At 67.0% G+C, this 57,671-nt stretch carries 40 protein-coding genes and 3 pseudogenes (1 of these 43 running past the window's edge); 26 read left to right on the top strand and 17 right to left on the bottom strand.

Annotated elements, in window-relative coordinates; translation table 11 throughout:
* From CFB35_RS25285 to CFB35_RS25265, 5 genes are all read right to left on the bottom strand, one after another.
* Positions 1-63, bottom strand: partial view of a MacB family efflux pump subunit gene (locus CFB35_RS25285; protein ID WP_179231787.1) — the 5' portion only. Its footprint begins 2,016 nt before the window's first position; 63 of the gene's 2,079 nt are visible here — the first part of the coding sequence; its start codon is at positions 61-63; its stop codon lies beyond the left edge, outside the window.
* Positions 60-1,256, bottom strand: a complete 1,197-nt coding sequence (locus tag CFB35_RS25280) for an efflux RND transporter periplasmic adaptor subunit (protein ID WP_059585095.1) — start codon at positions 1,254-1,256, stop codon at positions 60-62. The genes CFB35_RS25285 and CFB35_RS25280 overlap by 4 nt, the downstream gene beginning before the upstream one ends.
* Before the next feature lie 277 nt (positions 1,257-1,533).
* Positions 1,534-2,262 carry a bifunctional 2-polyprenyl-6-hydroxyphenol methylase/3-demethylubiquinol 3-O-methyltransferase UbiG gene (locus tag CFB35_RS25275; RefSeq protein ID WP_059584534.1) on the bottom strand — a complete coding sequence of 243 codons (729 nt, stop codon included), beginning with the start codon at positions 2,260-2,262 and terminating at the stop codon, positions 1,534-1,536.
* 51 nt (positions 2,263-2,313) lie between these two features.
* The gene (locus CFB35_RS25270; RefSeq protein WP_059584536.1) at positions 2,314-2,895 is read right to left on the bottom strand and encodes an HD family hydrolase; all 582 of its coding nucleotides are present in this window, start codon (positions 2,893-2,895) and stop codon (positions 2,314-2,316) included.
* A gap of 78 nt (positions 2,896-2,973) precedes the next feature.
* Positions 2,974-3,540, bottom strand: a complete 567-nt coding sequence (locus CFB35_RS25265) for a helix-turn-helix transcriptional regulator (RefSeq protein WP_059584538.1) — start codon at positions 3,538-3,540, stop codon at positions 2,974-2,976.
* Between the two features lie 383 nt (positions 3,541-3,923).
* On the opposite strand from CFB35_RS25265, the gene CFB35_RS25260 reads away from it, so the two are divergent.
* The 3 genes from CFB35_RS25260 to CFB35_RS25250 all read left to right on the top strand — a co-directional run bounded on the left by CFB35_RS25260 (position 3,924) and on the right by CFB35_RS25250 (position 6,855).
* Positions 3,924-5,327, top strand: a complete 1,404-nt coding sequence (locus CFB35_RS25260; RefSeq protein WP_059584539.1) for an HdeD family acid-resistance protein — start codon at positions 3,924-3,926, stop codon at positions 5,325-5,327.
* Positions 5,328-5,423: 96 nt separating this feature from the next.
* Positions 5,424-5,996, top strand: coding sequence for a hypothetical protein (locus tag CFB35_RS25255; RefSeq protein ID WP_059584541.1), 573 nt, complete (start codon positions 5,424-5,426; stop codon positions 5,994-5,996).
* 127 nt (positions 5,997-6,123) lie between these two features.
* Positions 6,124-6,855: a ribonuclease T2 gene (locus tag CFB35_RS25250; protein WP_059584543.1), complete on the top strand. Its 732-nt coding sequence runs from the start codon at positions 6,124-6,126 to the stop codon at positions 6,853-6,855.
* Positions 6,856-7,011: 156 nt separating this feature from the next.
* Here CFB35_RS25250 and CFB35_RS25245 read toward each other — a convergent pair whose 3' ends face one another.
* Positions 7,012-8,541, bottom strand: coding sequence for an FAD-dependent monooxygenase (locus tag CFB35_RS25245; RefSeq protein ID WP_059584544.1), 1,530 nt, complete (start codon positions 8,539-8,541; stop codon positions 7,012-7,014).
* Positions 8,542-8,686: 145 nt separating this feature from the next.
* Here CFB35_RS25245 and CFB35_RS25240 point away from each other — a divergent pair, with 145 nt between their 5' ends.
* The gene (locus CFB35_RS25240; protein ID WP_179231786.1) at positions 8,687-9,364 is read left to right on the top strand and encodes a TetR/AcrR family transcriptional regulator; all 678 of its coding nucleotides are present in this window, start codon (positions 8,687-8,689) and stop codon (positions 9,362-9,364) included.
* Positions 9,365-9,411: 47 nt separating this feature from the next.
* Here CFB35_RS25240 and CFB35_RS25235 read toward each other — a convergent pair whose 3' ends face one another.
* Entirely contained in the window at positions 9,412-10,047 is a 636-nt protein-coding gene (locus CFB35_RS25235; RefSeq protein ID WP_059584546.1) for an isochorismatase family cysteine hydrolase, read from the bottom strand.
* 711 nt (positions 10,048-10,758) lie between these two features.
* On the opposite strand from CFB35_RS25235, the gene CFB35_RS25225 reads away from it, so the two are divergent.
* The 3 genes from CFB35_RS25225 (at position 10,759) to CFB35_RS25215 (ending at position 22,983) form a co-directional block, all read left to right on the top strand.
* On the top strand, positions 10,759-12,465 hold the full coding sequence (locus tag CFB35_RS25225) for a ShlB/FhaC/HecB family hemolysin secretion/activation protein (protein WP_059584547.1): 1,707 nt from the start codon (positions 10,759-10,761) through the stop codon (positions 12,463-12,465).
* 90 nt (positions 12,466-12,555) lie between these two features.
* Positions 12,556-13,458, top strand: coding sequence for a hypothetical protein (locus CFB35_RS25220; RefSeq protein ID WP_059584548.1), 903 nt, complete (start codon positions 12,556-12,558; stop codon positions 13,456-13,458).
* A 72-nt stretch (positions 13,459-13,530) separates the two neighbouring features.
* Entirely contained in the window at positions 13,531-22,983 is a 9,453-nt protein-coding gene (locus CFB35_RS25215) for a hemagglutinin repeat-containing protein (protein ID WP_089465709.1), read from the top strand.
* Here the strand turns inward: CFB35_RS25215 and CFB35_RS25210 are convergent.
* The gene (locus CFB35_RS25210; RefSeq protein ID WP_059584550.1) at positions 22,973-23,260 is read right to left on the bottom strand and encodes a hypothetical protein; all 288 of its coding nucleotides are present in this window, start codon (positions 23,258-23,260) and stop codon (positions 22,973-22,975) included. The genes CFB35_RS25215 and CFB35_RS25210 overlap by 11 nt on opposite strands.
* Before the next feature lie 89 nt (positions 23,261-23,349).
* Between CFB35_RS25210 and CFB35_RS25205 the strand changes: the two are divergent.
* Positions 23,350-23,643, top strand: a pseudogene (locus CFB35_RS25205) (hemagglutinin repeat-containing protein); the annotation flags it as partial.
* A gap of 101 nt (positions 23,644-23,744) precedes the next feature.
* Entirely contained in the window at positions 23,745-24,182 is a 438-nt protein-coding gene (locus CFB35_RS34610; RefSeq protein WP_143328757.1) for a hypothetical protein, read from the top strand.
* 91 nt (positions 24,183-24,273) lie between these two features.
* Here the strand turns inward: CFB35_RS34610 and CFB35_RS35715 are convergent.
* Positions 24,274-24,502 (bottom strand): annotated as a pseudogene (locus CFB35_RS35715) (transposase); the annotation flags it as partial.
* An 85-nt stretch (positions 24,503-24,587) separates the two neighbouring features.
* On the opposite strand from CFB35_RS35715, the pseudogene CFB35_RS25195 reads away from it, so the two are divergent.
* Positions 24,588-25,106 (top strand): annotated as a pseudogene (locus CFB35_RS25195) (transposase); the annotation flags it as partial.
* 97 nt (positions 25,107-25,203) lie between these two features.
* On the opposite strand, the gene CFB35_RS25190 reads toward CFB35_RS25195, so the two are convergent.
* Positions 25,204-26,118, bottom strand: a complete 915-nt coding sequence (locus CFB35_RS25190) for a glutaminase (RefSeq protein WP_059584555.1) — start codon at positions 26,116-26,118, stop codon at positions 25,204-25,206.
* A gap of 220 nt (positions 26,119-26,338) precedes the next feature.
* On the opposite strand from CFB35_RS25190, the gene CFB35_RS25185 reads away from it, so the two are divergent.
* Positions 26,339-27,049 carry a response regulator gene (locus CFB35_RS25185; RefSeq protein ID WP_059584557.1) on the top strand — a complete coding sequence of 237 codons (711 nt, stop codon included), beginning with the start codon at positions 26,339-26,341 and terminating at the stop codon, positions 27,047-27,049.
* Between the two features lie 64 nt (positions 27,050-27,113).
* Entirely contained in the window at positions 27,114-28,244 is a 1,131-nt protein-coding gene (locus tag CFB35_RS25180; RefSeq protein WP_059584559.1) for an ATP-binding protein, read from the top strand.
* 95 nt (positions 28,245-28,339) lie between these two features.
* On the opposite strand, the gene CFB35_RS25175 is transcribed toward CFB35_RS25180, so the two are convergent.
* Positions 28,340-30,742, bottom strand: coding sequence for a patatin-like phospholipase family protein (locus tag CFB35_RS25175; protein ID WP_059585097.1), 2,403 nt, complete (start codon positions 30,740-30,742; stop codon positions 28,340-28,342).
* Between the two features lie 272 nt (positions 30,743-31,014).
* On the opposite strand from CFB35_RS25175, the gene CFB35_RS25170 reads away from it, so the two are divergent.
* From CFB35_RS25170 to CFB35_RS25150, 5 genes are all read left to right on the top strand, one after another.
* Positions 31,015-32,049: a rod shape-determining protein gene (locus CFB35_RS25170; RefSeq protein ID WP_059639835.1), complete on the top strand. Its 1,035-nt coding sequence runs from the start codon at positions 31,015-31,017 to the stop codon at positions 32,047-32,049.
* A 187-nt stretch (positions 32,050-32,236) separates the two neighbouring features.
* Complete coding sequence (locus CFB35_RS25165) at positions 32,237-32,896, top strand: YdcF family protein (RefSeq protein ID WP_060011829.1); 660 nt, start codon at positions 32,237-32,239, stop codon at positions 32,894-32,896.
* A gap of 711 nt (positions 32,897-33,607) precedes the next feature.
* On the top strand, positions 33,608-40,708 hold the full coding sequence (locus CFB35_RS25160; protein ID WP_089465708.1) for an autotransporter-associated beta strand repeat-containing protein: 7,101 nt from the start codon (positions 33,608-33,610) through the stop codon (positions 40,706-40,708).
* Positions 40,709-40,863: 155 nt separating this feature from the next.
* On the top strand, positions 40,864-43,086 hold the full coding sequence (locus CFB35_RS25155; protein WP_089465707.1) for an amylo-alpha-1,6-glucosidase: 2,223 nt from the start codon (positions 40,864-40,866) through the stop codon (positions 43,084-43,086).
* A gap of 96 nt (positions 43,087-43,182) precedes the next feature.
* Entirely contained in the window at positions 43,183-43,434 is a 252-nt protein-coding gene (locus CFB35_RS25150; protein WP_006482135.1) for a hypothetical protein, read from the top strand.
* A gap of 483 nt (positions 43,435-43,917) precedes the next feature.
* Here CFB35_RS25150 and penR read toward each other — a convergent pair whose 3' ends face one another.
* The gene (gene penR, locus CFB35_RS25145; protein WP_089465706.1) at positions 43,918-44,808 is read right to left on the bottom strand and encodes a beta-lactamase transcriptional regulator PenR; all 891 of its coding nucleotides are present in this window, start codon (positions 44,806-44,808) and stop codon (positions 43,918-43,920) included.
* A gap of 136 nt (positions 44,809-44,944) precedes the next feature.
* Between penR and blaPEN-B the strand changes: the two genes are divergently transcribed.
* On the top strand, positions 44,945-45,883 hold the full coding sequence (gene blaPEN-B, locus CFB35_RS25140) for a PEN-B family class A beta-lactamase (protein WP_089465705.1): 939 nt from the start codon (positions 44,945-44,947) through the stop codon (positions 45,881-45,883).
* Positions 45,884-46,712: 829 nt separating this feature from the next.
* On the opposite strand, the gene CFB35_RS35465 is transcribed toward blaPEN-B, so the two are convergent.
* From CFB35_RS35465 to CFB35_RS25130, 3 genes are read right to left on the bottom strand one after another with little or no spacing between them, the layout of a single operon-like run.
* On the bottom strand, positions 46,713-46,865 hold the full coding sequence (locus tag CFB35_RS35465; RefSeq protein ID WP_226094027.1) for a hypothetical protein: 153 nt from the start codon (positions 46,863-46,865) through the stop codon (positions 46,713-46,715).
* A gap of 46 nt (positions 46,866-46,911) precedes the next feature.
* Positions 46,912-48,288 (bottom strand): cell wall metabolism sensor histidine kinase WalK, encoded by a 1,377-nt coding sequence (locus tag CFB35_RS25135; protein WP_060968636.1) that lies wholly within the window; start codon positions 48,286-48,288, stop codon positions 46,912-46,914.
* On the bottom strand, positions 48,285-48,947 hold the full coding sequence (locus tag CFB35_RS25130) for a response regulator (protein WP_059584573.1): 663 nt from the start codon (positions 48,945-48,947) through the stop codon (positions 48,285-48,287). Before CFB35_RS25130 ends, CFB35_RS25135 begins: the two co-directional genes overlap by 4 nt.
* A 233-nt stretch (positions 48,948-49,180) precedes the next feature.
* Between CFB35_RS25130 and CFB35_RS25125 the strand changes: the two genes are divergently transcribed.
* From CFB35_RS25125 to CFB35_RS25095, 7 genes are all read left to right on the top strand, one after another.
* Complete coding sequence (locus CFB35_RS25125; protein WP_089465704.1) at positions 49,181-49,534, top strand: NirD/YgiW/YdeI family stress tolerance protein; 354 nt, start codon at positions 49,181-49,183, stop codon at positions 49,532-49,534.
* Positions 49,535-49,589: 55 nt separating this feature from the next.
* Positions 49,590-50,450, top strand: a complete 861-nt coding sequence (locus tag CFB35_RS25120) for a MurR/RpiR family transcriptional regulator (RefSeq protein WP_089465703.1) — start codon at positions 49,590-49,592, stop codon at positions 50,448-50,450.
* Between the two features lie 54 nt (positions 50,451-50,504).
* Entirely contained in the window at positions 50,505-50,930 is a 426-nt protein-coding gene (locus CFB35_RS25115; protein WP_059584579.1) for an N-acetyltransferase, read from the top strand.
* Between the two features lie 202 nt (positions 50,931-51,132).
* A complete protein-coding gene (locus CFB35_RS25110) occupies positions 51,133-52,902 on the top strand; it encodes an ankyrin repeat domain-containing protein (RefSeq protein WP_226094028.1) in 1,770 nt (589 codons plus the stop codon).
* Positions 52,899-53,759, top strand: a complete 861-nt coding sequence (locus CFB35_RS25105; protein WP_089465702.1) for an oxaloacetate decarboxylase — start codon at positions 52,899-52,901, stop codon at positions 53,757-53,759. Before CFB35_RS25110 ends, CFB35_RS25105 begins: the two co-directional genes overlap by 4 nt.
* 344 nt (positions 53,760-54,103) lie before the next feature.
* Positions 54,104-54,370 (top strand): YodC family protein, encoded by a 267-nt coding sequence (locus CFB35_RS25100; RefSeq protein WP_059584584.1) that lies wholly within the window; start codon positions 54,104-54,106, stop codon positions 54,368-54,370.
* Between the two features lie 115 nt (positions 54,371-54,485).
* Positions 54,486-55,646, top strand: a complete 1,161-nt coding sequence (locus tag CFB35_RS25095; protein ID WP_089465801.1) for a cytochrome P450 — start codon at positions 54,486-54,488, stop codon at positions 55,644-55,646.
* A 30-nt stretch (positions 55,647-55,676) separates the two neighbouring features.
* Here CFB35_RS25095 and CFB35_RS25090 read toward each other — a convergent pair whose 3' ends face one another.
* Both CFB35_RS25090 and CFB35_RS25085 read right to left on the bottom strand, forming a co-directional pair.
* A complete protein-coding gene (locus CFB35_RS25090; protein WP_006480800.1) occupies positions 55,677-56,003 on the bottom strand; it encodes a superinfection immunity protein in 327 nt (108 codons plus the stop codon).
* 90 nt (positions 56,004-56,093) lie between these two features.
* Positions 56,094-56,513 (bottom strand): rhodanese-like domain-containing protein, encoded by a 420-nt coding sequence (locus CFB35_RS25085; RefSeq protein WP_060012006.1) that lies wholly within the window; start codon positions 56,511-56,513, stop codon positions 56,094-56,096.
* 113 nt (positions 56,514-56,626) lie between these two features.
* Here CFB35_RS25085 and ftrA point away from each other — a divergent pair, with 113 nt between their 5' ends.
* Positions 56,627-57,589, top strand: coding sequence for a transcriptional regulator FtrA (ftrA, locus tag CFB35_RS25080; RefSeq protein WP_059584588.1), 963 nt, complete (start codon positions 56,627-56,629; stop codon positions 57,587-57,589).
* The last annotated feature ends 82 nt before the right edge of the window (positions 57,590-57,671 follow it).

Raw genomic sequence — 57,671 nt, 5'->3', positions numbered from 1 at the left:
GCCGGCCGGAAAGCGTCGCGTGACGGCGGCGAGTTTGAGCAGGGGCTGGCTTCTCATCGTCATACCGCGTCCGCCAGCGGCGCGCGCTCGTCCGGCGACGCCTCGCCGATCACGACGCGTTCGCCGTCCTTCAGGCCGGCCAGCACTTCGACGCGCACGTTGTTGTTGATGCCGATGCGCACGTGGCGCGTGTCCGTGCCGCCGTCGGCGCGCAGCACGCGCACCGCGTAGGTGCCGTCCTTGCGCTTGTCGCCGAGCGCGGCGGCCGGAATGCTGAGCGCGTTGCGCGCGTTGCCGAGCACGATGTTGACCTGCGCGGTCATCGCGATGCGCAGCCGATGCCCGGGATTCGGCACGTCGAACAGCGCGTTGTAGAACACCGCGCTGTTCGGCTTCGTGCTGCCGCCGCTACCCCCGCCGCCGAGCGCGCTCTGCGCTTCCGCGTAGTTCTGCGGCGCGGGTTCGATCGCGCGCAGCTTGCCGTAGTGGCGCTTGTCCGGTTCGCCGAGAATCGTGAAATACGCGGTCTGGCCGGCGCTCACGCGGATCACGTCGGCTTCCGACACCTGCGCCTTCACCGTCATCGTGTCGAGATTCGCGAGCTTCAGGATCACCGGCGCCTGCTGCTGCGCGATCACGGTCTGGCCTTCCTGCGTGACGATCGCGACGACTTCCCCGTCGATCGGCGCGACGATGCGCGTGTAGCCGAGGTTGGCTTGCGCGGTCTCGATCTGGATGCGGGCCGAACGGATCTGCGCGGCGAGCGACGCGAGCGTCGCGCGCTGCACGTCCAGCGTTGCGCGCGCGGCCTCGAACGATTCGCGCGACGTCGCGTCGTCGGGCAGCATCGCCTGCTGGCGGCGAAACGCGAGTTCGGCCTGCGTGAGCTGCGCGGCGGTCGACTGCTGCTGCGCGCGCAGGCTTTCTTCGCTGGCGCGCGCCTGGCGCAGCGCGTTTTCCGAAATCACCGGGTCGATCTCGGCGAGCCACTGGCCCTTCGTGACCTTGTCGCCGAGCTTGACCTTCAGCGTCTTCAACTGCCCCGACACCTGCGCGCCGACGTCGACCTGCCTGAACGCCTGCAGCGCGCCGGTCGCGAGCACCGCGTTCTCGAGGTTGCCGCGCGTGACCGGCGCGGACAGGTACTGCGGATGCTTGTCGGGCGCGCAGGCCTTCAGCGTGACGCCGGCGGCGATCGCGACGACGGCGAGGGTGGCCAGCACGATGCGCCGGCGGCGATGGGTCTTCTGGGTCATGAGCATGCAGCGAGGATGAAGCGGCGCCGGCGATGCGTGCGGCCGGGCGGAACGATCCGGTAGGCGTCGCGTGCCGGGCGTGTTGCGCGCAACGGGTTCCGCGTACGCATCGCGCGGGCGTGCCGAATCGAATCAGGCGCTCATGGTAAGCGAGGAATTCGCGCCAAATCGTGTGGAAATTGTGCTGAATTGTGTGGACGCCGCACCATCGGGCGGGCGAAACGGCGAGTTTGTCGCGATTCGTGGAACGGGCCCGCCGCGCGTGCGGCGCCCGGTGCTAGCGCTGCGCGGCGACGATCGCCATCATCGGCCGGTCGCGTTCCTCGTCGAGCGCGGGCTGTGCGACGACCTGTTCGGGCGTCGGCCCCCATTCGTCCAGATGCGTGAGCGTGAAGCCGCTGCCGATCAGCAGGTTCACGAGCGTGCCGAGCGTGCGATGCTGCTTGACGACGCCCGGCGCGAGCCAGTCGGTCACGCGCTCGCCTTCGCGCTGATAGCCGTCGAGCGGCCACGAGCGGCGGCCCTGCGCATCGACGACGAAACCGGGCCGGCGCGGCGCCGTATGGATCGGATGCTCGATCGAGAACACGAGCCGCCCGCCCGGCACGAGCGCGCGATGGATCGTACGCAGCAGCGTGTCGAGGTGAACGATGTAGTGGAACGCGAGCGAACTGTACGCGAGATCGAACGCGGCATCGGGCAGCGCGAGTGTTTCGAGGTCGGCGCGACGGTACGCGATCGCCGGATGCGCGGCGCTCGATGCCGCGCGTTCGAGCATCCGCTCGGACACGTCGATGCCGAGCACGCTCGCCGCGCCCTGGTCGGCGGCCCAGCGGCTGAACCAGCCGTAGCCGCAGCCGAGATCGAGCACGCGGCGGCCGCGCAGGCCCGGCAGCAGCGCGCGCAGCGCCGGCCATTCGGGGGCGCCGTCGAGCCCGTGAATCGAGCGGTTCAGGCGGCTGTAGCCTTCGAAGAAGGCGGGGTCGTCGTAGATGTTCTGAGTCATGCGGCGGCTTTCGTGCGGGGGCGGGCCGGCCGGCTGCCCGATCCCGCGAGCTTACGCGCGCTGGCCGCTCGCGTCGATCCGGCGTTGCGTATCGGCGTCGACGATCGCGCGGATCGCGCTGAACAGCGGTTGCGCGTCGGTGTAGCGTCGCCCGTAGCCGAGATTGAACGCGTAGTCGAAATCGGGCGGATTGCGGCCCTGGTTGTGTTGCAGGATCGTTTCGAGCTTGTCGAGCGCCTTCGCCGCGCGGGCTTCCGGCGACGCGGCTGCCTCGTATTCGTCCCACAGTGCGACGATCTCGTCGCGCATCGTGCGGTCGAGCGACGCGGTCAGCGTCAGCAGGTCGTCGCGTTCGTGCGTGCTCTTGTCGGGGTGCGCGGCCTGCTCGATCGCCGGGATGTCGCCATGCAGCGCCTCGCCGAGGTCGTGGACGACGCACAGTTTCAGCAGCCTCAGCGCGTCGACGCCGGGCAGCGCGTCGGCGAACACGAGCGCCATCAGGCACAGCCGCCAGCTGTGCTCGGCCGTGCTTTCCGCACGGCCGGCCGACGTATGGCCGCTGCGCAGCACGTCCTTCAGGCGCTCGGCTTCGCGCAGGAAAGCGAGCCGCGCGTGGATCGTATCGGGATTCATGATCGGCGTCCTTGCGATGAACCGCCAAGCGTACGCCGGCCGGACGCGCTTCGTCCACGCATGAAATATGCGCGTGCGTCAGCGCGCGTCGAGCGTTTCAACGAGCCGCACGGCCGAGCCGTCCGACAGCGTCATCCGCGTCCACCGGCACCGGCTGCCGCGAATCGGCACGACGCGCGACGCATTCGCGCCGGTGTCGAACTCGACGCTCGGCGGCCCCGCGCGGTCGTGCCAGCCGAGCGGATCGAGCGCGGCTTCCATGCGGACGATTTCCGGTGTCGCGTAGCGCCACAGCGACGTGCCGAGCAGTGCCGAAACCGGCTGCGAGAATTCGGCCGCGCGCGCCGGCGAGCTGGCCAGCAGACGGTGCGTGAGGTCGCACACGAGATGCATGCGGCCCGCGCTGCCGGCGATCAGCCGCGCGAGCGCGTGATCGCCCGCGGAGTCGAGGCGCGCGGCGAGCAGCCGTTCGGCCGTTGCGCGCTCGTCGGGCGACATCTGCTGAAGGCCGGCCTCCCAGCGCGAGATCGTCGATTGCGCGACGCCGAACAGTTCGGCTGCGTGGCTTTGCTTCACGCGGTGCAGCGCGCGCCAGCGCCTGAGTTGCGGGCCGAGCGGCGGGGGATGAAGCGGGGAGGCGGGCATGGTGGTGCTCCGGTCGATGCTGCCGTCGCGCGGCGCACGTCGCGACGGCTACGCCGTCCGTGCGGTTCGCTTCAGTTCAGTGGCTTTCGCCCTCGGAAGCCGGATTCTCGCGTATCCGCCGCACGTTGTCGAACCGGAAGTCTGCCGCGGCAGCGGGCGCCCGCGTGCGTTCGCGCCCGTCGAAAACGTTTTCGCGGCGCTTTCTCCCGGCTCCGTCATATCTTATTATTCGGCCAGAGCGGCGCGTGCCGGCCGCTATCGGTCATGTCGACGGCATGACGCGCCGGCAACGATGACCGCCATCCGGCAGGCGCGTCGCACCATGCGCGGCCGAAACGACCGGGAACGCGAGGCCGCGCGTATCCCGAAAAAACGAGGGCGCAATGGTACGACTGGTGTTGCTGCTGCTAGGCATCGAATATCTGCGAACCCGCTGGCGCGGGCTGACCGTGCTCGGCTGGCTGTGGGTGGCCGCGGGCGTCGGCATTTTCATCGACGCGCTGGACGGCGCGCTGCATTTCCCGATCGAGCTGTTCGCGTGGCTGTTCCTGATCGAAGGGCTCGCGACGCTCGCGGTGGCCGGCAGCGGGGTCGGCGGGCAGCGCATCCTGCGCTACGTGAAGGGCGTCGCGGTCGTGGTGGCCGCGGGGCTCGTGTTCGCCGGCCATCATCACGGCCACTTCCTGCTGTCGATGATCTTCGGCACGCTGTTTCTCGTCGACGGGCTGCTGCAGTGCACGTCCGCGTGGATGGTGCGCTATCGCCGCTGGCACGTCGCGTTCGCGTGGGGCGTCGTCGAGATCCTGCTGGCGATCTTCTTCTTCCAGCCGTACCCGACGCACTACGCGGGCACCGTGCCGTACTGCCTCGGCCTGCTGCTGATGTTCGGCGGAATGCACATGCTGAGCCTCGCCGCACGCGTGCGCCGGCTGACGCGCAACCCGGCGTTCGCGACGTCGCCCGCGCCGGCGCTCGCGCCGGATCTCGACGATGCGCAGGGCCTGCCGCAGTTCGCGCAATCCGAATGGGACGGCCCGCCGGCCGACGGCGAGCGGGCGCTCACCGTGCACGTATGGACGCCGACCGGCACGTCGAAGGCCGAAGCGCAGCGCTATCCGGTGATCGACCGCTACATCGCGGCGGTGGACGTCAACGGCGTGATCTCGACCGGCCATGCGGCGCTGGAATCGCCGGAGGGCATCTACATCAGCCTGTATCCGGGCGTCGAAATCGATCGTTCTCCGGACGAATTCACGCGCATCCTGCGTGCGACGCGCGAGAACGACGTGCCCGGCCTGTTCCAGCCCGACTATGCGACCGAGTCGAAAGCGTGGTGCCCGTCGACCGTGCGCGTGCGCATCCGCAACTACGATCCGGCCAAGCTCGACGCGTTCTGGTCGTCGTACCGGCAGAACACGACGTACAACCTCACGCACCGCAACTGCTCGAGTACCGTGTCGAATGCGCTCGAGGCTGCGCTCGACGGTGCGGTGTGGCGGCTGAAGGGCGAGCGGGCCGGGTGGGGCGCGTTCGTGCGGCTGCTGCTCACGCCCGAGCTGTGGGTGGCCGCGCAGATCCGCAAGCGCGCGGTGACGATGGCGTGGACGCCCGGCCTCACGCTCGACTATGCGCGCGCGCTCAGCATGCTCGCCGATCCGCGCCCGTTCGCATGGTGGAAGGTCGCGCGCTCGGCGGTGAGCGCGATCATGGCGTCGCGCCGCGCGTGGCGCGAGCAGGACAGCGCGGCGTTGTCGCCTGGCGGATCGGAGGCGGCGTCGATGAAGTGAAACGCGTGGCGCCGGCCGCGGGCCCGGCATCACAAGGGGCGCTTGCGCACGGCCCGGCGAGATTGTCCGCCATCAGCACCCACGGATGACACAACCATGAACGAGACGAGGGCGTTCCGCATCCTGATTCCGGCCGCGCTGGCGCTGGCGAGCGCGGGCCTCGCGCAGGCGGACACGGACGAAGTGCTGCGCATGAGCGACGACGTGTACCGGACGTCGGTGTCGTTCTGCTCGAACGTCGCGGCCGCCGAGAAGATCGCATGCCAGGGCGACATGATCGCCGCGGGCAGCCGGATCGTCGCGGCGATGGGCGGCCTGCCGCCGGCTTCCGCCACGGCGATCGACGAAGGCGCGCGCAACAGGCTGCCGCCGGAAGAGCGCAACGGGCTCGCGCCCGTCGAGCCGGGTGCGATCGACAAGGACGACGTTCTGGCCGGCCTCGCCGGCATGGTGCGCCTGTGCGACGTGTACGAGCCCGAACCGGCGTCGCGCGCGCGGCACCATGCGGCGCTGAAGCAGAAGGCGCCCGATGCCGCGCCGCGCGTCGAGGCGTTGCTGGCCGACGCATCGACGGCGGCGCGCCGGCGCGTCAGCATCGGCGTGTGGCAGATTCTCGCGCTCGAAGGCCCGCAAGCATCGGCGCGGGCGTGCACGCAGCTCGGCGCCTGAGCGATCCCCGCATTCTTTCGTGCACCTTCACATTCGTGCCACGTTGCGGCAGCAACAATCGCGAGCAGACATTCGACAACCTTGCGGCGCATCCCGCGCCCGCAAGCCCTTTCCGAGGAAACACGCCATGCTCAAGACGCTCGCCCGCGCCGCTGCCGCACTCGCCGTCGCTTCCGTTTCACTGCACGCCGCCGCGCAGACCAGCTACGACTACCTGTTGCTCGCCGCATCGTGGGAGCCCGGCTTCTGCGCGTCGCACGACACGCCGGAATGCACGAACCTCGCCGGCTCGTATGCGGCGACGAGCCTGTCGCTGCACGGGCTGTGGCCGAACCGCTATGACGGCAACCAGCCGTTCTACTGCGGCGTGCCGCAGAACGATATCGATCTCGACAACGCGCACCAGTGGTGCAGCATGGACGCGTACCCGATCAGCAGCGCGACCCGCGACACGCTGTCGACGTACATGCCGGGCGTTGCGTCGTGTCTCGACAAGCACGAATGGTTCAAGCACGGCACCTGTTCGAATTCGGCGACGCCCGATGCGTACTGGAACCAGGCGTCGGGCATGATCAGCCGGTTGGGCAACACGTCGTTCAACGCGTTCCTGCAGGCGAACGCGGGCAAGACGGTCACGCGTAACCAGTTGCTGTCGGCGTTCGAAGGCGCGTTCGGCAGCAACACGCGCAGCGCGGTGTCGCTGAAATGCACGAAGACGAACGGCGTGAGCTACTTCACCGAAGCGTGGATCGCCGTGAAGACGAATGCGACTGCGCAGTTTCCGAGCGCGGCGTCGCTCGTGACGGATGGCAATACGCAGGGCACGTGCCCGACGTCGGGGGTGTTTATCGCGAAGTGAGGCGGACGCGGCCGATGTGCGCGATGTCGCGCACGTCGCGGGTGGTCCGGGCTGCGGCAGGGCGGATCGCGTGGGCGTTCGAGAATGTCGGGCGTGCCGTTGATGGCGCGCATGGAGATTTGTCGGTCGGCAGCTTCCTGCGTCGGGCGGCGGCGCTCAATTTGCCGCGCGCGGCGTGCCGAACCATCGTGTGAGCGCATGCGTGGCGGCGTCGATGTCCGCGTCCACGTCGTCATCGCACGCCCAGGCGACGAAACCGTCGGGGCGCACGAGCACCGCGCGCAATCCGAGCCGGTCCTTCGCGTCGCTCGCGATATAGGCGACGCGGTCGCGCCAGCGGTTTGCCGTCGCGTGAAGTGGCCGGCCGACATCGAACTCCAGCAGCACACCCTTGCCACGCCTCGCGCGTTCACCGAGCCGCGTGCCATCAGTCAGTTCGAAATCCGGAACGCTGCGGCCCACGAGCGGATGGCCGCCGCCGAGATCGTACGCGAGCGACACGCCCCACAGGCGTTCGGCGAAGTACGTCGCGCCGTCGCGCGTATCGACGAGATCGCGCATGATCGCCGCGAGCGCGCGCGAACCCGAGGACGGCCGCATCAGCGCGACCTGCGCACGCGACCAGTCGAGCACGCGCGCGCCCACCGGATGCCGTTCATCCGTGTAGCTGTCGAGCAGGCCCGCCGGCGCGTCGCCGCGGATCGTCGCGGCAAGTTTCCAGCCGAGATTCATCGCATCGCCGAGCCCGAGATTGAGCCCCTGGCCGCCGAGCGGCGAGTGGATGTGCGCGGCATCGCCTGCGAGCAGCACGCGTCCGTTGCGATACGTCGCAGCCTGATACGCGCGGTCGGTCCACGTGGCGGCGAGCCGAAGCGTGTTCAACGTGACGCTGGCGCCGGACACGCGACGCAGCACGGCCTGCGCATGCTCGAGCGTCACCGGCCCGCTGCGATGGAACGCACCGCCGTCGAACTCCACCAGCGCGACGGTACCGGGCGGCGTGTACGTGTACATGCCCGCCGGCGTGTAGTGACGGCCCGGCGGCAGCGCGCCCGGATCGGCGAACCCGGCTTCGATCGAATAACCGGTGAGCTCGGCGTCGGTGCCGGTGAACGCGAAGCCGCCGGCCTTGCGGACCGCGCTGCGGCCGCCGTCGCAACCGACGAGCCAGCGTGCGCGGAAAGTCTCGCCGCCCACGCGCAGCGTGACCGCATCGGCCGACTGATCGAAGCCTTCAACCGCCAGGCCGCGGCGAATCTCGACGCCCGTTGCGCCCGCACGGGCGGTCAGCACGGATTCGACGCGCGCCATGTCGGTCGCCATGTGCGTGCCGGCCGGGCCGGGCAGGTGATACGGCCACCGCGACGCATCGATGTCGTCGTGGAAGAACTGGATGCCGGCGAAATGGCCGGCCGGACGACGTGCTTGCTGCATCCAGTGCGCGGTGTCCTTTGCGTGGGCCGGCAATGCGATGCCGTCGAGCAGGCCGCGACGGTAGAGCGCGTCGATGGTCGGCGCGGACAGGCCGCGCATGCCGAACGGGAGACGCTTCAGCGGAGATTCGGAATCGTCCGTCTGCTCGACCACCAGCACGGACACACCGGCGAGGCGCAGCTCGCATGCGAGAAACAGGCCGACAGGGCCGGCTCCGGCAATCACGACATCATGGGTCACGGGCGGATTCATCGGTGGCTCGGTTTCAGGCCAGGGCGGCCCGGTGTGATCGAGAGCGCGGTACCCCCGGCATCGCGCCCGCTTCGGAAAAGTAATGGAACGGTGTTCCATTGGCGAGATATTGGAACGATGTTCCAGATGTGTCAAGCTGACGCGCATGAAAACCAGCAACCGGACCGAGCGGCGCGCGGATGCGTTGTCGAAAGAGCGGATCGTCGAGGCCGCGATCGGGATACTCGACCATGCAGGCGAGGGCGCGCTGACGTTTCGCTCGCTCGCGGCACACCTGGCGACCGGAAGCGGCGCGATCTACTGGCACGTCGCCGACAAGGACGACCTGCTCGCGGCGGCCGCGGATCAAGTGATCGCAGCTGCGCTAACGGACGTGCCGACGGAGCATGACGGCGATGCGGCGCACGCGCTCCGGCGCATCGCGCTGCGTCTGTTCGACGCGTTCAGCGCGCATCCGTGGGTGGGGGCGCAGTTGTTCCGCGAACCGTGGCAGCACGCGGTGCTGCGGATCCTGGAGCGCGTCGGCGGGCAGCTTCAGGCGCTGGGCGTGCCGGAATCCGCGCAATTCGACGGCGCGTCCGCACTGATGCATTACATCTTCGGGCTGGCCGGCCAGTACGCGGCCGGCGCGCGGCTGCATCCGCGCGAGACGAGGCAGCCGGAGATCGTCGCGGCCGTTGCCCGGCGGTGGGCGCAGCTCGATCCGGCGCAGTACCCGTTCGTGCGCAAGGTGGTGGCGCAATTGGCCGCGCACGACGAGCGCGCGCAGTTCCTGGCTGGCATCGATCTCATTCTGGCGGGAATGGGCGCGGCGGCTCGGTAAGCGGCGTCCGGCGTACGGTTCCGAACGGCGGTGCCACGAGTCCGCCGTTACGCCAGCAGCCGCAGCGCATCCGCGAGCGACAGCACCGTCGTGCGCGATTCGAACGCGGTGGCGAACAGATGCTCGTGGACGATCGGGTCCGGGTCGTAGCAGCAATCCTTGACCGTATAGAGGCGGAAATCGGCGTCGCTCGCGTGAGCGATCGACGACAGCATCACGCCGGTCGACGCGATGCCGACCATGATCAGCGTATCGACGCCTCGTGCGCTCAGCCGCGCCTGCAGATCGGTGCCGAAGAAGACGCTCGCGCGGTGGGCGATGATCAGCGGTTCGTCGGGTTGCCGGGCCAGTTCGGGACACGGGCCGTCGTCGATGAACAGGCCGAGTTGCTTGATGCCCTGGCCGTTCTTGTTCAACGGGCTGACTTCCGGATAGCCGGGGCTGAAGCGGAGGTTCGCGAACCAGACGCCGACGCCGGCCGCTCGTGCGGCGTCGCATAGCTTGCGCGTATTGGAGAGCAGCTCGGCCGCGACCGACGGGAAGAGGCCGAGGATGTCGGTCTGGTAATGCATGACGAGCAGCGCGGTTCTGGATGGCGCGACGGCCGGGATCGACGCGGATGCGCCGCTGCCGGCGTGTATGGGGGAAGAAGCGACGAGTTCCGATGCGTTGTCTTGATCCATGCGTGGCGTTCTCCGGTAATCGCTGCGGAAGGTCGGACACCCAAAACCGATTCGGCCCGCTCAGCCTTGAACAGTACATCGGCGGAGCGGCCGCAGCTGGCCGTGTTCGGGAAAGTGATATGTGTCTCAAAAATTCTACATTCCGGAGCCAAACAGGGCGTGTGGCGAAAATCGTGTTGCAAATTGGAGACGTTTAGTATCGCACGGACGTCTACTGTCACTTGTCGATGATCAGTGGATTAACGGCGGTGAGGAATGTCAATCGTCCAGATTTTGATATTTCCTATCTCAGTATTAAGGGTGGTTTTTGGGATTTTCGTAAGAACGATGAAGTCTCGCAGGGCGATTCCACGGAGATGTGCCCGGTACTCCTTGTTGATTTGCGAGTGGTCTAAATAAATCAATGATTTATTGAGTTGATGTGGGGGCGATGGCGCCTCTTTTGCCTGGCGGTCTCCCTAGAGAAACTGCTCTGTTTTTGATGCGTGATTTTTATTGGATAACCTTTTCGAAGTGTCAATTTTTTTGCTTTTTAGAGGGATTGACTTGTGCATATCTGATTGGAGTACGCCGCGATCGCCGATCATGCAGCCACGGCGGGTGAACATTCACGGCTGAGGATATTGGTACGGCATTGCAATTTCTGACACTGTGCTTTCGAGTGTTTTGATAAATTGCGGCGCGAGAGACCAATCATTACGCGGCTAACAAGTGAAGAAACGAGAAACTTCGGCAGCGTTGATTTCGGCGTTGGCGAGCGTTTCTACATTCGCGCAAGGCGTTCCGCCGTCCGAGATCACGTCTGGCCCGCAAATCCAGCGTTTGCAACAACAGCAACTGGACGCGACGAAGGAATTGAATCCTCGTCCGACCGTCCTGACGCCGACGGGCGAGAAGGCATCGACAACCGGCGTCGACAACTTGCCGCTCGATAATCCGTGCTTTCCGATCAAGGCAATCGCATTGGAAGACAATGCGTTCGCATGGCTTGCGCGTTTTCTGCAACCGGTCGTCGGCCAGTGCGTCGGCAAGGCCGCGCTCAAGCAGATTCAGGACGCGGCCAATAACGCACTGATCGACCGTGGCTACGTGACGTCACGCGTGCTCGTGCCAGTGCAATCGCTGCAAGCCGGAACGCTGACGCTTCGTGTGGTTCCCGGGCGGATCAGCGACATCCGCGCCGGCAAACCGACGATCGGCTGGACGCGCGCGGCATTGCCGGCATCGGCCGGTGCGTTGCTGAATCAGCGCGACATCGATCAGGGGCTCGAGAACGTGCGCCGTCTCCAGTCACAGTCCGATGCGACGTTCGACATCGCACCCGGCATGAATCCGGGCGACTCGGAGCTGGTGTTCCATCCGGGCACCGGCAAGCGCTGGCATGCCGTCATCGGCGCGGACAACGCGGGTCTCGATTCGACCGGCAAGTACGAGCTGTCGGGCTCGTTCACCTTCGATTCCCCGTTTCACTTGTACGATCAACTGCAGATCGCAGGCACGACGAACGCAAACATTGGCGCATCCGCGAAGGGGAATCAGTCCGTCTCCGCGAACTACAGCGTGCCGATCGGTTACGCGATGCTGACGCTGAACGCGAGCCGCTCGCGGTACAAGCAGACGGTCGCGGGTTTTGACGAGCCGATCGAATACAGCGGTGTTCAGTCTCAACTTCAGGCCGGGCTGTCCGGCGTGATCTATCGGAACGCGCACGCGCGCACCGAAATTCACGGCAACCTGTTCCACAAGATCAGCCGCAACGCGATCGACGGTGTCGACATTCCGGTGCAGCATCGCGACATCATCGGTTACGAACTGGGTATCGCGCATCGCCAGTACATCGGCAATGTCGTGCTCGACGGCTCATTCGCGTGGCGCGCATCGTTGCCGGGCGTCTCCAGCCATTCGGGCACGGTGGTCGGCACTCCCGACTTCGACGGCAAGACGCAGGTCGAACTGGCAAGCCTCGGCGCTCAAGTTCCTTTCAGGATCGGCAGTCAGGCGTTCTCGTACCAGTTCGGCTGGAACATGCAGAACGCACGTACGCCGCTGACCCCTTCCGACTATTTCACGATCGGCACGCGTTACGCGGTGCGTGGCTTCGATCAGCAACTGACGCTCGCCGCCGAGAGCGGCTGGGTGGTTTCCAACGAACTCGACTGGTACGTGCCGACGCCTGTCGGTACGCAGGCGCTCTATGCCGGCATCGATGCCGGGCGCGTGCGGGGACCGGCCGCGCAATACCTGCTCGGCGAAACGCTGGTCGGCGCCGTCGTCGGCATGCGCGGCAATCTCGCACCGAAGAACGTGCTCGGCGCCGCGCTGAACTACGACGTATCGCTCGGCTTCCCGTTGTCGAAGCCGGAAGGATTCAAGACGGGGTCGCCGACGTTGCTGTTCCAGGTCAGCACGTTGTTCTAAGCGTAGCGGGGCGGGCCGAGCGGGGCGTCGATCTCGACTCGGTGTCCTGTTGGTCGTCAATCAGATCGTCAATCAGAAGAAGGAGTAACCATGCAGCACCGGTACGAGAAGCATCGGCTTTTGCAAGCCGCGACGGCAACGTTCGTGGTGGTGGCGGCGCTTGGCCTGAGCGCATGTGGCGGTGGTGACGACGGTGGTGGCGGTGGCAGCGCGGCATCGAATGGCGCGTCGTCGAACGGAGCGCCGTCGGGTAGTGCGTCGTCTTCGACGGGGATTCGCGTGGAAGGGCAATCCCAATCGATCTCGAGCCAGGTTTCGACGGTCCGCATTCTGATGCCGCCCGCATCGTGGAACGGTGGACAGATGCCGAACGGGAATTACACGCTCAGAGCCCTGTCCCAGCCGACCGCGTCGCTCAAGGAGCAGGCGCCTGGTGCTTATGTCGCGATCCCCTACGACTCGTCGGGCACGATCAAGACCCTGACCAAAGGCACCGTGACGGATCTCGCCGGCAATGGCGACATCGCCATCGGCCGCTGGGCGGACGGCGCCGATTCGGCAGGCGCGACGTACAACGCCAATCAGGGGCAAGTATGGGCAATCGGTGTGCCGGTTGCGATCGATACGACGTCGCCCGTGCAAATGCAATGCTCGCTGGCGTTCGCAACGCGTCCGACGTCGACGGACGGCAATACGGCGCCGGGTTCGCTGAATGGCGCCACGGCGACGCTGACGAGCGGTACCGACACCTTTGGTCATCCGGCCATCAACTACACGCTGAATCTGCAGTACTCGATCGGCAGCGACCAGAACCAGTCGTTCGTTGGAACCTCCGCGATTGGTCTGGCGGAGCTCAGCTCGAAAACCAGATCGGCGCTGATGAGCACGGTCATGGGCACGGACGCGAAGCAACCGTATCTGGTGGTGTCGTACGGCATCCCGGCCGCGACGACGGGCAACATCAACGGTCTGGCGGCACTGAGCTGCAAGTAACGTGAGTAGCGGCCGGTCATTCTCGCGATGCGTGGACGGCCGGCTCGACATGCATTCAAGAATAAGACGATCATGAATTCCGGAATCTTTCGCTTGGTCTTCAGTGCCGTGCGCGGCATGCTGGTAGCGGTTGACGAATACGCATCGGCGCACGGGGGCGGTGAACGCGCTCGCGTGCGGCCAGCCACTCGACCCGTGTCGGTGGATTCCGGAATCTCGATCTGGTTTGCGGCACGCGCAACCGCGTTCGCCGCGCTCTGTACGTTCGGCATGCAGCCGCTCGTTGCCGAAGCGCAGGCAACGCTGCCGATCACGCCCGATCGAAGCGGTCCGACCCATCCGGTCGTCGGAGTGTCGGCATCGGGCGTACCGCTCGTCAACATTACCGCACCGAAGAACGGCGTCTCGCTGAACAACTTTACGCAGTACAACGTCGGCACGAAGGGGGCCGTGCTGGTCAACAGCGGCCGGGATTCGCGGACGCAACTCGCCGGCTGGGTGCAAGGCAATCCATTCCTGGGCAACAACGCCGCGCGCGTGATCGTCAACCAGGTCACGTCGGGCAACCCCAGTCAACTGCTCGGGCCCACCGAGATCGCCGGCAATCGCGCGAATCTCGTGATCGCGAATCCGGCAGGCATCACCTGTGCGGGTTGCGGCTTTCTGAATGTTCCGCGTGTCACGCTGACGACGGGCGTGCCGACTTTCAATCCGGATGGCACGTTGGCAGGTTTCAACGTGACGCAGGGGCAGATCGGCATCGCCGGTGCGGGGCTCGACGCGCATGGCAGCGCGATCGACCTGATCGCACGCGCGATGACGATCAACGGCCAGGTGTGGGCGGATTCTATCACCGCGGTGGCGGGGACGAACCGGGTCGACTATGCGAGCAACACCGCGCAGGCGCGGAACGGTACCGATGCCGCGCCGGGCGTCGCGATCGACGTGCAGGCGTTGGGAAGCATGTTCGCCAATAGCGTCCGGATGATCGGGACCGAGGCCGGCGTGGGTGTGCGCGATGCCGGTTCCATCACGTCACTGACTGGCGATATTCAAGTCTCGAACAACGGCGATGTGACGATTGCGCCGACGGCGCGTCTTCAGTCGGCCGCGAATACCCGGATCGATGGCGCCAACGTCGCCCAGCAAGGCACGATTGTCAGTACGCAGGCCACCGATCTGAACGCGTCTCGGGCGCTGTCGAACGCCGGAACGATTTCGTCGGCCGGCAACACGAACCTGACAGCCGCCACGTCGTTCAACAATAGCGGGCTGGCATACGCGGGCGCGGATTCCGCACGCAATCTCGTCGGCGGTGGCTCCGTCACGGCGCGCGCCGCGAACGTGACGAGCAGCGGCACACTGGCCGCGGGCGACAACGTCAATCTGTTCGCCAACGACGTCACGCTCGACCACGGAACCGTGAACGCGGCCAGCGCGGTCAACGTCACGACGAATGGTACGTTGTCGAATGTCGCCGGCACGATGAGCGGACAGAACGTGACGCTGAGTGCGGGGCAACTGGTCAACGACTCCGGCACCATCAGTTCGCACAGCCTCGCGAACGTAACCGCGCAATCGGTTTCGAACCGGTCGGGGACGTTGGCGGCGGACGCACTGTCCCTGAACTCGGCCGGCGCGCTAGACAATACGCAGGGGCACATGACTGCACGCACGGCGCAGATCGCGGCAACCGAGCTCACGAACGTGGCCGGCGAGATCGGCACGTCGACGGGCGCGTTGACATTGACGGCGACCGGGAACGTGTCGAACGACAACGGGAAGCTCGCGGGCGGCAATGGTCTCACGCTGACGGCGAATGCGGTTTCCAACGCACAGGGCCAGATCGGGTCCGTCGCGGGCGATACCTCGCTCGACGTCACGCAATCGCTGAACAACGCAAACGGCAAGGTCGCGTCCGCGAACGATCTGTCGATTCACACGGCCCATCTCGACAACTCGGCTGGATCGGTGAGCGCGCACGCCGCACGGATCACCGCGACCGATGTCGTCAATACGGGCGGCAAGATCGGCACCACCGATATGCTGACCGTGACGGCGACGGGCGCGGTCTCGAATGAGTCCGGCGCGATAGTCGGCGGCAATGGTCTGTCGGTGACGGCAAACAGCGTTGGCAATGCGGCGGGCGTGATCGGATCGGCCGCCGGCGACACGGCGCTGCGTGCGACGAAGTCTCTGACGAACGTTGGCGGTACGGTAAGTTCGGCCAATGCGCTCGTCGTTGCAAGCGACACGATCGACAACTCGAACGGCAGTATGACGGCCGTGCGCGGCGCACAGGTCCAGGCGGGGGATCTCGTCAATGCGGGCGGTCAGATCGGGTCATCGTCTGATGCGTTGTCGTTGACCGCAACCCGCACGGTGTCGAACGACAGCGGCAAGCTGGTGGGGGCGAGCGGGCTGTCCGCGACAGCCGGCATCCTCAGTAACCGTGCAGGCCAGATCGGCACGTCCAACGGCGACATGGCGCTGATCGTCTCGCAGGTACTCGACAATACCCAAGGCAAGATTACCGCTGCCGATGCGCTGAACACGCAGGCCGGCACGTTCGACAATTCGCAAGGCGCGGTTTCGGCGGACGCGGCGAAGCTCAATGTTGCAGGCGCATTGACGAATGCAGGTGGCACGATCGCGACGACACACGACACGACCGTGGCGGCGCACACCGTGACGAACCGCGGTGGCACCATCGGCTCCGTCTCCGGCGCATTGTCGGTGGCGACATCCGGTACGACGGACAATGCGGGCGGCAAGCTGCTGGCCTCGGGGGACGCGACGCTCACCAATTCCGGCTTGCTGAACTCGGGCGGTACGATCACGGGGGCGAACGTCACGCTCGCGTCCGGACAAGGTGCGATCGACAACACGCTCGGCAACGTGGCGGCGAGCCAATCGCTGACGAGCCGTTCGGGGGCGTTCGATAACCGGTCGGGATTGGTGCAGGCGACGGGATCGGTCGATCTCGATACGCACGGCCAGACGTTCGACAACGGCATACTGACAGGGCAATCCACGGGTGGTCAGGTTCTCGGCAATGGCGTCACGCTGACAACGGGAGCACTGAGCAACGCAGGTGGTGCGATTTCGTCGAGCGGTGCGGCAACCGTCAACGCTGCTTCCGTGACGAACGATGCGGGTTCGCTCGTGGCGGACGGCGTACTGACGGTGCGAAGCGCCGGTACGGTGTCGAACGTGGCCGGCCAGATCGGCGGCAACAGCGATGTCACGGTGTCCGGTACGACGGTCGATAACACGCGCGGTGCCATGCATGCGCGCGGCGCGCTGTGGGTGACGGGCGATACGATTCGCAATGCGCAGACTGCCAATTCAACGCTGCCGACCACCGCAGGCGTGCCGGGGTTGACTGCCGGGATGGAAGGCGCAAGCGTCACCCTTGATGCGAATCAGGCGATCGACAATACGTCCGGCTCGATTCGAGCGGACAGGAATGCGAAGCTGACCGCACCGATCATCGACAACACGTCGGGCAGCATCCAGTCGAAAGGCTCTGCAACGTTGACGGCAGCGAATACGCTGGTCAACAGCCAGGGCGACATCAATGGTGGTCAGCAACTGACGGTCTCGACCGGGACCTTGAGCAACGACGGCAAGCTCCAATCATCGGGCGACGTCGACGTAACGGCGCAAGGCGATCTGACCAACGCCGGCCAGATCGTGGCCGGTCATGATCTGACGACCACGGCCGGCGGCACGCTCGACAACAGCGGCACGCTGTCGGCGGGCAATGTCGCCAATGTGAGCGCCAATTCGATCCGGAACCGTGCGACCGGTGAGATTATCGGTGGTAACGCGACCAACATTCACGCGAACCAGTCGATCACGAACGAAGGTCTGATCGATGGCGGCACAACGACGGTGACGGCCGGGGACACGATCACGAATGCCGGTGGCCGGATTTACGGCGACACGGTTGCAGTGGGCGCGAACACGGTTGTCAACGACCGGAATGCCCAGGGTGTCAGTGGCGTGATTGCTTCTCGCGGTGACCTCGACATCGGGGCGCAGACGCTCATGAACCAGAACAACGCGCTGATGTACGCGAGCAACGACATTCGTGTCGGCGGCGCGCTGGACGCGAACCATCAGGCAACCGGTGCTGCGCAGACCGTGACGAACAACGGCGCGCAGATCGACGCCGGTCGCGACATCACGATCGGCGCAAACCGGTTCGAGAACCTGAATTCGAACTTCCAGACCACGACCGTCACGACCGACAGCGGGAATCAGCTTTGGTATCAGGTGCCGGGCTCGACGGAGAAGATCGACCCGTCGACGGTCTACCTGTACCAGAAGAACAGCCAGGAAATCCATCCGGGCACGGATTACCAGTGGGCGCTGGACGACGATCAGAAATTCATTCTGCTGCCATCGACGAAATATCCGTTTGCCGAGTATGCGAAGTACACGATGAACGGGGTGGCGGGCAAGATCGATAACACGGCGTACCCCGCCAAGTACTTCGGTAGCGGGGCGGTCGCCGCGCAGACCGGTGCGTATCGGACGGTGCCGACCGATATCTGGACGACGTTCGGCGTGACGCCGCCGCCCGATGCAACCCCGGCGTGGGTCACGCAGGGGCCGTTCGCGATGACGGGGCCCGCCGCACTGTTTGCTGGTCGAAGCAATGTCGGTAGCAACTGGTTTTCGATCAATCCCCCCACCGAAGCCGACGTGACTGGCGTGAAGCCGAAGCCCTTCGATCCCCCGAGCCCATCGTGCCTCACCTCGAAAAACGCGGCATGCGCACCGTTCCAGCAGTGGTACAACGCTACGGTTGCCGCTTACCAGAAGCTGGATCAGGCGCTCGCCGGCTATAACGCGGACGTGTCGAGCCGGCTCGTCCAGACCTATACCGTCTACACGGTAGACGTGAAATCGACCGGGGACGTGGTAACGGCTTCGCAACCCGGCACGGTTACCGCTGGCCGTCATATCACGATCAACACGCCGTCCGGCGTCAACGACAAGAGCCAGATCGTGGCCGGCGACGGCAACCATCCGAGGAACGTGCAGAACATCGGCGCGACCGGTACTGAAACGTTCACGGGCTCGGGCAAGGCGATCTATACCTGGGTGCAGTCCGGCGGGGCCTTCAGCGGTGACGAGCGCGCGACCTCGACGACCAACTACTCGCCGGCTATTCCGTCACAAACGATCGATCTGCCGGTGGTGCTGGCCGATCCGGGCAAACCGTCCGATCCGATCAAGAGCGTGGCGGCGGCGACATCCGCTGCGCAGGGTGCAAGCGGTACGGGCGTGACGCCAGTAGCGGGCAAGGAAGTTGGCGGGCATGTGTTGGTCGGCTCGGGTGTGTCGGACGTCGGCGTCGGGACCGTATCGGCCGTGAAGGCCAATGTCGGCGATGTAGTCGTGCGCACGGTCACGCCGAATACGCGCCTGCCGAACAACGCGCTGTATCGGGTGACGAGCGACCCGGGCAGCCACTTCCTGATCGAGACGGACCCGCGCTTTACCGATTACAGGAAGTGGTTGTCCAGCGACACGATGCTGGATGCGCTCAAGGTCGATCCGAATACGGTCCTCAAGCGCATCGGCGATGGCTTCTACGAGCAGCAGCTCGTTCAGCAGCAGATCATCCAGACCACCGGCCAGCGGTTCATCGGTGACTATACGGACAATCAGAAGGAATACGAAGCGCTGATGGCGAACGGCGTGAAGGCGTCGCAGCAGTTCGGGCTGAATGTCGGCACGGCGCTGACCGACGCGCAGATGGCTGCGCTGACGAGCGACATCGTGTGGCTCGTGAATCAGACGGTGACATTGCCGAACGGCAGTCAGCAGACGGTGCTGGTGCCGCAGGTATATCTGCGCGCGAACGCGGCGGACGTGACTGGCGAAGGCACGATCATCTCCGGCAAGAAGGTCACGGTCGATGCCAATGGCGCGTACAAGAACTCCGGCACGATCGCCAGCCGCAACGTCACGATCATTCATGCCGATTCGATCGACAACAGCGGCACGGTATCGGGTGGAACCGTGCTCGCGAGCGCGAGCCAGGACCTCAATAATCTCGGCGGGTTGATTCAAGGCAACACTGTAGCGCTGTCGGCTGGCCGCGACCTCAATCTGACGAGCACGACCAGCTCGGCGAAGGCTGCGAATGGCAGCGCGACCGGCATCGACCGTATATCGACGGTCAATGCGGGTACGCTTCAAGCCGTCGCCGGCCGGGATCTGAACGCCAATGCGGCTGTGATTGCGACGACCGGCGATGCCGTGCTCGCAGCGAACCACGACGTCAATTTGAATGCGGTTCGCCAGAGCAGCCAGGATGCGGTGAAGTGGGATGCGCGCAATCATGCCGAGCATTCAGCGTCGATCGACACGGGCACGCAGATCGCGACGGGCGGCAATCTGGCGATCGTGGCGGGCCATGACGTGAATGCGACGGCCGCGTATGCGAATGCGCAGGGTGCGATTGGCATCAGCGCCGGGCATGATGTGAATCTGAATGCCGGTGAACAAAGCGCGAGCGCGAACGACGAGCACTATCACAAGGAAAACGGCTTCCTGTCGTCGAAATCGACGCACACGATCGATTCGAGCAGTTACACCAATGCGGTGGGCACGACGTTGTCGGGTAACAGTGTCGCGGTGCAGGCAGGCAATGACCTGACGGCGAAGGCCGCGACGATTGCGGCAACCAACGATGTGAGTCTTTCTGCGGGTCACGACCTGACGGTTACGACAGGGGACACGGCCTCGAGCGAATATCACTACAAGGACGTGAAGAAGTCGGGCCTCGGCAGTGCGGGCGCGGGGATTTCGTACGGCACGAACCAGACCATCGATACCAGCCGCGACACGGTGAAGGGTTCGCAGGGCAGCCTGATCGGCAGCACTGACGGCAGCGTGTCGATGGTAGCGGGCAACAAACTCCACGTGACGGGCTCCGACATTGTTGCAGGCAAGGACGTGACGGGCATCGCGAAGGAAGTGACGATCGATGCGTCGCGGACCGATCGCCATCACGAAGAAACGCACGAGGTGAAGAGTTCGGGTTTCACGCTGGCCGTGAAGTCGCCGGTGATCGATGCGATCCAGAACGTGAATCAGCAGGCGCAGGGTGCCGGCGGCAGCCAGGACGGACGTGCCGCCGCGCTGCATGCGATCGCCGCGGCCGGCGGCATGGCCGATCTGGTCGGCGCGACGGGCAATATGACCAAGGCGCTGAGCGATCCGAACGGCAAGCCGGAGGCGAAGATCGAGTTGAGTTTCGGTTCTTCGCACAGCAAGACGACATTCACCGAGGACAGCAGGCAGAACAACGGCAGCAGCGTGAAGGCGGGCGGCACGGCAGCGTTCGTCGCGACGGGCGACAAGAACGCGGGCCAAGGAAACGTGACGATCCAGGGATCGGACGTGAACGCGAAGGACGTGCTGCTGCAGGCGACGAACAAGGTCAATCTGGTCAACAGCACGGATACCGACAGCACGCGCAGCACGAACGAATCGAAGAGCGCGAGCGTGGGCGTGTCATATGGCACCGGCGGATTTGGTGTCTCGGCGTCGATGTCGCGTGCGCACGGCGATGCGAATTCGGATGCGGCGACGCAGAACAATACACACGTCAACGCGCGCAATACGGCGACGATCATCAGCGGCGGCGATACCAATATCGTTGGGGCCAACGTCAACGCCAACAAGGTGATTGCGGATGTGGGCGGCAACCTGAATCTCGCGTCGGTGCAGGATACGAGCCGCAGCGAAGCCCACCAGAGCAGTTCGGGTGGTGGGTTCAGCGTCAGTCAGGGCGGTGCGAGCGCCAGCGTCAGCATGCAGAACGGCCATGCGAGCGGTAACTATGCGGGCGTGAACGAGCAGGCTGGGATTCGGGCCGGGGACGGTGGCTTCGACATCAACGTGAAGGGCAATACGGACCTGAAGGGTGCGTATATCGCGAGCACGGCGACGCCGGACAAGAATCAGCTGACGACCGGGACGTTGTCGTTCTCGGATATTCAGAACAGCTTGAGCTACAACGCGAGTAGCTTCGGAATCAGTGCTGGTGGTGGTGTGGGTGATGGGGGCAGCAATTACGCGACGCACGGGCCGACGAGCGGGAAGAATACCGGTGGCGGCCAGCCGCTGTATGTGAGCGAGAGCGACAGCAGCAGCGCGAGTACGAAGAGTGCGATCAGTACCGGTACCATCACGATTACGGATCAGGCGAACCAGAAGCAGGATGTGGCGACGCTCAATCGTGAGACATCGAATCTGAATGGGACGATTGGCAAGACGCCGGATTTGCAGCAGGTGTTGAGCAATCAGTCGGATTTGATCAACGCGGCGCAGGCGGCGGCGGAGACGATTGCGAAGCAGATTGGGAGCTACGCCGATAAGAAGCGGGAGGAGGCACAGACGAACGCGAACAACGCGACCGATCCGACGCTCCAGGCACAGTACCAGCAGGAGGCCAACAGTTGGGCCGAGGGTGGTGACAATCGTGTTGCGCTACACATTGCCGGCGGTGCGCTGACGGGTGGGTTGACCGGCGGTGGCTTGGGTGCGGTTGGTGGCGCTGCCGGTGCTGGTGTGTCGGCGAAGCTCGCTCCGCAACTGAATGAGATTGCGCAGTCGATCAAGGATTCAGGGCCGACGGGTAACAAGAACGTCGACGAACTGCTGGGAAATCTGACATCGAATGTGCTGGCTGGTGGAGCTGGGACATTGGTCGGTGGCGGGACTGGAGCGTTGACTGGGGCGAGTGCTGATCGGTTTAATCGGCAGTTACACGAGGACAGCAAAGCGAAGGAACAGACGCTAGCGAAGAAACTGGCGGCGGAGAGCGGCGGGAAATATACGGAGCAGCAGATTCAAGAGCAGATGGCGCAAATGGATCTGGTGATGAGCGATGGTGGTGTGCTGCCGGGCAATGTACGCGTTGCATCGGGCGACCAGCCGCAAGACGGGACGGAGTGGACACGGTACGGCGTGAACAAGGCCGGTCAGACGGTGTGGACGCAATCGCTGGGGCCGGGTGATCCGGATTTGCAGGCGTATATTGTGAAGGGAGCGCAGGGTAGCGGGTTCGCGTATCACGCGACGACGACGGGCAAGAATCCGGGCTTGGCTCGTGCTCCGGACTTCGTGAACTTCCAGATTGATTATTTCGTGGGTAGTGTGTGGGGGACGTTCTCGCGAGATGGGAACTCGTACTTTGGTTACGGCGTGAACAAGGCACTGCCAAATTCTGTGAATGCCGCTGCAAGCGTGCAATTCGGTTGGCTTAACCAAAGCTCGGTGCGGCCGGGACAGACAAACAACTTTTTGTCTGGGTACGCTGGTAATGGGACGGGTGCCTTATCGGTCATCGGTGGTGGTATCGTGTATTCGCCGGGTAATGGAACTGCGACAGTCATTGGTATTGGTGCTGGCGCAAACCTTGGTAAAACTAGTAACCCGGCATCGGCCGGGATGGGTTATACAGTCGACCAAGGTAAAACAGGAGTTAGGTGGTAATTATGATGAGCTTCCCTGGGCAAACGCCGAAGACGCGAAAGCAGAAGATCATCTGGTGGTGCTGTTTCACTGCGATGATGAGTTTCATTGTGTACGTGGTGTTGAAGAACATCTTCTTTAGCTGAATGCTGCTGGTCGGAACCTGAACGCCAACGCGGCGGTTATTGCGACGACCGGCGATGTCGTGCTCGCAGCGAACAACGACGTTAATTTGAAGGCGGTTCGCCAGAGTAGTCAGGATGCGGCGGAGGGGGACTCTCGCAACCACGCGGAGCATTCGGTGTCGAGCGACACGGGAACGCAGATCGCGACGGGTGGCAATCTCGCGATCGTGGCGGGCCGTGACGTAAATACGGACGGTCGCGTACCGACAGCACGTGCAGCACGAACGAATCGAAGAGCGCGAGCGTGGGCGTGTCATATGGCACCGGCGGATTCGGTGTCTCGGTGTCGATGTCGCTTGCGCGCGGCGACGCGAATTCGGATGCGGCGACGCAGAACAATACACACGTCGACGCGAGCAATACGGCGACGATCGTCAGCGGCGGCAATACCAACATCGTTGGGGCAAACGTCAACGCCAACAGGGTGATGGCGGAGGTGGGTGGCAACCTGAATCTCACGTCGGTGCAGGATACGAGCCGTAGCGAGGCCCGGCGTTGATGCAGGAGGCGTAACGAAAATACCAAGCATGGGTGGCGCTCTTGGGGTTGGGAACGGAGCAAGAATAGGAAAGGTTCAATAATGATGGATGATTTTTGATGAGACTGCTAAAGACTTTGATTGCTAGTGTATTGCTGTCGGCGGTGGCTTATGTTTTTTTTGCGAGGGTGCTGATTAATATTCCTATGGATACTGTTGAAAAATATCGGCAGATGAAGTCTGATATCAATGGAATCCTTGGGCAAGGTGGGCTGGTTGTATTTTATAAAGAAAGCGAACGAGGTAGTGCTGCGCTGATTATGGTGAGTATGGACTCCCGGTCGGTGGATGAAAAATTGCTGGCCGCTTATCGAGATACTTTTGCTTATCAAGGATGGCGTGTCATTGACTCAAGTTCACAAAAAATTTCGTATTGCAAAGAAGAGGTGCTGGCGAAGCTGAATCTCGTTCCGGAGTGGTTTCCGGGAAAGCGGATGAACGTTTATGGTTTGACCATGGAGTACAACTCGGGAACGACGGCGGAATGTAAGCAGTGAATCTCGAATACGGTATTGCGGCAGATCGGGGACTATACAGGATGGGTGACTAAGAACGCCGCAGCCAATGGTGACCAGGCGGCCTCAAGAATCAGGTGCAACGGTTATCCAATCCGGCGACAGCCGATTCCATCGCCATAGCCTCTTCAGGGGGGCCGTTCGAGGGTTTGGCGAGGGCGGCCGTTCATCAAATTGGTAATGTCGTTCAATTGCGTCTGGGTGACGCCTGACAGGTCCGCACCCTTGGGCAGAAACTGGCGCAGCAGGCCGTTGGTGTTTTCGTTGTTGTCCCGTTGCCGAGGGGCGTAGGGATCTGCGAACCAGATGTCCAGATTCAGAGACCGATCCGTGAGGGCCTGTCAGGAATTTCGTGTTTAAGGCATAACATGCTCTCAAGGAGAGTGCATGCCTCGCAAACCGAAAGCCCAGCCGGTGGAGCTGCCGGCGGTTCCGGCCGAACTGCTTGAGCAGTTTGGCAACGGTCCGATGACAGCAGAAGCCATCAATGCCGCGACGCTGGCGCTCAAGAAGGCGCTGATCGAGCGAGCGCTGAGCGGCGAGATGAATCATCATCTTGGCTACCCCTCCGGTGCGGCCAAGCCGGCCAACGCCACGAATCAGCGCAACGGACGGGGCGCCAAGACGGTCCTGACCGAAGACGGCCCGATTCGCATCGAGGTGCCTCGCGACCGCGACGGCAGCTTCGAACCCATCCTGATACCCAAGCACGAACGGCGCTTCGCCGGCTTCGACGCCCTTCGAGTCAAGATTCGCGAAGACGCCGTCGTGCGCAACAAGGCGGTGTACCTGGCGCTGGGCGTGCTGCCCGACGGCACCCGTGACATTCCGGGCCGCTGGATCGAGAACACAGAGGGTGCCAAGTTCTGGATGAAGGTGTTCAATGACCTGAAGACGCGCGGCGTTCGCTGCCGATGGCCGAATTCCCCGTTAAACGCTCTAGCTCGCGCCGATATGAATCTGCCGCCGTCGCGCCACATGAGGCACGCTTGACTTCGACGCTTCAAAAAATCGACCGCCCTGAATACGTAGTCAACCATTCCAAAGCCCTGGTCCCCGCCAACGAATTCCCGTTCGCATCCAACCCCGGCGCCCACACGCACACCGCCATCTCCCCGGGCAGCACCGCGACGATCCCGCCGCCGACGCCGCTTTTCGCCGGCAGCCCGACGCGATACACGAAATCGCCGGCCGCATCATAGGTGCCGCAAGTCAGCATCAGCGCCGACAGCCGCTTCGCGGAACTCGAATCGACGATCCGCTCGCCGGTCGCCGGCGCGACGCCGCCGTTCGCAAGAAACAGCGCGGCGCTGGCGAGCTCGACGCAGTTCATCTCGATCGCACACTGCCGGCAATACGCGTCGATCACCGTATCGGGCGGCATCTGCATGTTGCCGAAGCTCGCCATGAAGTGCGCCATCGCGCGGTTGCGCTCCGCGTGCTGCAACTCCGACGTCGCGACGCGCGAGTCGTAGTCGATGTCGTTCGCGCCGATCAGCCGCCGCACGAATTCGACGAGCGCCGTCTCGGCCTTCACGAAGCGGCGGCACAGCACGTCGGTGACGACCAGCGCGCCCGCATTGATGAACGGATTGCGCGGCTTGCCGCGTTCGCTTTCGAGCTGAACCAGCGAATTGAACGCGGTGCCGGACGGCTCGCGGCCGACCCGTTCCCACAGCGCGTCGCCCAGCAACTGGAACGCGAGCGTGCAGGCGAACAGCTTCGAGATGCTCTGGATCGAGAAGCGCTCGTGCGCATCGCCGACCGTGTAAACGTTTCCGTCGAGCGTCACGACCGCCATCCCGAACTTGTCGGCAGGTACTTTCGCGAGTTCGGGAATGTAGTCGGCCACTCGTCCCTGGCCGATCCAGGGGGCGAGTTCGGTGTGGATGCGTTCAAGAATCGTCTGGTAATTCATCACGTCAGGCAGGATGGAAGCAGGGCCGGGATGCCGGCGAGCCCGTATGGAACCGTCCCGGCGCCGATTCGTCAAGCGCGGCCCGAGTCGCGCCCTTATTTTCAAGACAGCCAAACAGGCAAGCGGCGGGCGCAGTATCATGCGGTACGTTTCGGCCGATGGCCGGCGTCCGGCACCGGCCGGCGCCGCCGCGGCTTCCCCGATGACCCGACCGCTGCCCATGTCTTTTCGCATCCTGCTCGTCGAAGACGACACCCGTCTGTCCACGCTGATCGCCGGCTACCTGCGCAAGAACGACTATGAAGTCGACACTGTGCTGCATGGTGACGCTGCGGTGCCGGCGATCCTGTCCATTCGTCCCGATCTCGTCATCCTCGACGTGAATCTGCCCGGCAAGGACGGCTTCGAAATCTGCCGCGAGGCCCGCAAGCAGTACGACGGCGTGATCATCATGGTGACGGCGCGCGACGAGCCGTTCGACGAGCTGCTCGGCCTCGAATTCGGCGCGGACGACTACGTGCACAAGCCGGTCGAGCCGCGCATCCTGCTCGCGCGGATCAAGGCGCAACTGCGCCGCGCGCCCGCGCGCGTGGCCGAAGGCACCGCGCCGCAGCCGGAGCGCTACGCGTTCGGGAAGTTCTCGATCGACCGCACCGACCGCACCGTCGTGCTGCCCGACGGCAGCACGCCCGATCTGACGTCGGCCGAATTCGACCTGCTGTGGGCGCTCGTGTGTCACGCGGGCGAAGTCGTCAGCCGCGACGATCTGATGCTGCAGTTGCGCGGTGTCGAATTCGACGGCCTCGACCGCACGATCGACGGGCGCATCTCGAAGCTGCGCCGCAAGCTGCGCGACGACGCGAGCAACCCGCAGCGGATCAAGACGATCCGCAGCAAGGGTTATCAATTCAGCAAGCACGCGTGGGAATGAGGCCGCCTTCGCGCGACGCCGCCACGTTCCGCGCGGGCATGCCGGCCGCCGGCCGGGAGCCGCGATGATCCGACGAACCCGTTCGCACCCCGATGCACCGCCGCTGCCGACGCTGCGCTACGTCAAATGGCGCTGGCTGCACTTCCGCCGCGCGTGGACCGACACGCGCGCCGACCGCATTCCGAGCTGGTCGCGCCTGTACCTGCGCACCTACCTGCATCTGCTCGGCCTCGTCCTGCTGACCGCGCTGGTGCCCGCGCTCGCGCTGTGCGTCGAATTGTCGCCGCAGGTCGTGTGGCATGCGTTCGATTCGCTGCCGGGCGATATCTGGATCGTGCTCGCGTTCGTGTTCACCGCGCCGGCGCTCGCCGCGTATCGGTGGATGCGGCCGGTCTGGTCGGATCTCGTGATGGTGCGCGAGCGGGCGATCGACTTCACCGGCGGGCGCTTCAACACGCGTGCGCGCGAATCGCACAGCGTGATCATCGGCCCGCTCGCGCGCACGCTCAATGCGCTCGCGATGCGCATGGAGCGGCTGATCGCCGCGCAGCGCGACCTGACGAACGGGATCTCGCACGAACTGCGCACGCCGCTCGCGCGCGTGCGCTTCGCGCTCGAAATGCTGCGCGAACCGGGTTCGGCGGCCGAATACCAGGGCGCGCTCGAGAGCATCGCGCAGGACGTGACCGAGCTCGAGGAGCTGATCGACATGAGCCTCACGTATGCACGGCTCGAATACAGCTCGCTGCAGTCGAACCTCGAGATGACCGCGCCGGTCGCGTGGTTCGAGCATCAGGTGAGCGACGCGCAACTGCTGTATCCGGACCGTGCGATCGAGTCGCGCATCGCGATCGGGTCGGATCTGCGCGTGAAGATGGACCGGCGGCTGATGTCGTATGCGATGCGCAACCTGCTGCGCAACGCGAGCAAGTACGCGCAATCGCGGATCGTCGTCGGGATCTCGCTCGTGCACGGCAACATCGGGATCTTCGTCGAGGACGACGGCCCCGGCGTGCCCGAGAGCGAGCGCGAACGGATCTTCGACGCATTCGTGCGCCTGGACCGCCGTACCGGCGGCTACGGGCTCGGCCTGTCGATCACGCGACAGGTGCTCCACGCCCACAACGGCCGCATCGCGGTCGTCGATCCGGTCGAACTCGGCGGCGCGCGGTTCGAGATCAGCTGGCCGGTCTAGCGCCACGCCGCAAGGCCGATCCGCGGCAACCGTGAAGTCGATGGCCGCCGTCGAGACGGCGCCGCGGATACCGCCGCAGCGGCATCCGCGCATGCTCAATAAGTGCGGCCAAGCTGCAGGTAGAAGTTGCGTCGGCCGCCGGGGGCGAGCGCGACGCCGATATAGACGGGCCCGAACGCGGTCGACAGGCTCGTGAAGAACGTATAGCTCTGCTTGAGCGCGCCGCCGCCGATCTGCTGGCCGCTCGACCACACGTTGCCGACTTCCGCGCTGGCGCCCACCGACAGCGCCTTGACCGGCGACGCGTTGAACGTCATCAACTGGTTCATGTACGTGACCTGCCCGTACGCGAGCTCGTTGCCGTTCAGTTGGTCGGCCGCGTACGCGGACAGATGCTGGAAGCCGCCGAGCGTGAAGTTGAACGCGTTGATCAGGTTGGTGCCGCCGATGCTCTTGCCGCCCTCGATCGTCGCGCTGACGCTGTGCCGGCCGAACTGTTGCGCGATCATCGCCTTGCCGTAGATCTCGGTATAGGGTGCGTTGTTGATCCCGTCGGAGAATTCCTGCGCCGAGCCGCCGTTGCGCGACACCAGCGAGCGTTCGACGCGCAGCTCGGTGAAATAGCCCTTGCGCGGGAAGAGCGGATCGTCGAGCTGGTCGATCACGAGCCGGGCGCGCGCGATCAGCGCCTGCGACGTGAAGCTCGGCCACAGCAGCGCCTGGCCGCTGCCGTCGTCGAACGGCAGGTTGTAGGTCGGCGAGCCGTGCCCGGTCACGTAACCGACGCCCATCCGGAAATCGCCGAGCCGCCCGATCGGCAAACCGAGATCGAGTCCGGCGCGCGCCGTCTGCATCAGGTACTGCGTGATCTTCACGTCGCCGGTGTCGTCGTACAGGTTCGCGTAGCGGCGCTGGTATTCCGCGTACGGCGACAGATAGACGCCGTATGCCATCGACAGCGGCTGGCGGAACTCGATGCGCGCGGATTGCAGGTCGCTGCCGATCGTCGTGTCCGCGCGGAATTCGAGCCCCGATTCCGTGAGCCACGGCCGCCGGTAGCCGACGTGCAGGCGGAAGCCGCCTTCGTCGGTCGAACTGCTCGACATGCCGAGCCCGAACAGCAGGAAGTTGGGCCCCCAGTACTTCTCGCGCGCGTCGATCTCGAGCACGTTGTCGTCGCCGCGGCTCACGATCTGCTGCGTGACGCTCTCGAAGTTGCCGCCCGTCGTGAGCCCGAGCAGATCCTGGCTGACGGTCTTCGGATCGTAGATGTCGCCGGGTTTCACGTGCAGCGCGTTGCTGACGACGCGCTTGGGCACGCCGCCGCTGGTCTTGATGTCGATGCGCGTGATCCGGATCGGCGGCGGCAGCGGCTGCGCATGCGCGGACCGGTAGGCCGCGTACTGTTCCGGCGTGAGCGCGAAACGCCGCAGCTTCGGCAGCGCCGCGGTCGCGGCGATCTCGCCGGCGGCGATCGCCTGCTTCGCGTTCTGGAAATCGGTGAACGCGAGCGAGCCGAGGTCCGGCGTGAGCAGCACGTCGTGCGCGTCGAGCTGCTTGCGCTGCGCGGTCACGTTCTGGCGGATCAGGATGCCGACCATCTGCTGCATCACGTCGGCAGGCGACGCGAGCGCATCGAGCGGGCGCAGCGGCGAGCCGATGTCGACGGCGATCACGATGTTCGCGCCCATCTGCCGCGCGGTGTCGACGGGCAGGTTGCTGACGAGCCCGCCGTCCACGAGCGCGCGCCCGTTGATCTCGGCCGGCGCGAACAGGCCCGGCATCGCCATGCTCGCGCGAATCGCGAGCGGCAGCGAGCCGTGGTCGAGCACGACCATCTGGCCGGTCTGCAGGTCGGTCGCGACCGCGCGATACGGAATGGGCAGGTGGTCGAACGGCTGGTTGGTCGGCACGGCGGCCGTCCAGTTCGCGAGCAGCGCCTGCAGCCGGTTGCCCTGAACGAGGCCGACCGGCGCCTTGACGCCTTTCTTGCCGAAGCCGAGCGTCAGCCCGTTGATGTACAGGCGTTCGTCTTCCCGGCTGGTTTGCGGCAGGTCCGCGCGGTCCGTCACGTCGAACGCGATATCGGCCAGGTTGACCTCCGACAGCCGCTTCTGCATCTCGTCGGCCGCCATCCCGCTCGCGTACAGGCCGCCGACCACGGCGCCCATGCTGGTGCCCGCGATGCAGTCGATCGGGATCCGGTTGTCCTCCAGGACTTTCAGGACCCCGAGGTGTGCGTAGCCGCGCGCGCCGCCGCCGGACAGCACGAGGCCGATCGACGGGCGGCCGGCCGGGCCGCCGTCGGCCGCGCAGGTGTGCGCCGCGGCGGCGGGTGCGGCGGCAGCCGCGGGGTTGGCTGCGGCCGCAATGGTCGGGGCGGCGGCGGATTCGGCGGCCGGCAGCGGTTGCGCGGCAACCGCGCAGCACCAGAAGGCAACGAGCGTCGTGCAGAGCGGGCGCAGCGGCGCCCAGCGGAAGGAAACGGTCGCTGTCATGGTGAACATACCTGGCGTGATCGTGCGTCGGAGGCCTGCCGGGAACAGGCAAGACCGAGAGATTACCGTGTTTTACAGGCCCGATGCGAGCGGCTGTTGCGTAGCCGGACGTGCGCGGGACGCCGTTTTCGGCAATTTCGTCGCGAAAAAATCATTGGAATTGGCTAAAGTATCGGAACGATTTGCCGCTAAGCTCGTGATGGGGCGGCATGCACGCGCGGCGAAAAAGTGCGGCGCGGCTGTCCCGGCCCGCTCCTTCACAAAGGTTTGATATGTCGACACCGCTGTTCGGAAAGTTGTTTGCGCAACCCGTTGCGATCGACCCGGGAACGGCGAGTACGCGAATCTATACGCACGAACGCGGCGTGGTGCTGAACCAGCCGTCGGTCGTCTGCTTCCGCAAGGGCGGCGCGAGCGACGCTCGGCCCACCCTCGAGGCCGTCGGCGAGCTCGCGAAGGCGTTGCTCGGCCGCGAACCCGGGCATCTCGAAGCCGTGCGGCCCATGCGGCACGGCGTGATAGCGGACGCGCACGCAGCCGAGCAGATGATCCGCAGCTTCATCGACATGTCGCGCACCCGCTCGCGCTTCGGCCGCCGCGTCGAGGTCACGCTGTGCGTGCCGTCCGACGCGACGGCCGTCGAGCGCCGCGCAATCCGCGAGGCCGCGTTCGCGGCCGGCGTATCGGAGGTCGAACTGATCGAGGAGCCGCTGGCGGCCGGGCTCGGCGCCGGTTTGCCGGTGACCGAGCCGGTCGGCTCGATGGTCATCGACATCGGCGGCGGGACGACCGAAGTCGCGGTCATCGCGCTCGGCGGCATCGTGTACCGCGAGGCGATCCGCGTCGGCGGCAGCCAGTTCGACGCGGCGATCGTCAACCATGTCCGCAACCTGTACGGCGTGCTGCTCGGCGAACAGACGGCGGAGCACGTGAAGAAGACGATCGGCTCGGCCACGAGCGCGGTGCCGCGCACGTCGACCCGCGCCGTCGGCCGCGGCATCGGCGACGGCCTGCCGCGCTCGGTCGAGCTGTCCAACCACGACGTCGCGGACGCGCTGGCCGCGCCGCTCAAGCAGGTGATCGGCGCGGTGAAGTCGGTACTGGAAAACGCGCCGGCCGAACTCGTGACCGACATCGCGAATCGCGGCGCGGTGCTCACGGGCGGCGGCGCGCTGCTCGCCGATCTCGAACGCCTGCTGTACGACGAGACCGGGCTGGTCGCGCGGATCGCCGACGAGCCGTCCACCTGCGCGGTGCGCGGCGCCGGCGAGGCGATGGGGCGGCTCGCGATGTGCCCGGCGGATTGAGCCGGGCGGTGCTGTCGGCCGCGGCCGGGCGCACGCCCTCACATTCTTTCGATCTTCCAGTGGCCGGCCCACTCGGCCGGCATCGGTCCATCGCATGGACAGGCGCGGGCGCGCCGTGCTAGCGTGACGCGCCTGTTCGGGGCCGGGCCGGCCGACGCCCCCGGTGACACCTGAGAGACCGAATACCTTGAAATATCGAACCAAACGGGGCTTCGCGGCCCGGGCCGGCCGCGTGCTGGCCGTCGTCGCGTGCGTCTGGGGCGCGGCGGCTGCCGCGATCGTCGTCCATGGCATGCGGATGCCGGGCGACCCGGCGGACGTCGCCGTGATCTTCGGCAACGCGCTCGACGAAACCGGCGCGCCGAAGCCGGTGCTCGCGGCCCGGCTCGATGTCGGCGTGGGTTGTTACCGCGCGGGGCAGTGCCCGGCGTTTCTGGTCAGCGGCGCGATCGACGGGCCCGGGCTGAACGAGGCGACGGCCATGCGCGACTACCTCGTCGCGCGCGGCGTGCCGGCGGACCGGATCGCCGTCGACGATCAGGGCGACAACACGCTCGCGACCGCGCAGCACACGCTTGCCTACCTGCGCGCGCATCGCCTGTCGCGCGTGCTGATCGTCAGCCAGTATTACCACCTCGCGCGGGCGCGCCTCGCGTTCGAGCGCGTCGGCATTGCGCGGTCGAACATCTCCGCCGCGTATCCGCGCCGCTTCCAGTGGCGCGATCTCTATTCGAGCTGGCGCGAGGTGCCGGCCTACGCGGTGTATGCGGTGCGGTTGTGGGTGAATCCCGATGCGCGGCCGGTTTCGTTTCGGCCGATGCTTTATCTGATGCGCCTGTTTTCGTGACGGGGCGGCCCGGAAGCGCGCGCTTCCGGTGCGGGTGGTTTCGTTGTTTTTTCCGGTTTTCTGTCGTCCGCGCCGGCCGCGCGGGTGTCATAGGCACTGAATAAATAATAGCGATTCTCGTTTCAGATGTCTTGAGGGGACAAAAATCAAAACAGTTTCGCCGACAGTTCCATAATCGAGGTCCGATCGATTTATTAAGCGGATGTTGATTATCTGCATGGATCATTCGTCGCGGTAAGAATATTGCACTGCAAAATCAGCGTGTATTGAATCGGGGTGATATATCGGTGTTTCCACCGATGCGGAACAATCGTTGTCTTTGCGAAAAATCAAGAAGGCCGGCGAAGAGTGTGTTGCATGTTATCGCTGCGCATCTGTCAGAAAGTAAAAAAACTACATAACCGTCGGCCGTTGATCCGACAGGAAAATATCGACTGGAAAACGGTTTGAGTTTGATATAGCCTAGTCTGACGAAAGCGGGCAGTAATCAAATCAACCAGAAAGTCGCTGCAAAAAAACAGGGGCCGTCACCATGTCATTCGACTAGTTCCGCAGCTGCATTTCCGGGCCGATCAAAAAATCATCACGAATAAACCGACAGCGCATCGCGATTGCCGGGGAGGACGCTTTTATCCGCGAGTTTCTGCTGCGTGCCGTCCAGTGCGGCCGCAATACCCATACCAAAAACCGAGATCAATAAAGAGGGAAAGCATGAATCCTGCCCGTTCGAGAAAAGCGAGTGAGCCGTTTCCGAGACTGTTGCTGCCCACGGGCGTGTTTCTGGCGCTGTCGGGCGCGGGCATCGTTCCCGCCCACGCGACCTGCAGCACCGCCGGCACGACGGTGACCTGCTCCGGCGCCGCGAACCCGCTGGCGCCCAGTTATTCGAACAGCGCCAACAACCTGAATGCGACGGTCAACCCCGGTGCAAGCGTCGGTGTGCTGCTCGGGGTCGGCGGCACGGCGATGTCGTTGACCGGCAGTAACGTCACGCTGACCAACAACGGCACGATCGACCCGTCCGTGCTCGGCTCGGGGCTCGGCGTGCTGTCGAGCGGCGCGGTGGTCGGCAACGCGGCGGCGAGCACCACGACCGTGACCAACAACGGCACGATGAACGGCTCGACCGGCGTCGCGATCAGCGGCGTGACCGGCATGGCGCTGTCGGTCCAGAACGGCACGGGCGGCACGTCGACGATCAACAACACCGGCACGATCGGCTCGTCCCCACTGCCCGGCGCGACCCTCGTCGGCGCCGATGCGCCGGTGGTCGCCGCATACGGCGGCGGCACGGTCAACATGACGAACAGCGGGACGATCACCGGCCGCGTGTCGCTCGGTTCGAACGGCACGCCGGGGCAGGGCAATACGTTCACCAACTCGGGCACGATCAACGGCGGCGTGTCGATGGGGGCGAACAGCACGAACACGTTCAATGCCGTGACGGGCTCGTCGGTCAACACGGCCGGCGGCACCGGCGGCGCGTTCAACATCACGATCGGCCCGGTCACGCTCGGCGTGGCCGCAACCGGCGTCGTCGACGGCGGCGCGGGCGGCAACAATACGCTCAACCTGCAGCAGGGCGCCGCGGCGAACGGCACGATCGCGGTCAACAACTACATCAACTTCAATCACCTCGACGTCACGAGCGGCAACTGGACCATCAACGGCGCGTCCACCGCGCAGGACGCGACGCTGACGGGCGGCGTGGCGATCATCAACGACAACGCGTCGCTCGGCACCGGGACCGTCACGGGCAACGGCGGTGCGTTGCAGGCGGGCACGGCGGGGCTCGACGTGTCCAACAACGTGTCGCTCGGCGCGGGCGGCCTGACGGTGCAGGGCGCGACCGGTCTGACGCTGTCCGGCACGGTGTCGGGCGGCGGCGCGCTGACGAAGAACGATGGCGGCACGCTGACGCTGTCCGGCGCGAACGGCTACACGGGCGGCACGAACCTGAATGGCGGCGGCCTGGTGGTCGGCAACAATTCGTCGCTCGGCACCGGCGCGCTGAACGTCAACGCGTCGGCATCGCTCGACACGAGCGCGAACGTGACGCTCGGCAACACGGTCAATCTCGCGACCGGCTCGACGCTGACGCTCGGCGGCAGCAACGATCTCGGGCTGACCGGCGCGATCGGCGGAAGCGGCGGCCTCGTGAAGAACGGCGCGGCGACCACGACGCTGACCGGCACGAACACGTACACGGGCGGCACGACGATCAACGCGGGCACACTTGCGCTCGGCGCGGGCGGCAGCCTCGCGTCGACGGGCACGATGAACCTTGCCGGCGCCGGCGCGACGCTGGATCTGGGCAGTGCGACGGGCGGGCAGACGCTCGGCGCGCTGTCGGGTGTCGCGGGAACGAGCGTGAACCTCGGCGCCAATTCGCTGACGCTCGGCGGCAGCATCAATGCCACCTATGCCGGCACGATCGGCGGTTCGGGCAGCGTGACGCTGTCGGGTACCGGCACGCAATCGCTGACGGGCGCGAACACGTACACGGGCGGCACCAACCTGAACGGCGGCAACCTCGTCGTCGGCAGCAATACGTCGCTCGGCCTCGGTGCGGTGAATGTCAACGGTTCGTCGACGCTCGATGCGACTGCCAACGTGTCGCTCGCGAACGGCGTCAACATCGCGACGGGCACGACGCTGACGGTCGGCGGCAGCACCGATCTCGGCCTCGGCGGCGTGATTTCCGGCGGCGGCGGTCTCGTGAAGAACGGCGCGGCGGCGCTCACGCTGTCGGGCGCGAACAACTATGCGGGCGGCACGACGCTGAACGCCGGCGGACTGGTACTCGGCAACGCGTCGGCGCTCGGTACCGGCGCGCTGACCGTCGGCGGCGCGGCGACGCTCGATACGACCACGAACCTGTCGGTCGGCAATGCGATCAATCTCGACGCGAGCGCCGCACTCACACTGGGCGGCAGCAACAGCCTTACGCTGGGGGGCACGATTGCCGGCGCGGGCAGCCTCGTGAAGGACGGCGCCGCGACGACGACGCTGACCGGCACGAACACGTACACCGGCGGCACGACGATCAATGCGGGCACACTTGCGCTCGGCGCGGGCGGCAGCCTTGCATCGACCGGCGCGATGAATCTGGCGGGCGCGGGCGCGACGCTGGATCTGAGCGGTGCGACGGGCGGGCAGACGCTCGGCGCGCTGTCGGGCGTCGCGGGAACGAACGTGAACCTCGGCGCCAACGCGCTGACGCTCGGCGGCACCGCGAGCGGCACGTTCGGCGGGGTGATCGGCGGTACCGGCAGTCTCACGTTGTCGGGTACGGGCACGCAGACGCTGAACGGCGCCAATACCTACAGCGGCGGCACGAACCTCAATAGCGGCGGTCTCGTGCTCGGCAACGGCGGGGCGCTGGGCGCTGGCGCGCTGAACGTCGGCGGCGCGGCCACGCTCGATACGAATGCAGCCTTGTCGGTCGGCAATGCGATCAATCTGGGCACGGGCGCCGCGCTGACGCTCGGCGGCAGCAACAGTCTTACGCTCGGTGGCGCGATTGCCGGCACGGGCAGCCTCGTGAAGGACGGCGCGGCGACCACGACGCTGACCGGCACGAACACGTACACGGGCGGCACGACGATCAACGCGGGCACGTTGGCGATCGGCGCGGGCGGCAGCCTTGCATCGACCGGCGCGATGAACCTCGCCGGCGTCGGCGCGACGCTGGATCTGAGCAGTGCGACAGGCGGGCAGACGCTGGGCGCGCTGTCGGGTGTCTCGGGAGCGAACGTCAACCTCGGCGCCAATGCACTGACGCTCGGGGGCACGGCGAGCGGCACGTTTAGCGGTGTGATCGGCGGCACGGGCAGCCTCACGTTGTCGGGCACCGGCACGCAGACGCTGAACGGCGTCAATACCTACAGCGGCGGCACGAACCTCAATAGCGGCAGCCTCGTGCTCGGCAACAGCGGGGCGCTGGGTTCCGGCGCGCTGAACATCGGCGGCGCGGCCACGCTCGATACGAATGCGGCCTTGTCGGTCGGCAATGCGGTCAATCTCGCGACCGGCTCGACGCTGACGCTCGGCGGCAGCAACGATCTCGGGCTGACCGGCGCGATCAACGGAAGCGGCGGCCTCGTGAAGAACGGCGCGGCGACCACGACGCTGACCGGCGCGAACACCTATACGGGCGGCACGACGATCAATGCGGGGACGCTGGCACTCGGCGCGGGCGGCAGCCTCGCGCCGACGGGCACGATGAATCTCGCCGGTGCCGGCGCGGCGCTGGATCTGAGCGGTGCGACAGGCGGGCAGACGCTCGGCGCGCTGTCGGGCGTCGCGGGAACGAACGTGAACCTCGGCGCCAACGCACTGACGCTCGGCGGCACGGCGAGCGGCACGTTCGGTGGGGTGATCGGCGGCACTGGCAGCCTCACGTTGTCGGGTACCGGCACGCAGACGCTGTCCGGCGCGAACACCTACACGGGCGGCACGACGATCGCCGGCGGCAGCACGCTGGCGCTCGGCGCGGGCGGCAGCCTTGCGTCCGGCAGTGCGCTGAACCTCGCGGGCGCGGGGGCGACGTTCGACTTGAGCGGCGCGACGGCCTCGCAAACGCTCGGCACGCTGACCGGCGCGGCCGGCACGAGCGTGAACCTCGGCGGCAACGGGCTGACGCTGAGCGGCAACGGCAGCAACACGTTCGGCGGCGCGATCGGCGGCACCGGCGGCCTGACGCTGGCCGGCAGCGGCACACAGACGCTGACCGGCGCGAACACATACACCGGCGGCACGACGATCAGCGGCGGCGGCACGCTGGCGATCGGCGCGGGCGGCAGCCTCGCCTCGACCGGCGCGGTGAACCTCGCCAGCGCCGGTGCGACGTTCGACGTGAGCGGCGCGACGGGCGCGCAGACGATCGGCACGCTGACTGGCGCGGCCGGCACGAACGTCAACCTCGGCACGAATGCGCTGACGCTGAACGGCAGCGGCAACGGTACGTTCGGAGGAACGATCGGCGGCGCCGGCGGGCTGACGGTCGCCGGCACGGGCACCCAAACGCTGACGGGCGCGAACACGTACACGGGCGGCACGACGATCGCCGGCGGCAGCACACTCGCACTCGGCGCGGGCGGCAGCCTCGTGTCGGGGAGCGCCGTGAACCTCGCGGGCACGGGGGCGACGTTCGACGTGAGCGGCGCGACGGGCGCGCAGACGTTCGGTACGCTGACCGGCGCGGCCGGCACGAACGTGAATCTCGGCGCGAATGCGCTGACGCTGAACGGCAGCGGCAACGGTACGTTCGGTGGTGCGATTGGCGGGACGGGCGGCGTGACGTTCGCCGGCACGGGCACGCAAACGCTGACGGGGGCCAACACGTATACGGGCGGCACGACGATCGCCGGCGGCAGCACACTCGCCCTCGGTGCGGGCGGCAGCCTCGCGTCGGGGAGCGCCGTGAACCTCTCGGGCACGGGGGCGACGTTCGACGTGAGCGGGGCGACCGGCACGCAGACGATCGGCACGCTGACCGGCGCGGCCGGCACGAACGTGAATCTCGGCGCGAATGCGCTGACGCTCAACGGCAGCGGCAACGGTACGTTCGGCGGCGCGATCGGCGGGACGGGCGGCGTGACGTTCGCCGGCACGGGCACGCAAACGCTGACGGGTGCGAATGCGTACACGGGCGGCACGACGATCGCCGGCGGCAGCACGCTCGCGCTCGGCGCGGGCGGCAGCCTCGCATCGACGGGCGCGGTGAATCTCGCGGGCACGGGTGCGACGTTCGACGTGAGCGGCGCGACCGGCACGCAAACGATCGGTGCGCTGTCGGGTGCGGCCGGCACGAACGTGAATCTCGGTGCGAACGCGCTGGCGCTGAACGGCAGCGGCAGCAATACCTTCGGCGGCACGATCGGCGGCTCGGGCGGCGTGACGGTGGCGAGCGGCACGCAGGTGCTGACCGGCGCCAACACGTACACGGGCGGCACCACGATCGCAGCCGGCGGCACGCTGCAACTCGGCAACGGCGGCACGTCGGGCAGCGTGGCCGGCGACGTCGTCGACAACGGTGCGCTGATCGTCAATCAATCGGGCAACGTGACGATCGCGAGCGTGCTGTCCGGCACCGGTTCGCTGACCCAGGCCGGCAGCGGGCAGCTCACGCTGACCGGCACGAACACGCTGAGCGGCCCGACCACGGTCGCCGCGGGCACGCTCGCCGTCAACGGTTCGCTCGGCCAGTCGACCGTCACCGTGCAGAACGGCGCGACGCTGACGGGCACCGGCACGATCGGCGGCCTCGTGGTGCAAGGCGGCGCGACGGCGGCCGCCACGCAGCCGGGCGCGGCGCTGAACGTAGGCGGCAACGTCACGTTCCAGCCGGGTTCGACGTTCCAGGTCGCCGCCACGCCGCAGCAAAGCGGCAGCCTCGCGGCGAGCGGCACGGCGACGCTGAACGGCGGCACCGTGCAGGTGCTCGCGAACCAGAGCACCTATCAGCCGGGCACGACGTACACGATCCTCAGCGCATCGTCGGGCGTGCAGGGCGCGTTCACCCAGGTGAGCGCGAACTATGCGTTCCTCACGCCGACCCTCAGCTACGATCCGGGTCACGTGTATCTGCAACTGGCTCAGAACGGCACGTCGCTGCCCGACGTCGCCACCACGCCGAACCAGCGCTCGGTCGCGACCGCGGTGGCCGCGCTCGGCACCGGCAATCCGCTGTACGACACGGTGCTGACGGCAGACGCGCCGACCGCGCGCCGCGCGTACGGGCTGCTCGGCGGCGAACTGCAGGCGAGCCTGAAGAGCATGCTGCTGCTCGACAGCCGCTATGTGCGCGACGCGGTGACCGATCGCGTCCGTCAGGGTCTCGCGCCCGGATCGGGCCCGCTCGCGGCGCTGTCGTCGGGCGGCGCCGCGCTGTGCGGCGACAACACGGCCGGCGTGGCCGACCCGACGCTGCCGCCGGAGCGCCGGATCGGTTCGCGCGACGGGTGCTACGGCGGGACGCCTTATCAGCCGGTCGTCTGGGGGCAGGCGTTCGGCGGCCGCAGCCGGCTCGCCGGCGACGGCAACGCATCGTCGATCAACCGCAGCATGACGGGCTTCATCGCCGGCGCCGACATGGCGTTCAACGACAAGTGGCGTGCGGGTCTGGCCGCGGGCGTCACGCACAGCTCGCTCGACAACGACCAGAGTTCGTCGGCGGCGGTGAACAGCTACTACCTGTCGCTGTACGGCGGCGCGCAGTACGGCGCGCTCGGCGTGCGCGGCGGCGCGTCGTACACGTGGTATCGCATCAACAGCGACCGGTATCCGGGCTTCGCGGGCTTCTCGGATCACGACTCGGCCGGCTACAACGCGCATTCGGCGCAGGTGTTCGGCGAAGTCGGCTACGCGCTGCCGGTCGGCCCGGTCGCGATCGAACCGTTCGCGGGCCTCGCGTACGTGAACCTGCATACCGACGGCTATACGGAAACCGGCGGCGCGGCCGCGCTGCGCGCCGACGGCGAGACGACCCACGTCGGCTTCTCGACGCTCGGCCTGCGTGCGGCGTCGCAGCTCGGCTCGATCGCGAGCGGCACGTTCACCGCGCGCGGGACGGTCGGCTGGCGGCATGCGTTCGGCAACGTGCGGCCGTCGTCGGCGTTCACGTTCGCGAACGGCGGCACGTCGTTCCAGGTATCGGGCGTGCCGATTGCTCGCGACAGCGCGGTGCTCGAAGCCGGCATCGACGCGAACATCACGAAGCGCCTGACGCTCGGCCTCACGTACAGCGGCCAATACGGCAGCGGCGTGCGCGACAACGCGATCCTCGGCAACATCCTGTGGAAATTCTGACCGGCGACTGACGTGCCCGTCCGCGGCGCCATGCGACGAAGCAACGTCGTGTGGCGCCGCGGCCGTTTCGTCGCTGCGCACGTTCGCCGTTCTGGCCTATCCTGTGCGAAACACGCGACGCGCGCCGCGCGTTGCGCCTCGACACAGGAGCATCGATGCCGAATCACGCCGAAGCCACGACGACGCAGGCGCCGCAAGTCGCGCCGATTCCCCCGGCCACCGCGTCGGGTCCCGCTTTCATCGCGCCCGAAGCCGATCCGCAGGTCCTCGCGCGCAACAACCAGTACGTGCTGAAATCCGGCGACGCGTTCGTGGTCAGCGACGCGCTCGGCGACATCGCCGGCCATGACGACGGCCTGTTCGTCGACGACATGCGCGTGCTGTCGACGTGGCGCCTGACGTTCGGCGGCCGCGCGCCGTCGCTGCTGTCGGGCGCGACGAGCGCCGACAACGCGTCGTTCACCGCGCACCTGACGAACCGCCCGCTGCCGCCGCTCGGCGGCCACGAGACGCCCGAGGGCGTGATCCATATCGAGCGCATGCGCGTGCTCGTGGGCGACGTGCTGCACGAAGCGCTGACGCTGACGAACTACGGCGCGAGCGAAGCCGAGGTGCCGCTGTCGCTGTCGTTCGCGGCGGATTTCAAGGACATGTTCGAAGTGCGCGGCACGCGGCGGCCCAAGCGCGGCACGGTGGGCGCGCCGCGCGTCGACGCGGGCGCGGTGCGGCTGCGGTACGACGGCCTCGACGGCGTGGAGCGCAACGTGACCGTGCATTTTTCGCCGGCGCCCGACGCGCTGTCGGTCGATCGTGCCGACTACACGCTGACGATCGCCGCGCAGGCGTGCGTGTCGATCTACCTGACCGTCGATGCGACGCTCGGGCCCGCGCAGGGCGAAGGGCCCGGGTGCGGCCGCGTCGCGCTGCGCACGGCGCTCGTCGGCGTGCATCGCGAGATGCGGGCACGGCGCGAGTCGATGGCGCGCGTGAACACCGGCAATCCGCTGTTCGACGCGTGGCTCGATCGTTCGCTCGCGGATCTCGGGCTGCTCACGACGCAGCTCGACACGGGGCCGTACCCGTATGCGGGCATTCCGTGGTTCTCGACGCCGTTCGGCCGCGACGCGATCATCACGTCGCTGCAGATGCTGTGGCTGCAGCCGTCGCTCGCGCGCGGCGTGCTGCGCTTTCTCGCCGAGCATCAGGCGCGCGAGACCTCCGCGTTCCGCGACGCGGAGCCCGGCAAGATCATGCACGAGTTCCGCCGCAGCGAGATGGCCGCAACGGGCGAGGTGCCGTTCGCGCTGTACTACGGCGGCGTCGATACGACACCGCTGTTCATCGTGCTCGCGGGCGCCTATGCCGAGCGCACCGGCGACGATGCGCTGATCGACGAGCTGTGGCCCGCGCTCGAGCGCGCCGTGCAATGGGTGATCGACAAGTGCGACCGCAATCCGTACGGACTGCTCGACTACCAGCGCACGTCGGAGCGCGGCCTCGCGAACCAGGGCTGGAAGGACAGCCACGATTCGGTGTTCCATGCGGACGGCCGTTTCCCGGACGGGCCGATCGCGCTCGTCGAGGTGCAGGCCTACGCGTGCGCGGCGCTCGACGCGATGTCGGCGTGCGCGCACCGGCGCGGCCATGCGGCCGACGCGACGCGCTACGCGTTGCGCGCGAAGACGCTGCGCGACCAGGTCGATGCGCTGTTCTGGATGCCGGAAGGCGATTTCTACGGGATCGCGCTCGACGGGCATGGCGAGCTGTGCCGCGTGTTCGCATCGAACGCGGGCCATCTGCTTGCGTTCGGGCTGCCCGACGCCGAGCGCGGCGCGGCGGTCGCCGGCGTGCTCGGCTCGGCGCTGTTCCAGACGGGCTGGGGCATCCGCACGCTGGCGGCCGGCCAGCCGCGCTTCAACCCGATGGCCTATCACAACGGTTCGGTGTGGCCGCACGACAATGCGCTCATCGCGCGCGGCCTGGCGCGCTACGGCGACAAGACGGCCGCGGTGAACCTGCTGCGTGCGCTGTTCGAGGCGGCGGTGAGCTTCGAGATGCGCTTGCCGGAACTGTTCTGCGGGTTCCCGCGCCGGCGCGGCGAACCGCCGACCGCGTATCCGGTTGCCTGCCTGCCGCAGGCGTGGGCGGCCGGCGCGCCGTTCATGATGCTGCAGGCGTGCCTCGGCGTGAGCATCGACGCGTCGCGCCACGAGGTGCGGGTCGAACGCCCGGCATTGCCGGAAGGCGTCGACTGGCTGCGGATCGATGCGCTGCGCGTCGGCGACGAAACCGTGTCGCTGACGTTCCGCCGGGTCGACGGGCAGGTCGTCGCGGCGGCGGAGCGGCCGGGCCGCGTCAAGGTGGTCGCGGTGCTGTAGCGGGGCGCCGCGCGAACGTTGCGCGATGTCGCGCCACGTTCGCGCGCGGCGGCATAGAATCGTGACATGACCCTTGAACGATGGCGGAGGTAGACGATGACGACCGACAACCGGCCCGACGACGGCGAGCACAAGCTCGAGAATCTGGAAGCGGCGGTCGACCACCTGCACAAGTCGATCGAATCGCAGAGCATCGCGGTCGGCGCGGCGAAGGGCATTCTGTTCAGCCTGATCGAAACGCTCGGCGCGTTGATCGGCGATCCCGACCTGCCCGAGCATGCGCGTTCGGGCTACGAAGCGTTGCGCGACAAGGCGAGCGAATTGCGCGGCGGGCTCGACCGCCATTGACGTACGGGTGGCGCAGGCGCTGCCCGATTCTGCGCACGCGGCAAAAACCCCGTGCGCTCAATCAGTTAGGTGCCCGATACGCAGGATATCCACACGCTTGCCAACACAATCTGTGGAGAACCGCCCCGGCCCTCGGCCGGGCGCGCCACGCATGCGCGGCGCGCGGTTCCACAATCATTCCGGTGCCACGCCATTGACCGGTCAAGGTCCGCGGATCGAATCCCCTTGTGTATCAAGATGTTACGCGTCCGATCCGGCGGATATCCACAGGCTTGCCAACAAAATCTGTGGACAACTCGCAATCGATTGCGTCGCACGAGTTGAGGATCCGGCCCGAATGCGAGCGGTGCGCGAAGCCCGCGTGCAAAGGCTGCCCGCGCCGTGCGTCGGCGCGCGAATGCGTGCGCGATCAAGGGGTTAGGCGCCGCGTACCCAGGATATCCACATCCTTGCCAACAAAATCTGTGGACAAGCGCGGCCGCGTCAGTTCGCCGGCGCCATACCGGCCGCTTCCGCCACGATCCAGTCACGAAAGAGCGTCATCGCCGGCGTCAGCGGCTTCGACTTCAGCGACGTGAGCCAGTAGCCGCCCGCGCGCACGTCGATGTCGAACGGCCGCGCGAGCTGGCCGAGCTGCAGTTCGCGCGAGAACATGCACGCGGGCGCGAGCGCGACGCCCGCACCCTGCATCGCGGCCTCGACCATCAGCCGGGACGAATCGAACACGGGCCCATTGACGGCCCACGGTTCGAGCCGCGCGGCGTCGAACCAGCCGTGCCATTCGTCGGTGCGATACGAGCGCAGCAGCGTTTCGTTCGCGAGATCGGCCGGACGCGCGACGCGCCGCGCGATGTCCGGCGCGCACAGCGCGGTGAGCGGCGCATCGAGCAGCCGCTCGTTGCGCGTGGCCGGCCAGTTGCCTTCACCGAAGCGGATCGCGAAATCGAGGCCCTCGGCGGCGAGGTCGACGACGTTGTTGTTGGTCCGCAGCCGCAGCTCGACGAACGGGTGCGTGTCGCCGAACTGCTTCAGCCGCGGCATTAGCCAGCCTAGGGCAAAGGTGCCGACGACACCGAGCGTCAGCACCTCGTGGAAACGCCCGCCGTCGAACTGCTTGAGCACCGTCTCGATGCGGCTGAACGCGTCGCTCAGCACCGGCAGCAGCGCGCGCCCCTCGTCGGTCAGCCCGAGGCCGCGCGGCAGCCGCGTAAACAGCGTGCAGCCGAGCCGCTCCTCGAGCGAGCGCACCTGCTGGCTGACGGCGGCCTGGGTCACGCTCAGCTCGAGGCCGGCGCGCGTGAAGTTCAGGTGGCGCGCCGACGATTCGAACGCGCGCAACGCATTGAGCGGAAGATGAGGGCGGAGCTTAGTCATAAGAATTTCTTTTGTCAGCGCTCAATTATCGTTGCTTGTCGGGCAACCGTAAAGTGCCGATAGTGCTGCCTCGGCGGCCGGCCGTTTTCAACGCGCCAACCACGTTTCGCCGCCATTCCACCACGAGACAACCGACATGACCTACTCATCGAAACGTCGATCCCTGTTGCTGGCCGCCGCGACGGCGCCGCTCGTTCTTACCGTCACCGCATGCGCGTCGCGACAGGCCGCTGCGCCGGACGCCGCCACGGCGGCAGCGGCGGCTGCCGCGGACGCCATTGCGCCTGTTGCTGCTGCGACGACGCTGGCCGATCTCGAACGCGACGCGGGCGGCCGTCTCGGCGTGTGTGCGATCGACACGGCGAGCGGCCGGGTCATCGAGCATCGCGCGGGCGAGCGCTTCCCGTTCTGCAGCACGTTCAAGGCGATGCTGAGCGCGGCGGTGCTCGCGCGGAGCGTCGAGCAACCGGGCTTGCTGCAACAGCGCGTGACGTATACGAAGGCCGATCTCGTCAACTATTCGCCGGTATCGGAGAAGCATGTCGGCGCGGGCATGACGGTCGCCGCGCTGTGCGAGGCCACGATCCAGTACAGCGACAACTCGGCCGCGAACCTGCTGATGAAGCTGATCGGCGGACCGTCGGCGGTCACGGCCTACGCGCGCTCGATCGGCGACGACACGTTCCGTCTCGATCGATGGGAGACCGAACTGAATACCGCGTTGCCGGGCGACCCGCGCGACACGACGACGCCGGCCGCGATGGCCGCCAGCCTGCGCGTGCTGACGCTCGGCGACGCGTTGCCGGCCGCGCAGCGTGAGCAACTCGTCACGTGGCTGCGCGGCAACAAGGTCGGCGACAAGCGGATCCGCGCGGGTGTGCCGGCCGGGTGGACGGTCGGCGACAAGACCGGCACCGGCGACTACGGGACGACGAACGACGCGGGCGTCATCTGGCCGACGTCGCGCGCGCCGATCGTGCTGGCCGTGTACTACACGCAGACGCGAGCCGATGCGCGGGCGAAGGACGACGTGATCGCGTCGGTCGCACGCATCGTCGCGCGGACGTTCGGCTGAGCAGCGCGGCACGGCAGGGCGCGACAGGCATCGCGCACGCCGCGGGCGCATCGTGCCGCAGTCGTGACCCGCGCGACCAAACGTTGTGCGATCAACGACTTAGCTCGCGCATGCTCAGGATATCCACATGCTTGCCAACAAAAAGTGTGGACAAGCCCCCGAACGGCGGGCGCGCCGCGCGGCGCGCGGCGTCGTGCCGCGTTTGAAGCAGTGCGGACAAAGTCTTTCGGATCAAGCGCTTGGCCGCGGTATGCGCAGGCTATCCACACGCTTGCCAACACAATCTGTGGACAAGCACCGCAGCCGGCACGGCGGGCGGCGCATCACGTACCGCAGCGGCATGCAACCGGCGCTTGGCCGCCCGTGTGCCGTTTTCTAGGCGGCGCGGACAAAGTCTTTCGGATCAAATGCTTGATCGCGGTATGCGCAGGCTATCCACATGCTTGCCAACAAAATTTGTGGGTAAGTGGGCGATGCAGGTTCGGTCCGCATGCAGCGGTCATGACGGGGGGCGGGCGTCCGTTGTCGCGGCGTCGTGACGCGATGTGCGGCGAAGGGTGCGCGCGACGGCCATCACGTGCGCCGCGTCTGCATCACGCGTGCCAAAGTCCATCGGATCAAGGGTTTAGCGTCGCGGTGCGCAGGATATCCACAAGCTTGCCAACATTTTCTGTGGAGAAGTCGGCGGTCGCGATTCGGCCGATGTCACGCGCCGCCACACGTCGCACATGCGAACGCCCGCCGTGCAGATATCGGCCACGCCGACCTTCTGGATGAAGCTGCGTCGAGATGAATCCCGGCTGCCGATTCATGAACGCCGCGTCGGCCTTCAGACGACGAGCAAGTCGGCTTCGTGGGCGGCCGCCAGCGTGAAGCGGCCGATGTGAGCGCGTGCTTGCCGCGGTCCGGCGCGTTTGCCGCGCACCGATGACAAACCCTTTCCGATCAATGGCTTGGTGCCGTTAATGGAGGGGTTGTCCACAAGCTTGCCAACATAATCTGTGGACAAGCCGCCCGCCGCCCGCGCATCAGGCCGGCCGCGGGAAGCGCACCGTGACGGTCAGCCCGCGCCCGCCGCGCGAGGTCGCGAGCGCGACGGTCGCGCGATGCTGTTCGGCGATCCGCTTGACGATCGACAACCCGAGCCCGCTGCCCGACGACGTGACTGCCTGCGCGCCTTCGCCGCGATAGAAGCGCTCCCACACGTCGGTGCGTTCTGCCTCCGGAATGCCGGGGCCGTCGTCGGCCACCTCGAGCACGGGCGTCGCGCCGTCGATGCGCGCGGACACGTCGACGCGCGCGCCTTCGCCTGCATAGCGGATCGCGTTGTCGACGAGATTGTTCAGCAGCACGCGCAGCGTGTCGGCATTGCCCGCGGCCATCACCGGTGCGTCGACGATCGCGCCGAGATCGATGCGGTGCGCGTCGGCGACGCGCGCGCGGTCCGACACCACCGAGCGGCACAGCGCGGCGAGATCGACCGGCGCCGACGCGGCGACGGCCGCCTGCGCATCGGGTTCGAGGCGCGCGAGCGTCAGCAACTGCTCGGCGAGGTGGCCGAGGCGCGTCGTGCCCGCGTGGATCTGCGCGAGGATGCGCTCGCGCTCCTCCGCGGTCGCCGCGCGCCGCAGCAGTTCGGACTGGATCGACAGCCCCATGATCGGCGTGCGCAGCTCGTGCGCGGCATCGGCGATGAAGTGCCGCTGCAACGTGAACGAGCGGTCGAGGCGCGCGAGGAGGTCGTTGATCGCCTCGGCGAGCGGACGGACCTCGTTCGGCATCGATGCGACGTCGACCGGCTCGAGGTTGTTCGCATTCCTGCGTTTCAGGCCTGCCGCGATCGCCCGCAGCGGCTGCAGCCCCGCGCCGATGCCGAACCACAGGCCCAGCGCGAGCAGCGGCAGCATCGAGAACACCGGCCACAGCAGATGGACGGCGATGCCCGCGATCGCTTCCCAGCGCGCATGCCGCGCCTGCGCGAGCCGGATCGTCGTGCCGCCGCGCTCCGTCACATAGGTACGCCACGGCTGGCCGCCGACGTCGACGCTCGCGATGCCCTGCTGCGCGGGTGGTGGCAGCTTCGAGTCGCGGTCGGTCGAATACACGAGCGTACCGTTGCGCCACACCTGCAGCAGCACCGCATCGGGGTCGCTCGCCTCGAAGCCGTGCTTGCCTCTGGCGCGGTTGCTGAACGACAGCTCGCCGTTCGGGCCGACGACGATCTGTTTCGACATGCTGCGCATCTGGTCGTCGAGCAGGTCGTCGAGTTCGCGCAGCGCGCCCCAGTAGGTGCCGGCGCTCGCGACCAGGCCGATCACGCAGGCGGCCGGCATCAGCCACGTCAGCAGGCGCCGCCGCAGCGACGCGTTGCGCCAGCGCGCGATAGCGCGTTGCACGCGCGTCACGTGCCGTCACCGATCCGGTAGCCGACGCCGCGCACCGTGCGGATCACGTCGTGGCCGAGTTTCTTGCGCAGGTTGTGGATATGCACCTGCACCGCGTTGCTCTCGATTTCCTCGCCCCAGCTGTACAGCCGTTCCTCGAACTGTTCGCGCGAAATCACCGCGCCCGGTTCGCGCATCAGCTCGTGCAGCAGCACGAATTCCTTCGGCGACAGCGGCACTTCGTCGTCGTCGAGCCAGACGAGGTGCTTGACGGGATCGAGCCGCAGCGGGCCGATCGCGAGCGTCGTCTGCGCGCGGCCCGCATGGCGGCGGTTGACCGCGCGGATGCGGGCGAGCAGTTCGTCGAGCTCGAACGGCTTGACGAGATAGTCGTCCGCGCCGCTGTCGAGGCCCGCGATGCGGTCCGGCACGCCGTCGCGCGCGGTGATGATGATCGCGGGCAGGTTTTCGTCGCGGCGGCGCAGCGCGGCGAGCACCGACAGGCCGTCGCGGTTCGGCAACCCGAGATCGAGCAGCAGCAGCCCGTAGCCGGTCGTGCGCAGCGCGAGCGACGCGGCGTCGCCGTCCTTCACCCAGTCGACCGCGAAGCCTTCCTGTTTGAGGCCCTGTTCGAGCCCGCTGCCGATCAGCGGATCGTCCTCGACGAGCAGTACGCGCATGGATTCGTGTCTCTTCAACGGGGGCGCCGCGGCGCCCGGGGTTCCCATGATAAGCGTGCGCATCTTAGGTCTGGCTTAAATGCGCGCGGTGCGCGGCCCGCTTTCGTACTCGTCCAATGCGGCGCCGTGTCACTTCGGCATGCCCTTCAGGTTTGCTTAATCTTACGGTCCGTAATCTGGCGCCGTCGCGTTCAACGAAGCGCGGCGCCACATCGAAGAAGAGGAACGAGATCATGAAACACCTGACCAGAATCCTGATGATTGCACTCGCCACGCTGCCTGCCGCCGTCCATGCGCAATACACGGGGCCGTCCGCGCTGACCACGACGACGGTGAAGGAGCTGCTCGCGAATGGCAAGGACGACCAGCACGTGCAGTTGCAGGGGCGCATCGTCAAGCACGTCGGCGGCGAGGATTACGAATTCGCCGATGCCACCGGTACGATCCGCGTCGAGATCGACCACAAGTTGTGGGCAGCCGGCCAGCCCGTCAGCGACAAGAACGAAGTGAAGCTGACCGGCGAATTCGAGCGCAAATGGTCGGGCAGCGTGAAGGTCGACGCCGATCACGTCGAAGTGCTGCGCTGACAGGTGGGCGCGGGGCCGGTGATACCATGAACGACCGGTTCCCGTTCCCACCAAGATGGCCGCCAATTTCGACGAACTCGCGTCCCGGATCCGGGCGCAATTTTCCGAGCTGAGCCCGCAATTCCAGGCGGGCGCCGCCTTCCTGCTCGATCATCCCGACGAAGTCGCCACGTCGTCGATGCGCAAGGTCGCGCAGCGCGCGCAGGTGCAGCCCGCGTCGCTCGTGCGGCTCGCGCAGCAATTCGGCTTTCCCGGCTGGAACGAGCTGCGCGACCTGTGCGTCGCGCGCGTGCGCACGCGGCCCGAGCCGCTCACGCAGCGCGCGCGCTCGCTCGTGCGGCCCGACGCGAAGGCGTCGCTCGCGCACGATCTGCTCGCCGCGCAGCAGCACAACCTGTCGGCGACCGCCGCGCAGAACGAGCACGCGCTCGCGGATGCGGCGAGGCTGATCCGCAAGGCATCGCACGTGCACGTGGCGGGGTTTCGCTCGTGCTATCCGGTCGCGTTCGGTTTCGTCTACGGCTACCGGCTGTTCCGTCCGACCGTGTCGCTGCTCAACGGCGTCGCCGGTTCGCTCGAAATGGAGTTGCGGACGATCGCGAAGCACAGCGTGACCGTGATCGTCAGCTTCGCGCCGTATTCGGCCGAGGCGACGCGCGTCGCGCAGGCCGCGAAGGCGCAGGGCAGCCGGATCGTCGCGATCACCGACAGCGCGGTGTCGCCGATCGCGCTGCACGCGGACGCGCAACTGATCTTCACGCACGACAGCCCGTCGTTCTTTCCGTCGCTGGTGGCCGCGCACGCGATGGCCGAGGCGCTGGTCGCGCAGTTGCTGGCGCTCGAAGGCAGCGATGCGATCGCCGCGCTCGAGCGGACCGAGGCGGAACTGCACGCGAAGGGCGCGTACGTCGTTTGACGGGCGCGGGATGTGCGGTTTCAGCGAACCTTCATTGATGACCCGACGCAATCGATGACGTTGACCTATGCAGTGACCGACGCGGGCGACGCGGACGTGCGCAAGCAGATCGTCGCGCCGCTCATTCGCTTCAACGAAAGCCAGGCCGGCCCGGTCGACTTCCGGCCGCTGGCCGTCATCGCGACCGACGCGGCCGGCGCGGTGGTCGGCGGCCTGTGGGGCGGCACGGCGTTCGGCTGGCTGCATGTCGACCTGCTCGTGGTGCCCGAGGCCGCGCGCGGGCAGGGCGCCGGCACGCGCATCATGGATCTGGCCGAACAGGAGGCCGTCGCGCGCGGCTGTCACAGCGCATGGCTCGACACGTTCGACTTCCAGGCGCGGCCGTTCTACGAGAAGCGCGGCTATGTCCGCTTCGGCGAGCTGCCCGATTATCCGGTTGGGCATACGCGCATCTTCCTGACGAAGAAACTCGCCGGCTGAATGGCATCGCTGCTGCGCGCATGCGCGATGCCGCGCGATTGACGATGCCGACGGCCATCGCCTACGATACCGGGCAGCGATGCAGGTCGCTTCCGGGTCCGCGGAAAGGGTTCAACCCACCTGTCGCGGCAAACCCCGTCTTTCCCCATCCTTCGTGCTGGCGGTATTGCGGACCTTCGGCCATCCATGCACAAGGATCCGCATGAAAAAGCTGCCTCCCGACGCCCATCCCGATCATCTGAAAAAGCAGGCCAAGGCGTTGTTGCGCCTGTACCGGCAGGGCGACGCCGATGCCGTCGCACGCTTCGTCGCATTCCTGCCCGCCGCCGCGAACCGCACGCATGACGAAACGCTCGCGCTCGGGCTTCGTCTGCACGACGCGCAGTCGTGCATCGCGCGCGAGTACGGTTTTGCTTCTTGGGCCGATCTCGGCGCGTTCGTCGACACGCATGCGCTCGCGCGGCAAGCGCGGTCGCTGCTGATGCGGCGCTGGCTCGACCACGCGTACGGCGCGGAGGTGACCGGCGGCGTCGACGCAGCCCGGCCGCGCGTGGCCGCGCAATTGCTGCACGACCATCCCGATCTCGTGTCGGCGGACCCGGCGATCGCATGCGCGGCCGGCGATCTCGCCGCGGTGAAGGGCGCGCTGGCCGCCGATCCCGGCTGGATCGCGCGCGCCGGCGGTGTGCTGAAGCTGCCGCCGCTCGTCGCCGTCACGCATTCGCGGCTCGGGCAGCTTCCCGAATTCGCGGCCAGGTTGCGTGCGTGCGCGCGCCATCTGCTCGACGCGGGCGCCGATCCGAACCAGCGGATCGGCAACCGGTATCCGCCGGCCTCGCTCGCCGAGCCCGACGAGTCGGCGCCGCTGTCGGCGCTGTATGGCGCCGCCGGCGTCAATCGCGATCCCGCGCTCACCGCGATGCTGCTGGAAGCCGGCGCCGATCCGAACGACGGCGAATCGCTGTATCACTCGGTGGAGAACCCGGCATGCACGCGCCTGCTGCTCGAGCACGGCGCCCGGGTGGGCGGGACCAATGCGTTGCGGCGCGCCCTCGACATGCCGGACGCGGCCGCGCTCGAGCTGCTGCTCGCGCATGGCGGCGACCCGAACGAGCCGGCCGGCGAAGGGCCGACGAAGACGTGGGGCGCGCCGTTGCTGCGCGCGATCGCCGTGCGTTGCCCGGCGCGCCACGTCGCCGCGCTGCTGGCGGCCGGCGCCGATCCCGGCGCGCGGACCGTCGCGGGCGTCAGCGCGTATCGGCTCGCGATGCAGACCGGGTTGTCCGAGGTCGCGGCGCTGTTGCGCGCGGCCGGCGCGCAGGAGGCGCTCGATGCGCAAGACGCGTTCATGGCGGCCTGCGCGCGCGCCGATGCCGACGACGCACGGCGTATTCAGGCGAAGCATCCCGAATTGCCCGGCGCACTGTCCGACGACCGGCTGCGGCTGCTGCCCGACGCCGCCGCATGGGGTTCGCGCGACGCGGTGAAGGCGATGGTCGAACTCGGTTGGCCGATCGCCGCGCGAGGCGGCGACTGGGACGCGAGCGCGCTGAATCACGCGGTGTTCCGCGGCGATGCCGAACTGCTGGCGTTCCTGCTCGCGCACGGCGCAAGCTGGCGCGAGATGCACGGATTCGGCAGCGACGCGCTCGGTACGCTGTCCTGGGCGTCCGTCAACGAACCGGAGGGCGTCGGCGATCCCGACTGGGAAGCGTGCGCGCGCGTGCTGATCGCGCACGGCGTGCCGCAAGCGGTACGCGATCCGTCGAATCCGGAGGGCGTGCTGATCGACGGTCGCGCGATGCGGTTCTCCGAGGCCGTCACCGACGTGTTGCTCGGCATCGACGGCGGGCGGCAGCCCGGACGCCAGCGTCTTTCCTGTTGCGCGACGACATTTCGGCGAAAGCTGAAACGTCGCGTGCACGACCGGCGTAAGCTCATCCGTCAACACCTTCCCGGGAGTTCGCGATGACCCGTTCCGACCTGCAAGCCCGCCACGCCGAAGCTTTCCGTGCGCTGCACACGCGCCCCGGCGCGTTCATCATCCCGAACCCGTGGGATGCCGGCACCGCGCGCCTGCTCGCGATGGCCGGCTTCGAGGCGCTCGCCACGACGAGCGCCGGCTACGCGTTTTCGAAAGGGCGCCCCGACAACGCGATCGAGCGCGACGCGATGCTCGCCCATATCGCCGAGCTCGTCGCCGCGGGCGGCTTGCCGGTGAGCGCCGATCTGGAGAACGGCTTCGGCGACGCGCCCGGCACGGTGGCCGAAACGATCCGGCTGGCGGCCGAGGCGGGCGCGGTCGGCGGCTCGATCGAGGACGCGACCGGCCGTGCCGATACGCCGATTTATGCGCGCGACGCGTCGGTCGAGCGCATCGCGGCGGCCGTCGATGCGGCGCGCGCGCTGCCGTTTCCGTTCACGCTGACCGCCCGCTGCGAAAATTACCTGCACGGCCGCCGCGACCTCGACGACACGATCGCACGGCTCGTCGCCTATCGCGACGCCGGCGCGGACGTGCTCTATGCGCCCGGCATCACGGATCCCGACGAAATCGCGGCCGTGACGCGGGCGGTCGGCGCGCCCGTCAATGTCGTCATGGGTCTGCAGGGCGGGTTGCTGAGCCTCGACGCGCTGGCGGCGCTCGGCGTGAAGCGTGTCAGCGTCGGCGGCGCGCTGGCGCGGGCCGCGTTCGGTGCGTTCCTGCGCGCGGCGACGGAGATGCGGCGCGACGGCACGTTCACCTTCAGCCGGGCAGCCGTGCCGGGGCGCGATATCAACCGCTGGTTTGCGGCGCCGGATAATTCGCCGATTTTGTTCGATGAATGAGCCCCAATAAAATCCGGAATCGTTTCCACTTAAGCATTGGTTGACGATAATCAATCGGTTTCGCGTCCGCATTAATCGCCGACGCTGACGCGAAAATCGTCGTTTATTCTCCGCATTCCGCTCCGATCGGCTGCCGCCGGCGCGCAAACCGCGCCGGATCTGAGGCTTGGCGGGCCTTCATACGCGACGATACCGCGCATTGTTGCAGGTTCCAGTTCAGAACGTTTCAGTGCGTGGGAGTTGCGGGATGATTTTTTGATTGATAATCTGCGGCACGTTCCAATGATCGGCGAGTGCCTGCCGGGAATATCAATATATTCAATATATAAAAAGCTGAGAGAGCGATGACGATCCGAGAAAATCACCGCGTCGGATTTCGCGTGGGCGATGTCGTGACGCTGAAAACGGGCGGGCCGCGCATGACCGTCACGTATGCCGGGCCGGTCGTGTTCGACGACGGCGACTGGCTGATCTGCCAGTGGTTCGACGAAAGCGGCGAGTTCCGGCAGGAAATGTTCCATCACGACACGGTGGTGCCCGAGCCGCGCGCGATTTCGGCCGGACGGGTCCGGCTGCGCATGCAGTCGCTCCGCTCGCGGTCGGCGGCCTGACGCCGGCCGGCCGCCGCGATGCCGCGACGTGTCACGCGTGGCGCGCGGCGCCCGTGCGACGACATTTCACGCCATCCCGAAACATGCGGTGGCGCGCGGCGCCGATACTGAGCGCATGAACCCGACCGATCCTGTTGCCGCGGTCACGCACCGCGATCCCTATCCCTATTACGCAGCGCTCGTCGACGGGCCGCCGCTCGCGTTCGACGCCACGCTCGGCCTGTGGGTCGCGAGCCGCGCGGCCGCCGTGACGGCCGTGCTCGGCCATCCGGCCTGCCGCGTGCGGCCGCTGGACGCGCCGGTGCCGCCCGCGTTGCGCGGCACGACGGCCGGCGCGCTGTTCGGCGACCTCGTGCGCATGAACGACGGCCCGTCGCGACACGACGTGCCGAAGCAGGCGTTGCGCGCGGCGTTCGCGCCGATCGATACGGATGCGCTGCGCGATCGCGCCGACGCGCTTGCCACGCGGCGGTTACCGGCGCCCGGCGATGCCGACGCGCTGAACGCGTGGTGCATGACGGTGCCCGTGTGCGCGGTTGCCGATCTGCTCGGCTTCGACGAAACGCAGCTCGACGACATTGCCGCTCGGGTCGTCGAGTTCGTCGCCGCGCTGTCGCCGCTGTCGGATGCCGCGGCGCTGGCGCGCGCGAGCGACGCGGCGCGGCACCTGCTCGACCGGATGACGGAACGCTTCGCGCGGTCGCGTGCGCACGACGGCACGCTAGTCGCAGCGGTACAGCAGGCGGCCCGTGCGTCGGGCTGGCACGCGAGCGGCGCGCTCGTCGCGAATCTCGTCGGGTTGCTGTCGCAGACGTGCGAGGCGACGGCCGCATGGCTCGGCAATGCACTCGTGGCATGGAACGGCGAAGCGGGCACGGTGCCGGATGCCGCCGCGCTCGACGCATTCGTCGCCGAAGTCGGGCGTTTCGATGCGCCGGTGCAGAACACGCGCCGCTTCGTCGCGGCGCGCACGACGATCGAAGGCGTGCGCGTCGAAGCCGGCGATGCCATCCTCGTCGTGCTTGCCGCGGCGAACCGCGATCCGGCCGTGCATCGCGATCCGCACCGGCTGATGCCGGGCCGCGTGTCGGGTCCGAATTTTGGTTTCGGCACGGGGCCGCATGGGTGTCCGGGCGAGCGGATCGCACGGGCGGTGACGGCGGGGGCGTTCGCGGCGCGGCTGCGCGCGGGCGGCTGGCCGCCGCGCGACGCGCTGAAGTGGGATTACCGCGCGTCGACCAACGTCAGGATGCCGAAGTTCGACGCGATACGGTGAAGCGGGGAAGAGCGGCTTGACGGCAGGGGCTTAACGGCAGCCTTGCTTTTCCGCCCATTGCTCCTGCGCGGCGACGCGGCGCTGCACGCGTTCGACGAGGCCGGTCGAGAAGGTCCGCATGCTGACGCCGCGGCGCTTCGCGAGGATCGTCTGCGCGACGTCGGTGCGCGGGTTCGGCTGGCATGCCCAGTACAGCGTCATCAGCCAGCCGATGCCCGTCCATGCGAACAGTGCGTTGAACATCGCGATCGTCAGCTTGTCGTGCCGGCCGCGCCGGTCGGCAATGACGGCCGGCAGGAAATAGAGCGCGATCGCCGCGACTGAACCGGCCACTTGAATCAGGACTGCATCATGCATGGTGCTGCTCCGTCCGAACTGCAATGAGGCTGATTGTCGCGCTTTTTCCGTTCGTGTGCAGGCAATTGATTGTTGCGCTTTTAGTGACGATCAGGCGGCTTCGGCGTCCGCCGGCTGGACGTCGTTGCTCAGCGTGAAACCTTCGTCGAGCCAGCCCGTCACGCCGCCGATCATCAGCTTGACCGGGCGGCCCAGGCGCGCGAGCCGGACCGCCGCGCGCGCGGCGCCGTTGCAGTGCGGCCCCGCGCAGTAGACGACGAACAGCGTGTCGGCCGGGTAACCGGCGAGCTTGCCTTCGATGATCTTGCGGTGCGGCAGGTTGCGCGCGCCGGGCACGTGGCCGGCGGCGAACAGATCGGGGCCGCGCACGTCGAGCAGCACGAAATCGGGCGTGCCGGACGCGAGGGCATCGTGTACGTCCCAGCAGTCGGTCTCGAAGCGCAGCGATGCCTCGAAATGCGCGAGGGCGGCCGGGCTGTCGGCGGCCGGGATGTCGGTGACGTGGGACATGGTCGGGCTCTCCTTGTTGAGCGGCACGGAACGCGCCGCAATGAAGGGCAGTATCGCGGTTCGGCCGGTTTCGCGGCAGTGGCGCGATCGACAAGTTCCGGTAACATCGCGCCATGCACAATCATCTCGTCGTCGCGCTCGCCTACGATCGCCTCTGCACGTTCGAATTCGGCTGCGTGGTCGAACTGTTCGCGCTCGAGCGCCCGGAACTCGGCGTCGACTGGTATCGCTTCGCGGTGTGCGCGAGCGAGCCGGGGCCCGTGCGCGCGGCAGGCGGCATTACCGTTGCCGCGCCCTACCGGCTCGCGATGCTCGATCGCGCGGACACCATCGTGATTCCCGGCTGGCGCGATCCGGACGAACGCCCGCCCGAGCCGTTGCTGAAGAAGCTGCGGGCCGCGCACCGGCGCGGCGCGCGGCTCTGCTCGATCTGTTCGGGCGTGTTCGTGCTGGCGGCGGCCGGCGTGCTCGACGGCCTGACCGTGACGACTCACTGGCGGTATGCGGAACGTCTGCAGGCGCGTTATCCGGCGCTGCGCGTGAATCCGGATGCGCTGTACGTCGACGAAGGGCGGATCGTCACGTCGGCCGGCTCGGCGGCGGGGCTGGACATGCTGCTGCATCTCGTGCGCCGCGATCATGGCGGCGCGATCGCGAACCGCGTCGCGCAGCGCCTCGTGCTGCCGCCGCATCGCGACGGCGGGCAGGCGCAGTTCGTGCCGCGTCCGGTCGCACCGGGCGGCACCGACCGGCTCGCGAAGCTGATCGACTGGATGCGCGCGCATGCGGCCGAGCCGCACACGCTCGCATCGCTCGCCGCGCAGGCCGCGATGAGCACGCGCACGCTGCAGCGGCAGTTCGCGGATGCGACGGGGATGTCGCCGCTCGCGTGGCTGATCCGCGAACGCGTGAACGTCGCGAAGGACATGCTCGAAGCGCAGCCCGCGTTGTCGCTTGCGCAGATCGCGGCGCGCGCGGGGTTCGGTTCCGAGGAATCGCTGCGCCGGCATTTCCGGCGCGTCGCGGCGACGAGCCCGGCCGCGTACCGGCGCGGGATGGATCGCGGCGGCACGTAGCGCGCGCCGGGCAGGGCCGCGCGTGCGCGACGATGAAAAGCGCGACTCATGTGGCGGCGGCCGCTCATTCCGAACAACGATG

The organism is Burkholderia sp. AU16482 (assembly GCF_002223285.1).
Classification (GTDB): domain Bacteria; phylum Pseudomonadota; class Gammaproteobacteria; order Burkholderiales; family Burkholderiaceae; genus Burkholderia; species Burkholderia semiarida.
This window is presented reverse-complemented; position numbering and strand designations above follow the sequence as displayed.

What these genes read in the sequence shown, in the direction of transcription:
- CFB35_RS25280 (WP_059585095.1), bottom strand. Translation starts at nt 1,256, where the DNA reads ATGACCCAGAAGACCCATCGCCGCCGGCGCATCGTGCTGGCCACCCTC.
- CFB35_RS25275 (WP_059584534.1), bottom strand. Translation starts at nt 2,262, where the DNA reads ATGACTCAGAACATCTACGACGACCCCGCCTTCTTCGAAGGCTACAGC.
- CFB35_RS25270 (WP_059584536.1), bottom strand. Translation starts at nt 2,895, where the DNA reads ATGAATCCCGATACGATCCACGCGCGGCTCGCTTTCCTGCGCGAAGCC.
- CFB35_RS25265 (WP_059584538.1), bottom strand. Translation starts at nt 3,540, where the DNA reads ATGCCCGCCTCCCCGCTTCATCCCCCGCCGCTCGGCCCGCAACTCAGG.
- CFB35_RS25260 (WP_059584539.1), top strand. Translation starts at nt 3,924, where the DNA reads ATGGTACGACTGGTGTTGCTGCTGCTAGGCATCGAATATCTGCGAACC.
- CFB35_RS25255 (WP_059584541.1), top strand. Translation starts at nt 5,424, where the DNA reads ATGAACGAGACGAGGGCGTTCCGCATCCTGATTCCGGCCGCGCTGGCG.
- CFB35_RS25250 (WP_059584543.1), top strand. Translation starts at nt 6,124, where the DNA reads ATGCTCAAGACGCTCGCCCGCGCCGCTGCCGCACTCGCCGTCGCTTCC.
- CFB35_RS25245 (WP_059584544.1), bottom strand. Translation starts at nt 8,541, where the DNA reads ATGAATCCGCCCGTGACCCATGATGTCGTGATTGCCGGAGCCGGCCCT.
- CFB35_RS25240 (WP_179231786.1), top strand. Translation starts at nt 8,687, where the DNA reads ATGAAAACCAGCAACCGGACCGAGCGGCGCGCGGATGCGTTGTCGAAA.
- CFB35_RS25235 (WP_059584546.1), bottom strand. Translation starts at nt 10,047, where the DNA reads ATGGATCAAGACAACGCATCGGAACTCGTCGCTTCTTCCCCCATACAC.
- CFB35_RS25220 (WP_059584548.1), top strand. Translation starts at nt 12,556, where the DNA reads ATGCAGCACCGGTACGAGAAGCATCGGCTTTTGCAAGCCGCGACGGCA.
- CFB35_RS25215 (WP_089465709.1), top strand. Translation starts at nt 13,531, where the DNA reads ATGAATTCCGGAATCTTTCGCTTGGTCTTCAGTGCCGTGCGCGGCATG.
- CFB35_RS25210 (WP_059584550.1), bottom strand. Translation starts at nt 23,260, where the DNA reads ATGCTCCGCGTGGTTGCGAGAGTCCCCCTCCGCCGCATCCTGACTACT.
- CFB35_RS34610 (WP_143328757.1), top strand. Translation starts at nt 23,745, where the DNA reads ATGAGACTGCTAAAGACTTTGATTGCTAGTGTATTGCTGTCGGCGGTG.
- CFB35_RS25190 (WP_059584555.1), bottom strand. Translation starts at nt 26,118, where the DNA reads ATGAATTACCAGACGATTCTTGAACGCATCCACACCGAACTCGCCCCC.
- CFB35_RS25185 (WP_059584557.1), top strand. Translation starts at nt 26,339, where the DNA reads ATGTCTTTTCGCATCCTGCTCGTCGAAGACGACACCCGTCTGTCCACG.
- CFB35_RS25180 (WP_059584559.1), top strand. Translation starts at nt 27,114, where the DNA reads ATGATCCGACGAACCCGTTCGCACCCCGATGCACCGCCGCTGCCGACG.
- CFB35_RS25175 (WP_059585097.1), bottom strand. Translation starts at nt 30,742, where the DNA reads ATGACAGCGACCGTTTCCTTCCGCTGGGCGCCGCTGCGCCCGCTCTGC.
- CFB35_RS25170 (WP_059639835.1), top strand. Translation starts at nt 31,015, where the DNA reads ATGTCGACACCGCTGTTCGGAAAGTTGTTTGCGCAACCCGTTGCGATC.
- CFB35_RS25160 (WP_089465708.1), top strand. Translation starts at nt 33,608, where the DNA reads ATGAATCCTGCCCGTTCGAGAAAAGCGAGTGAGCCGTTTCCGAGACTG.
- CFB35_RS25155 (WP_089465707.1), top strand. Translation starts at nt 40,864, where the DNA reads ATGCCGAATCACGCCGAAGCCACGACGACGCAGGCGCCGCAAGTCGCG.
- CFB35_RS25150 (WP_006482135.1), top strand. Translation starts at nt 43,183, where the DNA reads ATGACGACCGACAACCGGCCCGACGACGGCGAGCACAAGCTCGAGAAT.
- penR (WP_089465706.1), bottom strand. Translation starts at nt 44,808, where the DNA reads ATGACTAAGCTCCGCCCTCATCTTCCGCTCAATGCGTTGCGCGCGTTC.
- blaPEN-B (WP_089465705.1), top strand. Translation starts at nt 44,945, where the DNA reads ATGACCTACTCATCGAAACGTCGATCCCTGTTGCTGGCCGCCGCGACG.
- CFB35_RS25130 (WP_059584573.1), bottom strand. Translation starts at nt 48,947, where the DNA reads ATGCGCGTACTGCTCGTCGAGGACGATCCGCTGATCGGCAGCGGGCTC.
- CFB35_RS25125 (WP_089465704.1), top strand. Translation starts at nt 49,181, where the DNA reads ATGAAACACCTGACCAGAATCCTGATGATTGCACTCGCCACGCTGCCT.
- CFB35_RS25120 (WP_089465703.1), top strand. Translation starts at nt 49,590, where the DNA reads ATGGCCGCCAATTTCGACGAACTCGCGTCCCGGATCCGGGCGCAATTT.
- CFB35_RS25115 (WP_059584579.1), top strand. Translation starts at nt 50,505, where the DNA reads ATGACGTTGACCTATGCAGTGACCGACGCGGGCGACGCGGACGTGCGC.
- CFB35_RS25110 (WP_226094028.1), top strand. Translation starts at nt 51,133, where the DNA reads ATGAAAAAGCTGCCTCCCGACGCCCATCCCGATCATCTGAAAAAGCAG.
- CFB35_RS25105 (WP_089465702.1), top strand. Translation starts at nt 52,899, where the DNA reads ATGACCCGTTCCGACCTGCAAGCCCGCCACGCCGAAGCTTTCCGTGCG.
- CFB35_RS25100 (WP_059584584.1), top strand. Translation starts at nt 54,104, where the DNA reads ATGACGATCCGAGAAAATCACCGCGTCGGATTTCGCGTGGGCGATGTC.
- CFB35_RS25095 (WP_089465801.1), top strand. Translation starts at nt 54,486, where the DNA reads ATGAACCCGACCGATCCTGTTGCCGCGGTCACGCACCGCGATCCCTAT.
- CFB35_RS25090 (WP_006480800.1), bottom strand. Translation starts at nt 56,003, where the DNA reads ATGCATGATGCAGTCCTGATTCAAGTGGCCGGTTCAGTCGCGGCGATC.
- CFB35_RS25085 (WP_060012006.1), bottom strand. Translation starts at nt 56,513, where the DNA reads ATGTCCCACGTCACCGACATCCCGGCCGCCGACAGCCCGGCCGCCCTC.
- ftrA (WP_059584588.1), top strand. Translation starts at nt 56,627, where the DNA reads ATGCACAATCATCTCGTCGTCGCGCTCGCCTACGATCGCCTCTGCACG.